Origin of the sequence: Priestia sp. J2 (assembly GCF_020790095.1) — a bacterium.
GTDB lineage: Bacteria > Bacillota > Bacilli > Bacillales > Bacillaceae_H > Priestia > Priestia zanthoxyli.
The window spans coordinates 305,172-362,842 of the sequence record NZ_CP086208.1 but is presented as its reverse complement, the minus strand read 5'-3'; the positions used below and the strand labels follow the sequence as shown (position 1 = coordinate 362,842).

55 protein-coding genes and 2 riboswitches (2 of these 57 cut by a window edge) are annotated in these 57,671 nt (G+C 38.4%); of the genes, 16 read left to right on the top strand and 39 right to left on the bottom strand.

Going from position 1 to position 57,671, the window contains the following annotated elements; all coding sequences use genetic code 11:
- On the top strand, positions 1-331 hold the 3' portion of the coding sequence (locus tag LJY09_RS01920) for an MFS transporter (RefSeq protein ID WP_098999466.1). The gene continues 854 nt to the left of window position 1, outside the view; only the last 331 of its 1,185 coding nucleotides appear in the window; its start codon lies beyond the left edge, outside the window; its stop codon occupies positions 329-331.
- 14 nt (positions 332-345) lie between these two features.
- On the opposite strand, the gene LJY09_RS01915 is transcribed toward LJY09_RS01920, so the two are convergent.
- Positions 346-1,272: a cation diffusion facilitator family transporter gene (locus LJY09_RS01915; RefSeq protein ID WP_098999465.1), complete on the bottom strand. Its 927-nt coding sequence runs from the start codon at positions 1,270-1,272 to the stop codon at positions 346-348.
- A gap of 15 nt (positions 1,273-1,287) precedes the next feature.
- A complete protein-coding gene (locus tag LJY09_RS01910; RefSeq protein WP_098999464.1) occupies positions 1,288-1,605 on the bottom strand; it encodes an ArsR/SmtB family transcription factor in 318 nt (105 codons plus the stop codon).
- A gap of 208 nt (positions 1,606-1,813) precedes the next feature.
- Between LJY09_RS01910 and LJY09_RS01905 the strand changes: the two genes are divergently transcribed.
- Positions 1,814-1,963 carry a BH0509 family protein gene (locus LJY09_RS01905; RefSeq protein ID WP_013055132.1) on the top strand — a complete coding sequence of 50 codons (150 nt, stop codon included), beginning with the start codon at positions 1,814-1,816 and terminating at the stop codon, positions 1,961-1,963.
- 225 nt (positions 1,964-2,188) lie between these two features.
- Entirely contained in the window at positions 2,189-4,108 is a 1,920-nt protein-coding gene (locus LJY09_RS01900) for a heavy metal translocating P-type ATPase (RefSeq protein ID WP_028412454.1), read from the top strand.
- Positions 4,109-4,337: 229 nt separating this feature from the next.
- On the opposite strand, the gene LJY09_RS01895 is transcribed toward LJY09_RS01900, so the two are convergent.
- Genes LJY09_RS01895 through LJY09_RS01885 form a run of 3 tightly spaced genes read right to left on the bottom strand, consistent with a single transcriptional unit; the run spans position 4,338 to position 6,043 of the window.
- The gene (locus LJY09_RS01895) at positions 4,338-5,177 is read right to left on the bottom strand and encodes a YihY/virulence factor BrkB family protein (protein ID WP_034267022.1); all 840 of its coding nucleotides are present in this window, start codon (positions 5,175-5,177) and stop codon (positions 4,338-4,340) included.
- Between the two features lie 14 nt (positions 5,178-5,191).
- A complete protein-coding gene (locus tag LJY09_RS01890) occupies positions 5,192-5,530 on the bottom strand; it encodes a hypothetical protein (RefSeq protein WP_047751736.1) in 339 nt (112 codons plus the stop codon).
- A 39-nt stretch (positions 5,531-5,569) separates the two neighbouring features.
- Entirely contained in the window at positions 5,570-6,043 is a 474-nt protein-coding gene (locus LJY09_RS01885; protein WP_154974104.1) for a low molecular weight protein-tyrosine-phosphatase, read from the bottom strand.
- Positions 6,044-6,219: 176 nt separating this feature from the next.
- On the opposite strand from LJY09_RS01885, the gene LJY09_RS01880 reads away from it, so the two are divergent.
- Positions 6,220-6,447, top strand: coding sequence for a DUF1128 domain-containing protein (locus tag LJY09_RS01880; protein WP_013055127.1), 228 nt, complete (start codon positions 6,220-6,222; stop codon positions 6,445-6,447).
- Between the two features lie 182 nt (positions 6,448-6,629).
- Positions 6,630-6,731: riboswitch (purine riboswitch) on the top strand.
- Between the two features lie 83 nt (positions 6,732-6,814).
- Positions 6,815-8,551, top strand: coding sequence for an adenine deaminase (gene ade, locus LJY09_RS01875; RefSeq protein ID WP_028412457.1), 1,737 nt, complete (start codon positions 6,815-6,817; stop codon positions 8,549-8,551).
- A 238-nt stretch (positions 8,552-8,789) separates the two neighbouring features.
- Here ade and LJY09_RS01870 read toward each other — a convergent pair whose 3' ends face one another.
- The 4 genes from LJY09_RS01870 to hmpA form a co-directional block, all read right to left on the bottom strand.
- On the bottom strand, positions 8,790-9,536 hold the full coding sequence (locus tag LJY09_RS01870; RefSeq protein WP_028412458.1) for a CAP domain-containing protein: 747 nt from the start codon (positions 9,534-9,536) through the stop codon (positions 8,790-8,792).
- A gap of 358 nt (positions 9,537-9,894) precedes the next feature.
- Positions 9,895-10,407 carry a type 1 glutamine amidotransferase domain-containing protein gene (locus LJY09_RS01865; RefSeq protein WP_013081517.1) on the bottom strand — a complete coding sequence of 171 codons (513 nt, stop codon included), beginning with the start codon at positions 10,405-10,407 and terminating at the stop codon, positions 9,895-9,897.
- A 143-nt stretch (positions 10,408-10,550) separates the two neighbouring features.
- Positions 10,551-11,840, bottom strand: coding sequence for a lysine N(6)-hydroxylase/L-ornithine N(5)-oxygenase family protein (locus LJY09_RS01860; RefSeq protein ID WP_028412459.1), 1,290 nt, complete (start codon positions 11,838-11,840; stop codon positions 10,551-10,553).
- A gap of 71 nt (positions 11,841-11,911) precedes the next feature.
- Positions 11,912-13,093 (bottom strand): NO-inducible flavohemoprotein, encoded by a 1,182-nt coding sequence (gene hmpA, locus LJY09_RS01855; protein ID WP_155010632.1) that lies wholly within the window; start codon positions 13,091-13,093, stop codon positions 11,912-11,914.
- A 216-nt stretch (positions 13,094-13,309) separates the two neighbouring features.
- On the opposite strand from hmpA, the gene LJY09_RS01850 reads away from it, so the two are divergent.
- Together LJY09_RS01850 and LJY09_RS01845 are read left to right on the top strand one after the other, a co-directional pair.
- Positions 13,310-13,759 carry an Rrf2 family transcriptional regulator gene (locus LJY09_RS01850; RefSeq protein ID WP_028410145.1) on the top strand — a complete coding sequence of 150 codons (450 nt, stop codon included), beginning with the start codon at positions 13,310-13,312 and terminating at the stop codon, positions 13,757-13,759.
- A 172-nt stretch (positions 13,760-13,931) separates the two neighbouring features.
- Positions 13,932-14,063, top strand: a complete 132-nt coding sequence (locus LJY09_RS01845; RefSeq protein WP_016762840.1) for a YflJ family protein — start codon at positions 13,932-13,934, stop codon at positions 14,061-14,063.
- Positions 14,064-14,111: 48 nt separating this feature from the next.
- Here the strand turns inward: LJY09_RS01845 and LJY09_RS01840 are convergent, their stop codons facing one another.
- Together LJY09_RS01840 and LJY09_RS01835 are read right to left on the bottom strand one after the other, a co-directional pair.
- Positions 14,112-15,197, bottom strand: a complete 1,086-nt coding sequence (locus tag LJY09_RS01840; protein WP_098999462.1) for a nitric oxide synthase oxygenase — start codon at positions 15,195-15,197, stop codon at positions 14,112-14,114.
- A gap of 99 nt (positions 15,198-15,296) precedes the next feature.
- Complete coding sequence (locus tag LJY09_RS01835; RefSeq protein ID WP_228307471.1) at positions 15,297-16,229, bottom strand: D-2-hydroxyacid dehydrogenase; 933 nt, start codon at positions 16,227-16,229, stop codon at positions 15,297-15,299.
- Positions 16,230-16,490: 261 nt separating this feature from the next.
- Between LJY09_RS01835 and LJY09_RS01830 the strand changes: the two genes are divergently transcribed.
- The gene (locus tag LJY09_RS01830; protein ID WP_028412463.1) at positions 16,491-18,047 is read left to right on the top strand and encodes an ABC-F family ATP-binding cassette domain-containing protein; all 1,557 of its coding nucleotides are present in this window, start codon (positions 16,491-16,493) and stop codon (positions 18,045-18,047) included.
- A 195-nt stretch (positions 18,048-18,242) separates the two neighbouring features.
- Here LJY09_RS01830 and LJY09_RS01825 read toward each other — a convergent pair whose 3' ends face one another.
- Together LJY09_RS01825 and LJY09_RS01820 are read right to left on the bottom strand one after the other, a co-directional pair.
- A complete protein-coding gene (locus tag LJY09_RS01825; protein ID WP_155010629.1) occupies positions 18,243-19,139 on the bottom strand; it encodes an amidase in 897 nt (298 codons plus the stop codon).
- Between the two features lie 160 nt (positions 19,140-19,299).
- Positions 19,300-20,637 carry an ATP-binding protein gene (locus LJY09_RS01820; protein WP_155010628.1) on the bottom strand — a complete coding sequence of 446 codons (1,338 nt, stop codon included), beginning with the start codon at positions 20,635-20,637 and terminating at the stop codon, positions 19,300-19,302.
- Positions 20,638-20,984: 347 nt separating this feature from the next.
- On the opposite strand from LJY09_RS01820, the gene msrA reads away from it, so the two are divergent.
- Entirely contained in the window at positions 20,985-21,500 is a 516-nt protein-coding gene (msrA, locus tag LJY09_RS01815) for a peptide-methionine (S)-S-oxide reductase MsrA (protein WP_028412466.1), read from the top strand.
- Between the two features lie 48 nt (positions 21,501-21,548).
- On the opposite strand, the gene LJY09_RS01810 is transcribed toward msrA, so the two are convergent.
- Both LJY09_RS01810 and LJY09_RS01805 read right to left on the bottom strand, forming a co-directional pair.
- A complete protein-coding gene (locus tag LJY09_RS01810; protein WP_155010627.1) occupies positions 21,549-23,186 on the bottom strand; it encodes a family 14 glycosylhydrolase in 1,638 nt (545 codons plus the stop codon).
- 104 nt (positions 23,187-23,290) lie between these two features.
- Positions 23,291-24,445: an endonuclease gene (locus LJY09_RS01805; RefSeq protein WP_028412468.1), complete on the bottom strand. Its 1,155-nt coding sequence runs from the start codon at positions 24,443-24,445 to the stop codon at positions 23,291-23,293.
- Between the two features lie 287 nt (positions 24,446-24,732).
- On the opposite strand from LJY09_RS01805, the gene LJY09_RS01800 reads away from it, so the two are divergent.
- On the top strand, positions 24,733-25,209 hold the full coding sequence (locus LJY09_RS01800) for a hypothetical protein (protein ID WP_028412469.1): 477 nt from the start codon (positions 24,733-24,735) through the stop codon (positions 25,207-25,209).
- A gap of 50 nt (positions 25,210-25,259) precedes the next feature.
- Here LJY09_RS01800 and essA read toward each other — a convergent pair whose 3' ends face one another.
- The 16 genes from essA to corA all read right to left on the bottom strand — a co-directional run bounded on the left by essA (position 25,260) and on the right by corA (position 45,376).
- Entirely contained in the window at positions 25,260-25,757 is a 498-nt protein-coding gene (gene essA / locus LJY09_RS01795; protein WP_028412470.1) for a type VII secretion protein EssA, read from the bottom strand.
- The gene (gene esaA / locus LJY09_RS01790; protein WP_228307470.1) at positions 25,735-28,917 is read right to left on the bottom strand and encodes a type VII secretion protein EsaA; all 3,183 of its coding nucleotides are present in this window, start codon (positions 28,915-28,917) and stop codon (positions 25,735-25,737) included. Before esaA ends, essA begins: the two co-directional genes overlap by 23 nt.
- The gene (gene essC, locus LJY09_RS01785; RefSeq protein ID WP_099330590.1) at positions 28,914-33,392 is read right to left on the bottom strand and encodes a type VII secretion protein EssC; all 4,479 of its coding nucleotides are present in this window, start codon (positions 33,390-33,392) and stop codon (positions 28,914-28,916) included. The genes esaA and essC overlap by 4 nt, the downstream gene beginning before the upstream one ends.
- A 12-nt stretch (positions 33,393-33,404) precedes the next feature.
- A complete protein-coding gene (gene essB, locus LJY09_RS01780) occupies positions 33,405-34,709 on the bottom strand; it encodes a type VII secretion protein EssB (protein ID WP_028412472.1) in 1,305 nt (434 codons plus the stop codon).
- A 14-nt stretch (positions 34,710-34,723) separates the two neighbouring features.
- On the bottom strand, positions 34,724-34,963 hold the full coding sequence (locus LJY09_RS01775) for an ESX secretion system protein YukD (RefSeq protein ID WP_025752817.1): 240 nt from the start codon (positions 34,961-34,963) through the stop codon (positions 34,724-34,726).
- Between the two features lie 93 nt (positions 34,964-35,056).
- Complete coding sequence (locus LJY09_RS01770; RefSeq protein ID WP_028412473.1) at positions 35,057-35,350, bottom strand: WXG100 family type VII secretion target; 294 nt, start codon at positions 35,348-35,350, stop codon at positions 35,057-35,059.
- Positions 35,351-35,719: 369 nt separating this feature from the next.
- A complete protein-coding gene (locus tag LJY09_RS01765) occupies positions 35,720-36,112 on the bottom strand; it encodes an SseB family protein (RefSeq protein ID WP_028412474.1) in 393 nt (130 codons plus the stop codon).
- 61 nt (positions 36,113-36,173) lie between these two features.
- Entirely contained in the window at positions 36,174-36,773 is a 600-nt protein-coding gene (locus tag LJY09_RS01760; RefSeq protein ID WP_155010626.1) for a WXG100 family type VII secretion target, read from the bottom strand.
- Positions 36,774-36,882: 109 nt separating this feature from the next.
- A complete protein-coding gene (locus LJY09_RS01755; RefSeq protein WP_013055102.1) occupies positions 36,883-37,200 on the bottom strand; it encodes a hypothetical protein in 318 nt (105 codons plus the stop codon).
- Between the two features lie 252 nt (positions 37,201-37,452).
- The gene (locus LJY09_RS01750) at positions 37,453-38,658 is read right to left on the bottom strand and encodes a DEAD/DEAH box helicase (protein WP_028412476.1); all 1,206 of its coding nucleotides are present in this window, start codon (positions 38,656-38,658) and stop codon (positions 37,453-37,455) included.
- A 364-nt stretch (positions 38,659-39,022) separates the two neighbouring features.
- On the bottom strand, positions 39,023-40,117 hold the full coding sequence (locus tag LJY09_RS01745) for an ATP-binding protein (RefSeq protein WP_224980631.1): 1,095 nt from the start codon (positions 40,115-40,117) through the stop codon (positions 39,023-39,025).
- A 293-nt stretch (positions 40,118-40,410) separates the two neighbouring features.
- Positions 40,411-41,163, bottom strand: a complete 753-nt coding sequence (locus LJY09_RS01740) for an STAS domain-containing protein (RefSeq protein WP_028412478.1) — start codon at positions 41,161-41,163, stop codon at positions 40,411-40,413.
- Positions 41,150-41,809 (bottom strand): cobalamin B12-binding domain-containing protein, encoded by a 660-nt coding sequence (locus LJY09_RS01735; protein WP_028412479.1) that lies wholly within the window; start codon positions 41,807-41,809, stop codon positions 41,150-41,152. Before LJY09_RS01735 ends, LJY09_RS01740 begins: the two co-directional genes overlap by 14 nt.
- A gap of 142 nt (positions 41,810-41,951) precedes the next feature.
- Positions 41,952-42,677 carry a response regulator gene (locus LJY09_RS01730; RefSeq protein WP_028412480.1) on the bottom strand — a complete coding sequence of 242 codons (726 nt, stop codon included), beginning with the start codon at positions 42,675-42,677 and terminating at the stop codon, positions 41,952-41,954.
- The gene (gene dcuS / locus LJY09_RS01725) at positions 42,670-44,256 is read right to left on the bottom strand and encodes a DcuS/MalK family sensor histidine kinase (RefSeq protein ID WP_034327425.1); all 1,587 of its coding nucleotides are present in this window, start codon (positions 44,254-44,256) and stop codon (positions 42,670-42,672) included. The genes LJY09_RS01730 and dcuS overlap by 8 nt, the downstream gene beginning before the upstream one ends.
- Before the next feature lie 154 nt (positions 44,257-44,410).
- Positions 44,411-45,376 carry a magnesium/cobalt transporter CorA gene (gene corA / locus LJY09_RS01720; protein WP_028412482.1) on the bottom strand — a complete coding sequence of 322 codons (966 nt, stop codon included), beginning with the start codon at positions 45,374-45,376 and terminating at the stop codon, positions 44,411-44,413.
- Between the two features lie 151 nt (positions 45,377-45,527).
- Here corA and LJY09_RS01715 point away from each other — a divergent pair, with 151 nt between their 5' ends.
- Positions 45,528-45,983 carry a ferritin-like domain-containing protein gene (locus LJY09_RS01715; protein ID WP_028412483.1) on the top strand — a complete coding sequence of 152 codons (456 nt, stop codon included), beginning with the start codon at positions 45,528-45,530 and terminating at the stop codon, positions 45,981-45,983.
- A gap of 54 nt (positions 45,984-46,037) precedes the next feature.
- Here the strand turns inward: LJY09_RS01715 and LJY09_RS01710 are convergent, their stop codons facing one another.
- On the bottom strand, positions 46,038-47,204 hold the full coding sequence (locus LJY09_RS01710) for a M20 family metallopeptidase (RefSeq protein WP_155010624.1): 1,167 nt from the start codon (positions 47,202-47,204) through the stop codon (positions 46,038-46,040).
- A 143-nt stretch (positions 47,205-47,347) separates the two neighbouring features.
- On the opposite strand from LJY09_RS01710, the gene LJY09_RS01705 reads away from it, so the two are divergent.
- Entirely contained in the window at positions 47,348-48,403 is a 1,056-nt protein-coding gene (locus LJY09_RS01705; protein WP_028412485.1) for an aromatic acid exporter family protein, read from the top strand.
- Between the two features lie 32 nt (positions 48,404-48,435).
- Here LJY09_RS01705 and LJY09_RS01700 read toward each other — a convergent pair whose 3' ends face one another.
- Positions 48,436-49,890 carry an alanine/glycine:cation symporter family protein gene (locus LJY09_RS01700; protein WP_028412486.1) on the bottom strand — a complete coding sequence of 485 codons (1,455 nt, stop codon included), beginning with the start codon at positions 49,888-49,890 and terminating at the stop codon, positions 48,436-48,438.
- 255 nt (positions 49,891-50,145) lie between these two features.
- Here LJY09_RS01700 and LJY09_RS01695 point away from each other — a divergent pair, with 255 nt between their 5' ends.
- Entirely contained in the window at positions 50,146-50,898 is a 753-nt protein-coding gene (locus LJY09_RS01695) for a lipase family protein (RefSeq protein ID WP_034327418.1), read from the top strand.
- Positions 50,899-50,923: 25 nt separating this feature from the next.
- Here the strand turns inward: LJY09_RS01695 and LJY09_RS01690 are convergent, their stop codons facing one another.
- Positions 50,924-51,412, bottom strand: coding sequence for a DinB family protein (locus tag LJY09_RS01690; RefSeq protein ID WP_228307469.1), 489 nt, complete (start codon positions 51,410-51,412; stop codon positions 50,924-50,926).
- A 346-nt stretch (positions 51,413-51,758) separates the two neighbouring features.
- On the opposite strand from LJY09_RS01690, the gene LJY09_RS01685 reads away from it, so the two are divergent.
- Positions 51,759-51,914, top strand: coding sequence for a hypothetical protein (locus LJY09_RS01685; protein WP_014461889.1), 156 nt, complete (start codon positions 51,759-51,761; stop codon positions 51,912-51,914).
- A 132-nt stretch (positions 51,915-52,046) separates the two neighbouring features.
- On the opposite strand, the gene LJY09_RS01680 is transcribed toward LJY09_RS01685, so the two are convergent.
- Positions 52,047-52,571, bottom strand: a complete 525-nt coding sequence (locus tag LJY09_RS01680; protein WP_013055087.1) for a type 1 glutamine amidotransferase domain-containing protein — start codon at positions 52,569-52,571, stop codon at positions 52,047-52,049.
- Between the two features lie 302 nt (positions 52,572-52,873).
- On the opposite strand from LJY09_RS01680, the gene LJY09_RS01675 reads away from it, so the two are divergent.
- Positions 52,874-53,296, top strand: coding sequence for a DoxX family protein (locus LJY09_RS01675; protein WP_028412488.1), 423 nt, complete (start codon positions 52,874-52,876; stop codon positions 53,294-53,296).
- Between the two features lie 67 nt (positions 53,297-53,363).
- Here LJY09_RS01675 and LJY09_RS01670 read toward each other — a convergent pair whose 3' ends face one another.
- The 4 genes from LJY09_RS01670 to LJY09_RS01655 all read right to left on the bottom strand — a co-directional run bounded on the left by LJY09_RS01670 (position 53,364) and on the right by LJY09_RS01655 (position 57,142).
- On the bottom strand, positions 53,364-54,527 hold the full coding sequence (locus LJY09_RS01670) for a M20 family metallopeptidase (protein ID WP_034327426.1): 1,164 nt from the start codon (positions 54,525-54,527) through the stop codon (positions 53,364-53,366).
- A gap of 231 nt (positions 54,528-54,758) precedes the next feature.
- Complete coding sequence (locus LJY09_RS01665; protein WP_028412490.1) at positions 54,759-55,556, bottom strand: HoxN/HupN/NixA family nickel/cobalt transporter; 798 nt, start codon at positions 55,554-55,556, stop codon at positions 54,759-54,761.
- Positions 55,557-55,688: 132 nt separating this feature from the next.
- Positions 55,689-55,872: riboswitch (cobalamin riboswitch) on the bottom strand.
- Positions 55,873-55,977: 105 nt separating this feature from the next.
- Complete coding sequence (locus LJY09_RS01660; protein WP_028412491.1) at positions 55,978-56,397, bottom strand: organic hydroperoxide resistance protein; 420 nt, start codon at positions 56,395-56,397, stop codon at positions 55,978-55,980.
- A 151-nt stretch (positions 56,398-56,548) separates the two neighbouring features.
- On the bottom strand, positions 56,549-57,142 hold the full coding sequence (locus LJY09_RS01655) for an undecaprenyl-diphosphatase (protein ID WP_028412492.1): 594 nt from the start codon (positions 57,140-57,142) through the stop codon (positions 56,549-56,551).
- 190 nt (positions 57,143-57,332) lie between these two features.
- Between LJY09_RS01655 and LJY09_RS01650 the strand changes: the two genes are divergently transcribed.
- Positions 57,333-57,671, top strand: the beginning of a protein-coding gene (locus tag LJY09_RS01650) for a response regulator transcription factor (protein ID WP_154974135.1). 354 nt of this gene lie beyond the right edge of the window; 339 of the gene's 693 nt are visible here — the first part of the coding sequence; it begins with the start codon at positions 57,333-57,335; its stop codon lies off the right edge, out of view.

Genomic DNA, 57,671 nt, shown 5'->3' with positions numbered 1-57,671 from the left:
TACAGCAAGTCTCTTGGAAGACACCGCTATTCCATTAGTAGCGTGTTTATTTATAGCAGGCATGGTTGTAGGTTCTACGTTTAGTTTAGGAATCAGCTATATGACGGATTTGATTCCTACTCGTCTGCTTCCTACAGGTAATTTACTATGCGGCATTGCTTTTAGTATCGGAAGCCTTGCCGGTCCTTACATAGGCGGTACTTTTATTCAGTTCTTTCATCATGTCAGCTTTTTTAATATTATTAGCGGGATGCTTGGCTTTATTTTTATCCTTCTTTTTGTATTCGGACAAAAAATGCCTATGCAGCAAAAAACAAGCGAGAACTTATAAGTTCTCGCTTGTTTTTAAACTTTTAGCGTCCGGTGCTGAAGAGCTGATTTTTCAATTTGTATCGTCGTATGCTCAATACCACAGTGATCGTGTACTAAATCAATGGCTTTTTGCAAAATCTGCTGACAATCTTTTTCATCTTCTACGCGCATATGACAGCTCAATGAGTCCAGTCCTGAAGTAATCGTCCAGATGTGTAAATCATGCACATCTTTGACTCCTTCAATGTTTTCAAGAAGGTTTTTTATTTCACTGTGATCCACTCCTTCAGGAGAGCCTTCCATCAAAATATGAACGCTATGAGCAAGCACGCCCCAAGCGCTTTTTAAAATTAATACAGACACAACTACAGAAATAATCGGATCAGCAATATACCATCCAAACAGCATCATAAGAAGTCCCGCTACAATAGCTCCAATAGACCCTAAAGCATCTCCCAATACGTGTAAGTAAGCGCTGCGCAAATTTACATTTCCTTTTACATCGCCTTGTCTCATAAGTGACCATGCGCTGATTAAATTAGCGAGTAAACCAACAGCAGCAATCAGCATCATGCTGCCGCTTGCTACAGACTGCGGCTCCAGTACGCGCTGATAGGCTTCATAAATGATAAACCCTGCTATTACAAACAGTGCCACTCCGTTAAAAAGAGCCGCTAATATTTCAAAACGATAATAACCGTACGTTTTTTTAGCCGACGCATCTCGGTTAGCAAACCATATGGCTACGAGGCTAAGAGCAAGTGAGCTTGTATCAGACAGCATGTGTCCGCTATCGGATAATAGCGCTAAACTATTTGTAAAAAGCCCTCCAACAAACTCAAGAACCATAATACCCGCGGTGATAATTAGTGCAATTAACAGACCTTTTTTGTTGCCTTCACGCTGTGTATCAAAATGGTGATGATGACCATGATGATGGTGGTGATGATCATGACTCATGCAAAGCCCCTCCTTCTAATTGTTATGTGCGCATTCTACGTGCTGAATCACTTGATGCAATATTCCAACCACGTGTTCATCATCGTACGTATAGAAATACGTATTCCCTTCACGGCGATATTTTACTAAACGTAAATGACGCAAGTGAGTTAACTGATGTGAAATAGCTGATTGTGAAACACCAAGCACTTCAACCATATGACCGACTGAACACTCTTCTTGAAATAGCAAATAGAGAATCTTCATTCTCGTAGGATCTGAAATAGCTTTTAGTATTCTTGATGCTTCTTCTACTGTTTGAGGTGATAAAAACGAATGTTCATCTTTTTTCATAACATCTCTCCGTTCATTATATGCAAGTATATGAGCATATGTTCATATATAAATTATAAAATACCTTTTTCTCTATAGTCAATTATTTACGTCTTTCAAAATTTTTTTGCCTATTTTAAAAAAAAATCCACACAAAATACTTTTTCTGTTATATAATACAATTAAATATAATAAACTGTATTAAAACAGATGGAGAGGAGAATAATAAATGAGCAGACAAGAACGTAAAAACATGATTACATTTATTGAAACAATGAAGGGGATCGACCGTGAAACCTTAATGTACATGACGGATGCCGATATCGAGCACATTTACACTTCCGCTTATAAATATTATGAAGAGCATTTAGATATGTAGTACGTTTTTTACAGAATGCAGACGTCCAGCTGCATTCTGTTTTTATTTTTTAAGCATTAGTTGTTACCTCCTTGCTTGTTCCGTGCTATACTATACTAAATATCCCAATTCAAAAGATAATAAATGGAAAAAGTGTGCTGCTATCGCTGAGATGGCAGCTTTCGTGCTTTTTTAGGGGTAATGATTGTGATTATTTTTCTCAATTATCGTTCAAGGAGGATTTGTATGGAAAATGCGTTACCTAAAAAACAAGAACAAACGCCGCAAACATCTTCTGCTGTCAACGTATTAAAAACACATGGTGAACTCATTGCTGCACTGTTGAGCGGAGTGCTTATTTTAGCCGGCTGGCTGATTTCAAAACAGCAGGATACAGCTGTATCTATTACGCTCTTTGTATTAGCTTATGTGATAGGTGGATTTGCTAAAGCAAAAGAAGGCATTGAAGAAACGATTGAAAATAAAGAATTAAACGTCGAAATGCTAATGATTATTGCGGCCATTGGAGCGGCTGTAATTGGCTACTGGACAGAAGGTGCTATGCTTATTTTCATTTTTGCACTAAGCGGTGCATTAGAAACGTACACCATGAATAAAAGCAACCGAGAAATTAGCGCCTTAATGAATTTGCAGCCGCAAGAAGCAACGCGGCTGATTGGAGACCAAGAAGAAATTGTCTCCATTTCAGATTTACAAATCGGAGACTTGCTGTTAGTTAAGCCGGGTGAACGAGTGCCATCCGATGGTATTGTTGTCTCAGGTCAAACAACGATTGATCAGGCGGCTATTACGGGTGAATCTGTCCCTGTACTAAAACAGCTCGACGATGAAGTATTCGCGGGCACGGTGAATGTGAAAGGCGCCATTACCATTAAAATGACAAAGCCAAGTGCTGAGACGCTGTTTCAAAAGATCATTCAACTTGTTCAAACGGCTCAAAGTGAAAAGTCTCCTTCTCAATTGTTTATCGAACGATTTGAAGGCACATACGTAAAAATTGTTCTATCGGTTGTGGCAGTTATGCTGTTTCTCCCCCACTATGTGCTTGGATGGAGCTGGACCGAGACATTTTACCGAGCAATGATTCTCTTAGTTGTAGCGTCTCCTTGCGCCCTAGTTGCATCTATCACCCCTGCTTCGCTGTCTGCTATTTCAAACGGAGCAAAAAAAGGAATTTTGTTCAAAGGCGGCGTGCATTTGGAAAGGTTAAGCCATTTAAGCGCAATTGCTTTTGACAAAACAGGCACGTTAACAAAAGGAAAGCCAGAAGTGACAAATGTTATTGTACGTTCTGATATAAACGAACAGGAATTTCTTATTAAAATAGCATCCATTGAACGTCAGTCTAATCATCCGCTTGCTCAATCCATTGTTGACTTTGTGAAAAACAAGCAGGAATTGACGCTCGTTCAGCCAGATTCACTTGAAGACGTTCCCGGATACGGTGTGATTGGGTCTCTTCAAGAAGATACGTGGAAGATAGGAAAAGCAGATTTTGTAGGTAAAGAAGAAGCAGCTGAATTTGAAAATGGGATTTCATCTACGCTTGCCAGTGAAGGAAAAACGATTGTGTACGCAAAAGACCAGCATGGTATTGTGGGATTGCTTGCGCTAAAAGACGTTGTACGAACAGAAGCTGTAGAAGCTGTTAAATCTCTGAAAGAGCAGGGTATTCATACCGTCATGATTACAGGAGACAGCGAAAAAACAGCCGAGGCCATTTCAAAAGAATGTGCCGTCGATGAATACATTGCAGAATGTTTGCCTGAAGCGAAAGTAGATAAAATTAAAGCGTTAAAAGAAAAATTCCCTACCGTTTCAATGGTGGGAGATGGCATTAACGATGCACCTGCTCTCGCTACTGCTAACGTTGGAGTAGCCATGGGAGAAGGAACCGATGTGGCACTGGAAACGGCAGATATTGTTTTAATGAAAAATGATTTATCAAAAATTTCGGATGCAGTAGCTCTTTCCAGACGAATGAACTCAATTGTGAAGCAAAATGTTATTTTTTCTATTGCCGTCATCTTTTTATTAATTTGTTCGAATTTTTTCCAAGTGCTTGATATGCCATTTGGTGTTATTGGTCACGAAGGCAGCACCATTTTAGTTATCTTAAACGGCCTTCGCTTGCTAAAATCTTAACGAAAAAAAGCCTAACGTATTTGTTAGGCTTTTTATTATGGAAATCAATGCCTTAATGGTAACCGTTTTGTCCATTTTGGCTGTTGCTTGTTTTATGCTTTGGCTGGCTCTTTTTATTTTGTTTTGTATTGCTTCCATCTTTTTTTGTATGCTTTGTCATGATGTAAAACCTCCCTTTCACTTTGTTAGTATGCTCATATCTTGCGAATGATTTCATCCCAATTTGTGACTATGAAGATTTGACTCGGCGGTCGTAGAAAATAGCGTTAATTTCTCCTCCAATAACGATAATCATACCCGATAGGTACAGCCAAATAAGCAAGATAATAATTCCGCCCAAGCTTCCATATGTAGCCGTATAGTTATTGAAATGATTTACATAGTACGCAAATAGCATCGATACCACTGTCCATCCGACCGTAGCAAAAGCCGCTCCTTTTACAACATTTCGAATCAGCAGCTTTTTATTAGGAGCAAAGTAATACAACCCCGTAAAAACAGTAAACAAAATGAGACCGCTGATAATCCAGCGGGAAGCAGACCATAAAGCGAGAAAAGTTTCTGAAAATCCAAACGTAGACGATAAATAAAGACCAATCATATGACCAAAAACAGGAAGTAAAAGCGCTACAATAATAACAAATATCATCGCAAAAGTAAGGAGAACTGCCATGCCTCTCGCCACTAAAAACGGCCGATTTTCTTGTACGTGATACGCTCGGTTAAATGCCCTTACGATCGCATTAATTCCATTTGAAGCAGACCACATCGTGGCAATGATACCAAAGGACAATAGTTTTTCATTATGAGAACCAATGATATGAGAAACGTTGCTTTCAATCATGTGCAGCGTTTGCTGTGGCGCTACATTTTCGACCAAGTCAAGCAGATCTGTTGATTCCAATGGCAAAAATCCAATCAGCGTAATTAAGAAAATTAAAAAAGGAAATAGCGAGAGCAGCAAATAATAAGCCAATTCAGCTGATAAGCTGGGCAGCTCATCTCGATGAATGCGGCCCATGAGTTCTTTGCCAAACTTTACGATGTTATTTATGTATATTCCAGCCATATGTGCCTCCTTATTTATTTTTGTTCATCACCATACTTCTCTACAAATGCTTCTTTTGTATCGTTTACAATTTCCATCACCTGAGGGGTTGTTTCTTTTAACTTTTCTACTTTTCCCGCTACAAATGATACATCTTCAGAAACTTGCTCAATGGTCGTACGGATCGTTTCATATTTCTCTTTCACAGTATCCGTCACAAGTTCAGGATGCTGAATAAGAGTTTTTGTTTTGTCTTTCAGTTTTTTACTTCCTTGAATAACGGAACTTCTGGTTTCTTTATCAAATAAAGAAACAGCTCCTCCTATAATTGCTCCAATGACCATACCTTCTACTAGCTTATTTCGTTTACCCATTTGTCGTTTCTCCTCCGTTTTTTATTTTTTAAGTATCACTTATTCCGAGAAATGCTTCTCTATAATTTCGTCTAACAGAGCCTTGCATCCTTCTTGAACTAAGTCATATACTTCGTCAAAATTCCCCGTGAAATAAGGGTCAGGCACATCTTCAATATGTAAACCAGGCACAAAATCCAAAAGCCTTGCAATATAACCTGTTTTAGTATGTCCAGCCATCCTTCTCAGATTTCCTACATTTTCGACATCCATTCCAATAATATAATGGAATTTAGCTACATCCTCTTGAATCACTTGTCTTGCTGTTTGCCCTTTAAAATCAATGTTGTTTTTCGTTAAAATAGACTGCGTCCCTTCATGAGGAGGATTGCCTTTGTGCCAGCCTCCTGTGCCTGCAGAATCTACGTGAATTTGTCCTTCTAGCCCTTTTTTCTTCACCATATCTTTAAAAACCGCTTCTGCCATCGGTGAACGACAAATATTTCCCAAACAAACGAATAATACGTTAATCATAGTCTCGACTCCTTTCCCTTATTACAAACATTATATACAATCATTTTTAAACTAAAAAATAGTTTTCTTTTATTTATATCGTTTCCACTCTTCTGTGGATAAGAACCTGACATAAAAGTGTTCACACGATAAAAACATGTTACAATAAAAAAAACGCAACTGGAAGGATGAACAAAGTGGATTTATCAGTAAAATCTCCAGAGAATATTAAACATATGGTCGATAGCATTAGTGAAAAATTGCGCATGCTAAATATCGGAGCAATTAAAGCTGAAGCTTTTGACGAAGAAATGTATGAAGACTTAAAGTACTTATACGATATGGTAATGAGAAAAGATTCTTTTAGCCCAAGTGAAATGCAAGCGATCGCGGAAGAATTAGGTACACTGCGTAAACAAGCTTAATGACACCTCCGTCAATGACTAATAGCCATTGACGGTTTTTTCTACATTTTTTTCTATACATGAATGCTGCACCTTTTAGCGAGCAAATAAGAGTTAAATCGTTTACATACACATAGATGAAATATTCCCAAAAATCTTTCTTTTTTATTAGGAATTGACGTTTTTATTATTTGTCTATAGAATGTATCGAAATACCTAAAGCTCGTATAGTCTTGGAAATAGGGTCCAAGAGTTTCTACCGAACTACCGTAAATAGTTGGACTACGAGGGTTGAACATCATTCATACTACATGTTTATTCTTCTTTATGTTCTCCCTTACATAGTCCTTCATTGTTATTCAGTTATACAATGAGAGGAGTCACATTCATGTCAAATACAAAAACAACCTTAAAAAAACAGCTTGCTGTTGCCAATAAAAAAACACCTGCAGATCTTGTAGTGAAAAACGGGAAAATTATCGATGTCTTTACGCTTTCCATCATTGAAGCCGATATTGCGATTGCTGATGGAGTGATTGTTGGAATAGGTCAATACGACGGGAATAACGTCGTTGATGCAAAAGGAAAATACATTTCGCCTACGTTCATTGATGGACACGTTCACATTGAATCATCAATGGTTACACCTAAAGAGTTCTCAAAACTTCTTGTACCTAGAGGTGTTACAACTGTCGTAACGGATCCTCATGAAGTTGCGAATGTTTCAGGGAAATCTGGCATTGAGTTTATGCTTCAAAACTCGGATTCCATTCCTTTAGACGTATTTGTGAACTTACCTTCAAGCGTGCCAGCAACTCCTTTTGAAAGCTCTGGAGCCGTCTTAAAAGCAGCTGACTTAGCGCCATTTTTCTCTCACTCTCGCGTGCTTGGATTAGCAGAAGTGATGGATTTCCCTGCTGTTCGAGATGGAGATGACGATATGCTCGATAAATTACAAGCAGCTAACGATGCAAACGGCGTAATTGATGGGCACGGCTCAGGGCTAGATGCCACGGGCGTTAACATTTATCGTACCGCTAATATTTCAACAGATCATGAATGCGTAACAGCAGAAGAAGCAATTGAACGTATTCAGCGCGGGATGTATGTTCTAATCCGCCAAGGTTCTGTTGCTAAAGATTTGAAACAATTGTTACCTGCTGTAAATGAACGCAACGCGCGCAGATTTTTATTCTGTACCGATGACAAACATCTAGATGATTTATTAACGGAAGGCTCTATTGATTACAATGTTCGTTTTGCTATTGAACTCGGGCTGGATCCGTTAATTGCGATTCAAATGGCTTCATTAAATGCCGCTGAATGCTACGGGTTAAAAGATAGAGGGGCGGTTGCTCCTGGTTACAAAGCTGATTTTATTCTGTTGGACGACTTAACTGATATATCTGCAGCACATGTTTATCAAAACGGAGAGCTTATTGCTGAAAATGGAGAGATGCTGTCTGTGCAAGAAGAACAAATTGATCTTCCGACAGAACTAATGAATTCTGTTCATTTGAAAGAGTTTTCTATTAACAAACTTACGATACCACTTCAGCACAATCGGGCTAATATTATTGAAATTAATCCAAACAGCCTGCTTACAAATCATATTGTAGAAGAAGTTCAAGTAAAGCAAAACGAATTTCAGCCTTCTGTAGAAAACGATCAGCTGAAAATGGCTGTTGTTGAGCGCCATCATCTAACAGGAAATATTGGTCTTGGGATCGTAAAAGGATTTCAGTTAAAAGATGGAGCGATCGCTACTACGATTGCTCACGATTCACATAATATCGTAGCCGTAGGAACAAATGATGAGGATTTAGCAAAAGCAATTGCGGCAATTGAAGAAATCGGCGGAGGTATTGTTATTGTAAAAGATAATGAAGTGATTGGTTCCCTCCCTCTTTCCATCGGAGGGTTAATGTCACCTCACCCTTACAATGAAGTAAATAGCTTACTTAAGCAGCTTCACGGGGCTCTTCATGATCTCGATATCTCACAGAAATTCAATCCGTTGCTGACTTTATCTTTCTTGAGCTTACCTGTTATTCCATGTCTAAAATTAACCGACAAAGGATTATTTAACGTAAAAGAATTTAAGCATATCCCTGTTCAAGCATAAAATAAAAAGGACTCTTTCGAGTCCTTTTTATTTATACCCTTTAGAGGGGGTAGTTCGAGTTTTACGATTTTTATAATGACGATATCCTTCTTTTAACAGGATAGGAAAAACAGCGACTAGAATTTTTTTTACTATACGTCCCAATTTAAGGCACTCCTTTACGTGTTCTTACTTTACTATACCCAAATTGGACAGCTAAAAACGCAAAAAAGAGCAGGTATATCCTGCTCTTTTTGTATTACTTACCGATAAATTGTTGAGTCCAGTACGTAGTATCACCTTTTACGTATCCAACACCAATTTCAGTGAAATCAGGGTTTAGAATATTTTTGCGGTGACCGTCACTATTCATCCAAGCATTCATTACATCTTCAGGAGATTGCTGACCTTTTGCAATGTTTTCACCTGCAGTTGTATATTCAATGCCGAATTGTTTCATCATATCAAATGGTGAACCATATGTTGGTGAATTGTGGTCAAAGTACCCTTTGTCCATCATATCTTTTGATTTAGTGCGCGCAACGTCACTTAATTTTTTGTTAAGTGTTAAAGGCTTTAAACCTTGTTTTTGACGTTCTTGGTTTACTAAATCTACTACTTTTTGTTCAAATTGACTAGCATCTTTTGTTTGTTCTGCTTTATCAGTATTTTCTGATTGTTGAGCTTTTGTGTTTTGCTGTGTTTGCTCAGGAGCTTTTGCCTCTTCACTTTGCTCTGGTGCTTTTGCTTGTTCCTGTGGAGCTGCTTCAGCTTGATCTGGTGCTTGTGTTTCTTGCTGTGGAGCTGCTGCTTGAGCAGATTGTCCTTGAGCGTTAAATTTCTTTAATAGCTCGTCTACATTTATATTTTGTGCTGCTTGAGCATCTTTAATGGTAATTTGTTTTGGAGTGTTGCAATCAGGAGCTGCTGCATTTGCTTGTCCTGCTGTTAGTAATCCTAATGATACGGCACCTGCGACAGTGGCAATACGAAACCTTTTCTTCATGTTTGAAATCCTCCTATGTGATAATAAAGTTTTTTGTAAAACCGCAACGCATCTAAGCTTGTAGCAAGCCAACCTCGTGATGCATCCTCATTGTTGCACGAAAACTATGAAACTCGCAACGTCTTTTAAGCTACCAAAATTATACTCACACTTATGTAAAAAATATTTCGATTATATTACGCGACTTCCAGCTATTGATAGTAAAAGGTTTTCATATACTTTGAAAAACAGCTTCATCCAATGCGGTAATATAACTGTAAATTCCTCGTCAAAAACGTTACATACAAAAAAGGCGACAACAGAGTGGTAAACCACCCTGTTATCGCCTTTTACAGAAAGTTTTACTAATATTATTTACTTATTTTAAGACGTTTACTGATTCACGTACGAATGCTTCCATATCATCTGGTGTACGGCTTGTAACTAGTTGATTACCGCATACCACAACTTCTTTATCATGGAAGTTTGCGCCTGCATTTTTCAAATCAATAGCAATTGATTTGAAACCAGTTACGTCACGTCCTTTTAATGTTTCAGCATTGATTAGCAGCTGTGGCCCGTGACAAATAGCCATAACCGGTTTGCCTTCATCCATAAATGATTTTGTAAAAGCTACGACTTGATCGTCCGCACGCAAGATATCTGGTGAGAAGCCTCCGGGTAAAAACAATGCGTCAAAATCTTCTGGTTTTACATCGGCAATTGCTTTATCAATTGTTAATGTTGTTTCGCCTTGTTTACCTGTTACTTCGCCTGTTTTCACATCGATTTTTGTTAGCGTATGGCCTTCTTCTTCAAAGGCTTTGGCTGGATCTGTATATTCCACATCTTCAAATAAATCTGTTACTAATACTGCAATTTTCTTACTCATTCTAAGCAACTCCTTAATTGATTTGTGTACTAATGTTCTATAAATAAAATACCCGTACACTATTCTTTTAAACATGGTTTATGAGTAAAAAACTTTTCTACAATAATCTAAAAACACAGTGCAGGTTTTTATAAATCAGACATTCAAAACAAATTAAATGTCTGAAACGTCGTCTCTTCTGGAACTGGATACACATCTCTACCTGCAATTACGTTCAGAATACGCTGATTACGCTGAACGGATAAACCAAGATTTGTTGCGCCAGATCCGTGTGAATGTTCAATGTTAGTTAACGTAAAAAAGTGGTGGTTACGGGGTTGTTTAAAGACAAGCCTGTAATCTTTTGTGACGTTGAAACGCTTGTCATCTTCCCATTCGATATCATCTTTTATTCGTTCGATGAACGGCGAAATCTTTGGCTTATAGCCCGTGGATAATATCAAACGATCCGCTTCGTATTGAAAAGAGCGATCAGCCTTTAATTGTTTACACTCCAGCTCATATCCATTTGCTTTTTTATGAATGTCACTTACTTCAGTCGAAGCTTGAATCGTAACGGGTACTCTTCCTTTAAGTGAACGATGATAGAGTAAATCATAGATTTTCGTTAAGGTAGAAGATTCAATTCCGTGACGTAGGGGGTTTAAATCTTCTACCGTGCTTGTACGTTCCTCAAAAGCCAGCGAATGAAAGTAATCTACATAGTCTGGCGAAAATAACTCTTGAGCAAGCTTGGATTGATCAAGCTGAAAAAAATTAGAGGATCTTGTAAACCATGTAAGGTGGTAATGATGTTCAGTCTGTTCTTCTAGTAAATCCAGAAAAATCTCGGCAGCACTTTGCCCTGAACCAACGATCGTTACATGCTTTCCTTTTTGAATCTCTTCTTTTTTATGTAAATAGCCGCTGCTGTGTAAAATATGCTCATTTAGCTTTTCTTCAAAAGCCGGAGGCACAAGTGGAATGCTTCCTGTTCCCATTACAACGTGTTTAGCATTTACCGTTTGAATTCCCTCAGGTGTTTCTACCTTTACTTCATAATACTCTTCTTCATTTTTTGGTATCACGTCCACAACTTTTGAAGAAAAGTGGCAGGAAGATAGCTGCTCCGCTACCCATTTTGCGTACTCGTTGTATTCTTGACGCGGAATGTCAAAACGATTAAAGAAAAAGAACGGATACAAGCGCTTTTGCTTGTGAATATAATTTAGAAAAGAATAGGGGCTTGTTGGATCTGCAAATGTAACTAAGTCTGCTAGAAACGGAATCTGCAAGTCCGTACCGTCAATTAACATGCCCGGATGCCATTCAAATTTCTCTTCTTTATCAAAGAAGACTGCATCAATTTCATCAAGAGGCTCAGCAAGGGCCGCTAAGCCTAAATTAAAAGGGCCTATTCCTATTCCCACCATGTCATACTGCTTATTTGTCATCTTTAAACTCCCTTTCATAAAAAAGCTAACAGTATTGTCTACTGTTAGCTTTTTACCCTTTTTCCATACATTTATGCGGAAGGAGTCATACTCATTTTCGGGCCAAACGATTCATACATGATATTTTCTTGGGAAATGCCCATTTCATCTAGGCCTTCTAACACCATTTGTGTAAATGAAGAAGATCCACAAACATAATAATATGCATGTTTATCGCCGGCATATTTAGCTAGCTCTTTTTTAGTTAAGCGACCATACGTTATGTTTTCATCATGCTGATCTGTTTGCGCTTGACTATAGAAAACGTGCTGTTCAAACGTATATGTCTCTGACAACGATTGAAGCTCTCGTTTCATTGCATGAAACTGCTCATTTTTAGCACTGTGAATAAATGTTACTTCTTGATTGTTTTCCAATGCTTGATGAAGCATTGACATCATTGGAGTAATTCCTACACCTCCGCTGATAAATACTGATTTATTATTTTCTTTTAAGACAAAATCTCCTGCTGGAACGCTGACTTCAAGCAAGTCTCCTTCTTTCAATTGATCATGTAAATACGTTGACACGACCCCGTCTTCCATTTGTTTTTCTTTTTTCACCGTAATTTTATAGTATGGTTGGTTTGGATAGCCAGATAAGCTGTACTGGCGAATGGATAAATATTCTTGACCAAGAATTCGTACACTCACGTACTGACCTGGCAGAAAAGCAGGCAGTGCTTTTTGATCAGGTGATACTAAATAAAACGAGTACACGCCTTCTGCTTCTTTTACTTTTTTATGAACCATTAGTTTTTTATAATCTTTCCATCCTTTTTCTTCAGCTTCTTTATATAACTCTTGCTCCACACTTATGAATACGTCTGCAATGGCACCGTAAGCTTCTTTCCAAGCTTCCATAATCTCATCGGTCGCAGCTTCTTTTAAAACATCTTTAATTGCCTTTAATAAGAACTCGCCGACAATTGGATAGTGCTCTGCTTTCACGCCGATACTGCGATGTTTATGGGCGATTTGCTTCACAACTGGAAGCAGCGTTTCAAGCCGATCGATGTACTGCGCAGCGGCATAAACTGTATTAGCTAACGCCATTTGCTGACGTCCTGTTTTTTGATTTGTTTGGTTGAATACATTTTTTAAAGAAGGATACTGTTCAAAAAGCATTTCATAAAAACGAGTTGTGATTGCTTGACCATGCTTTTCTAAAACAGGAACTGTACTTTTTACAATAGAAATAGTTGTTTGTTTCATAACTTTCGCCTCCGAAAGATTCATTTTTAAAAGATATATTTTTAATACATCTTTATAATACTCATATCCTACTTAAAAAGATATATTTTATATACACATTTAAAGAAATGTTCACAAATTCACCCTGTCAAAAATGTGAGCATTCTTTCTGTATTTCTTAGATATAGACATGCTATTATAGATATATCAGCTGCTGATAAGAGAAGAGGTAAAAAGATGAGGCTCACACAATATACAGATTACTCACTGCGAGTTTTATTATATTTAGGCGTTCGCGATAATAATAAACTAAGCAATATAAAAGAAATTGCTGAAGCGTATAATATTTCAAAAAACCATCTTATGAAAATCATTCACGAACTTGGAAAACTTGGCTTAATTGAAACGATCCGAGGACGAAACGGCGGTATTCGTTTAGCTCAGCTTCCAAAAGACATTAATATTGGCAAAGTGGTACGTCAAACTGAAGAAGATTTTCATATTGTTGAATGTTTTGACCGTGAAGGAAACTTCTGCATTATTAGCCCCGTCTGCAAGTTAAAAAGTGTTTTGCATGAAGCCATGCAAGCCTTCATTAAAGTGTTAGATCAGTATACATTAGAAGATCTAATCCAAAATAAAGACGAATTAAACCTCCTCCTCCTATCTCAAAAAAACGAGGAATGAACAAACTAAAATTCACCTGAAATCATTCTCGTTTTTTTGACCTTTTTCCCTTTCATCATAAAATAAAAGATGTTACAATGAGGCACGTATTGGAAAGACAAGATGTCTCCATTCGAGCAGACAATGAACCTCATTCTGTTCATCCTAAAAAATGACGAAAGGGTGTTTGAGTATGCACGTAGGAAGCAAAGGTTGGTATGTTGAGGAACTTAAAAAACGAGGAGTTCGCAACCATGAAGGCCGCAAAGTGGAAAAGTACAAAACATATGTACTTGCTAACTTGCTTGATAAACACAAAAATTAATTAACGTGTAATAAGAGAGTACAAATTTGTACTCTCTTTTTTGTTCATTTAATAAGCAGCGTCTTGATAAAAATAATTTGGTGATAATACTTTATTTTTATAAGGCTTATGAAAAATATGTGTGGTAGCTGGTGAAACCGGTGGGATTAACCATGTCCAGTTCCCAGTCACTTCCCGGCCATTTTTTTGTTCTCTTTCTTCAAACAAGTGAAATTGCTGAGCAGCCGTGTGATGGTCTACAATGCTAACGCCTTCTCGTTTAAAAGAAGAAAGCACTGCAACGTTTAATTCCACAAGAGCTTTGTCCTTCCAAAGCGTAGCATTATAATTCATGTTCAATCCCATTATAGAAGCTACTTTTGGAAGTTGATTATAGCGATGCGTGTCCGCTAAATTTCGGGCACCAATTTCAGTCCCCATGTACCATCCATTAAACGGTGCTGCGACGTACTCAATCCCTCCAATTTCTAGCTTCATATCTGAAATCATTGGGACAGCGTACCATTTTAACTGTAAGTCTTCAAATTCAGGAAGTTCTGGATGCGTAATAGCTACTTCCTTCACTAAATGTTTTGGAATCTCAAAATATCGAGGCGACTCTTCATTCACTTGCAGGACAAGAGGAAGAACATCAAAGTGAGTTCTCTCACCTTCCCATCCTAATTTTTGACAAACTTCCGTGAACGCAACAGAATCAGGGTCTCCTATCATACCATATTCCGTCTCATACCCAGCATAGCGGATTAGCTGATGATTCCATATCCTAACCGGTTCTTTTGCCTTCATTTTTGGTTTAAACACCGTAATAGTAGGACGGATTTTCCCGTCATTTGTTGCATATTCAATATGATGAAAAAGGGCGTCTCTTACCTCTTCAACTGTGATCGCCTCTCGCTTATCAAATACATTAAGCGATTGCCAAAATAGTCGTCCGATACATTTATTGCTGTTTCTCCAAGCCATACGAGCTCCGTGCTCTAGCTCTTCAAATGTATGATCATAATGTCCGAGTGACATAATTTGCTGATGAATTTCTTTTAACCGCTTATTTTTATCCGCTTCGCTTTTTTCAAGTTCAGCGTAACACGTCTCTATAAATACACGTGCTTGTTCAAATAATTCTTCTTGCTTCAACGTTTGTTCCCCCCTAGAAGAACAGATTTCATTCTTTTCGTTCAAGAAAAGCAAGTTTCAGTATACCATTCTCATAGCGGAAACGCGCATCATAATGCTTTAATAGCCTCTTTCAATATTAACCAAGTTAGAAGTCAATTCGCCCTGCTCAACTTTTTGCAGCGTTTCAACAAAGCATTCGACGGCTTCTTCAGGCGTAGTCACCGCTGAAATATGAGGTGTTATGATGATATGTGAATGATTCCACCAAAAGGATTCTTTCGTTAACGGCTCCTGTTCAAACACGTCTATGTATGCTTTTCGAATATGTTTTTGCTCAATAGCCTCTACTAACGCATTTTCATCTACAGTTGCTCCTCGTCCAACGTTTATAAAGTATGCATTTTCAACTAAATTCATCCATTTTTGATCAAAGTAGCTTTTTGTTTCACTCGTTAATGGCATGGCGCTAATAATCCAATCCGCTTCTTTTAACAATTCTTTTTCTTTTGAAATGGAGAAGACTTGATCAAATGAGGGCTTTTCATTTCCATTTTTAGATACGCCTATCACTCGTACACCAAAAGATTTTAAAACAGCGGCAAGACGTCCGCCGATTTCACCTGTTCCATAAATTATGACCGTTTGAGTAGAAAGCTGCTGAGGCTCTATCACTTTCCACTGCTTTTGTTTTTGCTGATGCTGAAACTGTGCGTGGTGCTGAAGTTCAGCTAGCATATAGCTAAGACAATATTCACTGATTCGCTGACCGAATGAACAAACCGTACGTGTTAACATCACGCTCTTTTTCCAATTCCCACTTTCTAAGAACCGATCGACTCCTGCGCCGAGAGAATGAATCCATTTAAAGCTATGATCTTCAAAGCAATTCGTTGGACCGAAGGATAAAAGCGCATCAGCCCAGTTTAAATCTTCCATTGTAACGTCTTGCTCTTCCATAAACCGAAACGTCTGTGTGAGCTTCTTTTGATTGATTATCTCCTGCAGCTCTTTATGCATTCTTCCTGCCACTAGTATCGTATGAATCTTCATTTCTTTTCCCCCTGGCTTTTTGTTCTTCTATATACTCTATTTGAATGATCCGATATGACCGGCCCTTCGTCATGAAGGATTTTCTATATTGATATATATAGTATGAATGAAGTGAAAGGAAGACGCGAGTGAATTTTATATGACTTTCCAGGCTGGAAAACTCATATGGATTTATGTATATAAGTTCGCTATAATCGTTATGAATCAATTTGTTTATAACGAAACGTACGATAGATATTTTAAAAGAAAAGGTGTGTCAGCATGAGTGTATTAAACGTAAAAAATCTAAGCCACGGTTTTGGTGACCGTGCGATTTTTAACGATGTATCATTTCGATTGTTAAAAGGTGAACACGTCGGCTTAATTGGAGCAAACGGCGAAGGTAAATCAACATTTATGAACATCATTACAGGCAAACTAGAACCGGATGCGGGAAAAGTAGAATGGTCTAAAAAAGTGCGCGTCGGCTATTTAGATCAGCACACAGCATTAGAGCGCGGTCTTTCTATTCGTGATGTACTAAAAAGTGCTTTTCAATACCTATTTGATTTAGAAGCTCAAATGAATGGACTCTATGAGAAAATGGCCGATGTATCACCAGAAGAACTTGAAAAACTTTTAGAAGAAGTCGGTACACTTCAAGACCTCTTAACAAACAATGACTTTTACGTTATCGATGCAAAAGTCGAAGAAATTGCACGCGGATTAGGATTAGAAGATATCGGCTTAGATCGTGACGTACAGGATTTAAGTGGCGGACAGCGTACAAAAGTATTGCTAGCCAAACTGCTGCTTGAAAAACCAGAAATTCTTTTACTTGATGAGCCTACAAACTACTTGGATGAACAGCATATCGAGTGGCTACGACGCTACTTGCAAGAATATGAAAATGCCTTTATTTTAATTTCTCACGATCTTCCATTTTTAAATAGCGTGATCAATTTAATTTATCATATGGAAAACCAAGAGTTAAATCGCTATGTAGGAGACTACGACGATTTTATGAAAGTATATGAGATGAAAAAACAGCAGCTTGAAGCAGCTTATAAAAAACAACAGCAAGAAATGGCAGATTTAAAAGATTTCGTAGCGAGAAACAAAGCCCGCGTGTCGACACGAAATATGGCCATGTCCCGTCAAAAAAAGCTGGATAAAATGGAAGTAATTGAACTAGCTCAAGAGCGTCCAAAACCAGAGTTTAACTTTAAGAGTGCTCGTACTTCAAGCAAATTAATTTTTGAAACATCTGATTTAGTCATTGGATACGAAGAGCCGCTTTCTAAGCCACTGAATCTAAAAATGGAGCGAGGTCAAAAGATTGCCCTTGTAGGAGCAAATGGAATCGGGAAAACAACTCTTTTAAAAAGTATTCTAGGAGAAATCAAACCGATTTCAGGCTCTGTAGAAAAAGGCGATTACCAGCATATTGGCTATTTCGAACAAGAAGTTAAATCAGCTAACTACAATACGTGTATTGAAGAAGCATGGAACGAGTTTCCTCACTTTACCCAATATGAAATTCGTGCAGCGTTAGCTAAATGCGGCTTAACAACCAAACATATTGAAAGTAAAGTAGAAGTTCTAAGCGGTGGAGAAAAAGCAAAAGTCCGTCTATGTAAGCTGATTAACAATGAAACCAACATTCTTGTACTGGATGAGCCTACAAACCACTTGGATGTAGATGCGAAAGATGAATTAAAACGAGCTTTAAAAGAATACAAAGGAAGTATCTTAATTATTTGTCACGAACCTGAATTTTATCAAGATGTAGTCACAGACGTGTGGAACTGCGAATCTTGGACGACTAAATTATTTTAAAAAAACGGGTTAAAAGAGGCATATCTTTTAGAAAAAGTGGGAATGATAAGATTAAGTTCCCCCCCCTTTGTGTGAGTAGCCATTTTTTAAATGGTTACTTTTTTTATGTATAGTCCTTTAATAAAATGGCTATATTGTATCTATACTCCCTAAACCCAAAAAGACCGCTGCAGTGATGCAGCGGTCTTTTCGTTGTCATGGTTTCATCTGTAGCCAGCTATCAAAATGATGAACAGCTATACTGCTTGGAGGGTTTTTAGCTTGACACTTCGTAAGCAACATACCCAGCTCTTGCATCATCTTTTCTTCTCCTTTAGCAGAAAAAGAAATGTATTCCCCTTCATCTGAGGCCATCGTTTCTACCCCTATTTCAATCGGAGTAGATAGTACACGTCCCCACCTGCGTTCATTTTGCGTTATGTCAGCAATACCGTCTTCTTTATCTGCATGGTTTCGGTACGACATAATTGTGACTTCATCAGCGTACTGAATAATCCAATGCCCCAGCGAACCGGAACCGTTGCTATTTTTGAATGGAACTTCGTCAAACCAAAACGGTATATCTACAGCAAGCGGCAAGTGTAACTCATGAGACTGTACAGCGGCTTGAGAAATAACATATTGATACTGCAGAATACTTTTCGCTCGATTATTTTTCCAGCTTTTATACAAATACGGCTCTATATCTAAATGAACCCCTGAAAATTGCTGTTGTTCTTCCGCTTCTGCTTGGTAAGCTGTTATCCAATTAAAAAATGCGTCTTGCTCTTCTATACCAGAAGGCCCTATCCAAGAAGGAGCGCCGTCAAGTGCGTAGACATCTATACCCTGGACTTGCGCTTGTTGGATAAAATGCCTATATACAGAAGGTGAAAGATGAGCATCAATTTGTAAATAAACCTTTGTCACCTTTTTTTCTTGAAGTTTTTCACGGATAGCTTCTTGGTTCAACATCCATTTCTTTGTATCCCACACCCACGTCGACAGCGGTATATTCATCTCTGCATTCACCTTTGATCCACATCCTATTCCTTTCCCCATATTAAACAGCCATACAACCACCAGAAAAATAAGAACGCACTTGCTTTTCACACTCTATTTCCTCCTTTATACGAGCCAGAACTCATATAAAGAGAGTCTGGCAGCTTGGCAACTTTATGGTGAATTTCTCCCTTAGATCTGTAGCTTTCAGCAAACTCTCCCTTATCAATTTTTTCAGCCTAATCTTTATTTGTTCTAGCGGTTGCTTGATTTACTTCCCTGTATCTTTCTTATGGAATAAATATGCCTGCTTTGGATGGTTTGGCTGATTTGGATATTTCAACTGTAATTGTCCTTTTCGTAATAGCTTTGTTAAATAATTATTACGTACTCCATCCGGCGTTCTTTCTAGTAAATAAGCAAACTCTTTAAGCATGAGCGGTTTTTCTTTGCATAATTCAAGAATAATATGCTCCATCTGATTAGGCGAAAGCCGTTTTTTTTCACGAGCCAGCGCTGCAATATCCCATAGCTTCGTATCAATATCCTCACCATTCACTGAATTAGAAGAACCATCTTCCGATTCTTTATTATAGGAGTTTTGATAACTATTATAGGAGTAATCACCTTTATTATATGAGTTAAGTTCACTACTGTAGTAGTTTTCTTCTTTATTATAGGAGTTATTGTCGTTATTACATGAGTTTAACTCCTCTAATAAACCTTTATTATAAGAGTCTTTATTTTTATTATAGGAGTTACTTTCGACATTGTTTTCAGGTATGTTTTGATATTTTTCGACACTTTTAAAATTATTTCCCAAATCAGTTACAGACGTATGATAAGTGTCTTTTTCAGAAGAACTAATCTGTCTTTCTTGAGTGGACAGAGATAACGTGACTACCGTACGATGCATAGAAACATCTTGATCAACAGAAGGCTTTTTATAATGATGCAAGCTCCAGTTTTGCTTCACTTTTTTCAAGCCAGAGCCCGAACGTTCACATAGCCCTAGTAAACTGAATAGCTTAACGATATTCGGGTTTCGAAGCTGACTAACGGTTTTACTAAAAACTGAATCTGTAGGTACTAACAAAAGACCTGGATTAGAAAAAACGTAATGAGAAGGTTGCTTTTCTAAAATAACGCCGCCCTCGCCATTATAATCTGCATGAATAAGCATGTTGATTAAAACTTCTGTTAAAGAGGAAGCGATTGACGACTGGGGTTCGCTATTGCGAACAATTTCATGAATATGGAAATAAAAATCAAAAATATTTCCTGACCACGTCCCGTCTTGAGAGGTAAAACGCTCTGTCCATTCTTCATTCCCTTTACTTTCCCGGTATTCTAAAAAGTATTGTGGTAAAACTTCTGTGATAATCCGTTCTTCACTGAATAAAAGCAGGCCTGCGAGCGTAACTCCTTCTTTATGGGTATCTCTTACCTTTCCCCATGCTCCTACTTTGTATAAAAACTCTTTTGTTTCAAGCGCATTCCAAGGATGAGCTGGTTTTACTTCAGCAAATCGATCCCGGTAGCTTTTGATCGTATCAAAATTTAATTCATTTAATCCATAGTGCTCTAGGATGAGATTATCTTGTAACATATTCAACTCTCCTATTATCTTTGTATATTTATTTAACAGCGCGAATATGCTGCTTCTTACCTCTTGTTACTAACGTACTAACTTTATTTATCTAGATGCCGCATAGATCCTGCTTCTGCCGCCTAATCTCTTCTACATCGATATATACACCTCATCTATTCTATCATTTTTTCTTTCTTCTCTCCTGCATTTTTCAATCTTCAACATAGCCGAGTCTATTGTGTAAAAGCTGTGGATATTTATCTTTATCCACAGCTTTTACACAACCTACAAACCCTTTTCTAGCTGTTTCAATATAAATTTGTTATAATACCCTTCATAACAACGGATTAAGTGAGGGATTACGTATGGAAAAAGCTACATTTGCAGGTGGATGTTTCTGGTGTATGGTTACACCATTTGAAGAGCTAGAAGGTATTCACGGCATTGTATCAGGATATATGGGGGGAACTGTGGATAACCCTACCTATGAGCAAGTAAAATCTGGCACAAGCGGTTATTACGAAGTGGTTCAAATCACATTTGACCCTGAAGTGTTTCCGTATAAACGTTTGTTAGATCTTTATTGGCCGCAAATTGATCCAACAGATGATGGAGGTCAATTCCAAGATCGCGGCTCGCAGTATCGAACAGCAATTTTTTACCATAACGATAGCCAAAAGCAGGAAGCTGAAGAGACAAAGCTAGAGGTCGCAAAAAGCGGACGTTTTAAAAAACCAATCGTGACAAGCATCCTTCCTGCCTCTGCGTTTTATGAAGCGGAAGAGTATCACCAAGATTTCCACAAGAAAAATCCAAAGCATTATAAAGAAGACCGCGCTAAGTCTGGTCGAGATGAGTTTATTCAAGCGAACTGGAAATAATTCTTATGTTCGAAACAAAGCCGCATAGCGTTTGCTATGCGGCTTTGTTTACCAATTATCTGTATAAGTTGCTGTTGTTGACGGCACGCTCCAATATTGCTGCGAAGGCTGCCATGCTTTTAACGAGCCATCAGCTCTCTTCACAATTGCTTTAAATTGAACATTTTGACTCGCAGGAAAATAGACGGTGCCTCTCCAATCGGCTGTAGATGAATTATATGTTAATTTAATTGGATAAAGGGACGTATCCCACTGACCTAGCTCAGCTCTGTCTCCAACAATATAAACCGTTTCTCCTACCGCAGTTGGCGCATTTTTTACTACAACCGTTTGCGCAACTGGTGTAACGGCCAGCGTATTTTTAAATTGCCCCATCAGCGTATCATTGTTAATGACATCGTAGAAACGAAGCAAAGTAAATCCTGCAAAATTATAGTTAAAGGCCATTTCAGCTGCTTTTTTATATTGATCTTCACTGCCTATAGTTAGAGCATTTTCCCCGTTTAAAACAATTCCTTTTGCATTCGCAATACCTGCTACTTGGCGTACAAGCGTCTTTGGCATAGAATATTCGGGATAACTTCCGCTGTCCGTCATTTCTAAGCACGTAAACGTTATATCTAATTTAGCTGTTTTAAAAGCGTCTAAAAGCGCATTGTAATCATTATATCCAGCAGGTTTTTCTGCAGCATGAGGAATCGTCGGATTATTATACTGCCAATGAATTCCCGCCACTTTTGCACCGATTGGTACGTTAAAGGTGGCATCAAAAGCCTGATGAGCTAACTGTCCAATACGTTTTGTGTGATCTTCCAAAGCTCCTTGATACCATGCTAAGAAATCTTTTCCATAAGCTGTTGAATAACCATCTTTTAAGAACTGATAGCCATCTGATGGCGGTAAAATTTGCGATGCAGAGGCTAAATTGGTTCCCCATGCCTGATTGACGCCGGCGAGTGAACCGTATTTAGTCAAAGCATATGATTGAAACTTGCTTTTGGCGAAGTTCGTATACACTTGAAATTTTCCTCTAGACGGATAGCCGGTTCCGTCTGCTGCTGTATAGGACGGATAACGAATTTCACCTGCAGGGCCTCCGGATAAATAGATTTTAGCAATCACGTCTTTATAAGGTGCTAACGCTTGCGCAAATGCCGTATAGAGCTCTCCGTATTGCTTAGAAATAACGTCAGTTGCAAGCGGGCTTAGCGTTTCTTTATTTGTCGTACCTGTTTCCGATTTAAAGTAAAGGCTGTCATCACTTTTTAAGTTCCATACCCAAGACGGAAGCGGAACGTTACAATCATCTCCAACATTACCGCCGCACTGATGAGTAGAAATAATAGGAACGATCTTTATACCTGCATTACGAGCAGCTTGAGCAAAGCGCTGAGCATAGGAAAAATCAAACTGCTGATCGCCGTTCTTCTCCATATCTCCCCACCAGAAGTCTACTGTCACCGCATAAAATCCATTTTGTTTCGCTTTGCGTAAATCGTTCTCAAACGCTTCCCATGTTGTATAGTCTGTTACCTTTTTTAAAGGCGCCATTAAGTAGGTTTTGTAACCAGGATTCATTGATTTTCCATCTACGGAAGCCGCTCCATTAAGTGGATCCAAAATGAAAGCGTTAACAAAAATGAGTACCAAAATAAAAGCCAATCCTTTTTTACATAGCTGTTTCATAGCTTCCCTCCATTTTTTCAAAATCACCTATAGGTATTCGGCGGATTTTAGTTTTTTCCTTTTTCTTTTATAAAAAAAGACGCCCCGCCAGGACGCCTCCTACATTAGTTCCAAATCTCATTCACCCATTCAGGATGGTCAATAAACGGATTGCGGTTATGCTGATAGTCTGAATAAATAATATCATTTCTGCGTCGTTCTCGATCATCTACTGGATCTTCGGCGTTCCATTGAAGAAGCACAGATAATTTCCCATGATAAGGAGCAGTGCCATTATTCACTGTGTTATTAAGTTCTAAGTCAGGCTCATCACTTACATCGCCTTCATAGCGTACGGCCATATAAAACAACATACGAGCCACATCACCTTTTACTTCATCTCGAGGTTCCCATGAATCACTGTCAAAATAATTTCCGAGTGCCTCGCTATGTTCCGTCCCTCCGTTATCAAAATCTAAGTTTCCTCTCGTACCATTTACAGACACATCGGTTGGACGTAAATGATGAAGATCTGTTCCAGGACCCATAGCTGTTCCAAAATCCCCGTGAGACTTTGCCCAGACGTGCTCACGATTCCAATCGTCCACTCCGCCTCCATTTGTACTCTTAGCCTGTGAACGCCCCGTGTAGAGCAAAATAACGTTATTTGCGTTAGCTGGATCTTCATCCGTTTTCTTTAAAGCTTCCCATACGGCTGAATAAGACAGTTCTGTGTGATGATCAATAATGTTATGAAGCTCTGTCTTTAAGGTATTTCCTGTTTTTCCAGCTGTGGTACGATAATAGTCTTCTACTGGAACGGTTGGCTCTGTGGGATCTGGCGTCGGATCAGTTCCTCCTGTTTCTGTACTAATAGAAGTAACTGATTTTATTCCTGGGTGTGAAAAATAAGGAGTGAGTGTGCCCGTAACAGTAAGACTTTTCCCTTTTAACTCCGAGCGACTTTGAAGTCCAAATGTACTTCGCAAATTTGAAGGAATTTGAACGTACACCATCTTGTCTGTATTGGTTTCATTTGCACTGTCAGCAAGAGCAAGTGCATAATCGTTTGGGTAATTGCTCGTAATAACTGTAGATGTGCCTGTAGGTTGACCTACTACATATCCTTTAACAGCTTGTACACTGTTGTTTTGATTTTCAAGAGCTTGTGACACAGATAAAGATGCGGCTGCTTGACTAACAGGAGTTAAGCTCACTGCAAGAGCAAAAACAAGCAGGGACATTACCCATGTTTTTTTACACAGAGCATGTAATCTCACTTTTTTATTCCTCCTTATGATAGGTTTAAAAACTCGTTTCCTTCCACCTCTTTATATTATTTTTTCACTGTGAATTCCCTGCCTGTTTTTTGTTAAGTTTTATAGTGAAAAAGATGTGTTCTTCTTTACAGTGGCGGCTGCTTTATGCGAAGGGTTATATTTTTAAAAGTCCACACTGGAAAAAGCATTATGTGTCTTTCTTTATATATGGTATAATCAACCGAATCGTAAAAGAGCTTATACCATTTCAGAAAATGAAATGATTTAAATAGAAATGAGGATTGTCTATGCTTAGTTTTGACGAAAAATTAGCTATTATTTCATCGTTTCCAGAGCTGCATCGAAAAGATGTATCTTTAGGACGCGTGAATTTTCATTATGAAGAAAGCGTGTACGATAAAACGGTTGTTGTGCATCATCTGCATCCTAACGGAAATGGATTTGTATATGCAGGTTTTTTAAAAGGATATGAAACAAATGACAAAGGTCTTGTGAATATCCGTGATTACACTGAAGAAGATCTTCGATCAATTATTGAAGCTTCTATTGAATCTTTGTCTACCCTTCCTGATACAGCTAGAGAAGAAGCTATTGTAGGGAATGGAAATGAACAGCGCTGGAACGGCCCAGACAATGCAACGCTTTTACTTGTTCATGAAGATGACCTGTGGAATATTTATTCTGGCTTGAATTTAGAGGCAGCATTTTTATCTTACGAAGAAGCAGAAGATTATTTGTTTGAAGAAGGCTTCCGCCGCCTGTAAATTTACGTCTATACGCAAAAACCTCGCTGTTGATTAACAGCGAGGTTTTTTCATTTTTTCACAGAAGGCTGAGGGCTAATGCGCGGTATTAAAACCACAAATAATACAACAACCCCCACACCAATCAATAATAAATAAAACCATTGTAGATCTGATGACTTTTCAGAAGCCGTTTGTTCTGTCCGATCTTTCTTGTAGGAAGTGTTTTTAGAAGAAAACAAGTTATATTCTTTTGCTTTCGCAGAAATCGTATTATCTTCAGCTGATGCGTTCGCAAAAAGACTTTCTTTTAAACTCTCTTTCTCTGCATCTTCCTCTTTTTCAAATGTAAGATCCTTTATTTCCTCCGGAATATTTCCTACTTCTTTTTTATTTTCTAGCAAGGATTCGGGGTCTAAGTTAATGGGATCATCTTTATATACATTTGGTTTAATCTCTTCAACGTTTCCATCATCAGCTTCAGCCGCTGCTGCTATAGGGAAACAAAGAAGTGAAAAAATAAGAACAACACTTCCAATCTTCTTACTAAGCACTATAGGTTTCATCATTTTCAACCTCTTTAGTCGTCTTTAAAGCACGAATAATAGATGGCAGAACACTTAAAACAGCAGTCATTCCCAGTAATACAATAAGCGCCTGTCCAAACAGAGACTGCGTATCATATTGAATGGACATGTACACTTTAGATACTGGATCTTCGTAATTAAAGTTTGGCATAGATAAGTTAAGAAGCGGGGTAATATAAAATAAAATCAACCCTACTGTCGTCACCCATCCAGCGAAGCTTCCTAATAAGAAAGCAATACGTACAAGTGTAGATGAAGCAAGCAATAAGACGATCGTAAAGATTGACCATTCCATTGCCCGGTCTCCCGATAACGAATAAATATTAAGGCTAAAGATACTTACCATTAACCCTACAATCAAATTCAATAATCCAAAGAGCGTACCTTTTACAAGCATCGGTGCATGTCGGTAGTATTGACTGAAATAGCCAATTAGTAGGCTGCTGATTAAGATAATAACCAAAATGACAACCGGTGGAACCTCTTTTACTTTTTCAGCCGGCACTTCACCGCTTACTTGAAGAGGATTTGCTAAATAATGATAAACGTAATCATTATTCTGTCCATCTACTAATGTATTATTTAACAAGCGGTATACCTGGCCTCGCACCAACTTCGTTGAATCCACGTTTTGGGCCCACTTGCTGTTAAGCGTGTCAGCCTTATCCTGAACTTCATTTACACGCTTCTGCAATTCATCTGTGTACGTGACAACATTAGCTTGTCTTTCACCTAAAGATGAAATGAGTTCGTTCATTCCCTTCAACTCTTGACCCATGCTTTGCTGCAGCGTCATTAAGCCTGTTACGTCCGGAGCTTCTTTCTTTTCTAATGCTTGATCTTCACCTGCGCTAGATTGAAGCTCTTGATTCATTGCATTTGCTTTTTCTTGAATAGCTGATAGCTCTTCCATAATCGATGCTTGTTCAGCATCAACTGTTTGTCCATATTGATCAGCAAAATCTTGCACTGAACTTTGGAACTGTGCTAACTCTTCTTTTGTTAGAGACAGGTTTTGTTGAATTTGCTTACGCGCGTCTTGAGAAGAAACGGTTCCAGCTAACGCCTGCTGCAAACTTCCTTTAATAGAGTCATTGTTAAGGACGCTGTTCTGTATGTCTGTATTTCCGACTTGAGCTAAAGTCAAATCATACTGCGATAAATCACCGTAGTACTTTAACAGATCTTCGGCACTGCTGCTTTTAATCTTACCTGAGAATGTATTGCTCAGCTTTTCTTTTCGAGAAGCTGAAAGGTTTGGAGAAGATAAGATTTTATCTTCTTTGTTTTTAATCATCGTAATGAGACCATCAACATCCGCACTGCCTTTAGAAGGTTTTTTGCCGTCTTCTTTCAACTTTTCATTCTCTTTTTTTAATCGTTCATTTTCTTCTTGAAGCTTAGCAATTTGACTGCTGGACGACTTGGTTGCTTCTTCTAAGTCTTTCTCTGCTTTGTTTTTCTGTGCTGTCAAAGACTCGACGTCTGCTTCCAAACTGGCAATTTTCTGCTTCAGCGCATCCGTATTTTCTCCTGAAGTTTCAGGCTGAACGGTTACATTTTGCAGCTCATCTTTGACCGCCTGTACCTGTGTTTTCAGATTAGCCACTTTTTCAAGCGCACTTTTCACAGCATTGGATGTGCCTGATGTATCAGGTGTATCCGGTGTTTCAGGCGTTCCAGGCGTTTCCGTGTCCTCAGGTGTCTCAGGTGCTTCAGGCGCTTCGGGTGTTTCACTCGTCATGCCTTGAAGCTGCTTTTCTAAATCATCAAGCCCTTTTGATATATCATCAAGCTTTGCTGTTTGCTGAGATAAATCCACTTGAATTGGTTCTGACGTTCCTTCGCCTTGACCGGAATCTGGCTGAGTTCCATCATCTTCTCCAGGATCCGTCGGCGTCTCTCCACCTTGATTAGGATCTGGCTTAGTTCCGTCACCTTCTCCAGGGTCCGTTGGCGTCTCTCCGTCTTGATTAGGATCTGGCTGAGTTCCATCACTTTCCCCTGGATCCGTTGAGCCTCCACCACTATCATTTGATGAAGCTGTCTCTAGCTGCGCACGAAGCGGCTTTAGCTTACTTTCAATTTGATTTAAGGTTGTTTGCTCAGACTGCTGTTTGTATGAACTGATGATTTGGCCGTTCAAATCTTGCAGAGCTTTTTCTTGTTCACTGACGTTATCTGCTTGTTGATCTCCAAGTTCTCCAACGGCTTTTTGATTTTCATCCAGCTGCTGTTGAATGGAAGATAAGCCACTAAACACTTGATTGGCCTGCTCATTAAAATTTTGCTTAGAGCTTGGCTGATTAGATTCAAGGGAAGACAACCCTTGTTGAATCGCAGCGACACTTTGAGCCTGCGTTTTTTCAAGCATTTGTTTCTGTGTTTCTTGATATGTTTGATATTGATTTACATATTCAATGAAGCTGTTTAAATTCTTTTCAACCTGTTCTACGTCGCCTTGTCTGTCGCTAGAACCTTTTTCTGCTTTATTTACATTATCTTGGATTTGCTGAAGAATTTTCTTTTGATCATTTAATTCACCTGCTAAATCTTTTGAATTCGGTTTATAAAAAGCGACCATTGTTTTTTGAAAGGCGATTTCTTTATTTAGAATTTTATCGAACTGTTCGCGTACCTTATCCACTTCCTGTGATACATAACTCCAGTACAAAGAGGACATTTCATTATTAACCTTTGTAGTAGCATCTTCTAATTCCCCTACTACTTTTTCCTTATTAACTGCGTTAAGCTGACTTTGAACTTTGTATTCCAAAGTAGCTTTTTCTGGTTTTTTTTCCTGATACGATAAAATATTTTGTGAGAAAGTCGAGGGAATATAAATAACCGCATCATATTTCCCATTCTGTAAACCGCTTGTAGCTGCGCTTCGTCCAAGCACGGTCCATTGATAATCTGACCCCTCCTGTAAAAGAGGAGTCACTTTTTCTCCAAATTCTATCGCTTTTTCACTATTTTCTTTTACTCCATTATCTTCGTTAACAACCGCAATCGTTCTTGTTGAGTTTTCTGTGACTTGTAGCGGGTTGTCTCCAATATACTGGAAAAAGAAAGAAGGAAGAGCCAAAATTAAAACAACAGCTAATATGACTTTAAGTGTATACTTACGCTGTTCGGTCATGTTAAGATCTTCCTTTCACTTACACATAGCGGGATTTGAATTCTTGTTTCTTTTCCACTTTTAATATAATAACCGAAGCCAGGGTTAACGTCGGCTTCTTTTCGGTCATAAGGAAGTGTAAATAAGCTTTGCTCTGTTTTCTTCATCAACAACACAGCTTGGCCAATTTGCTTCACTTCTGTTGTTAACGCGTCAAATCCTTTTGAAAACTCATTGTTGTTCCCTGCAACAATCAAGTTAAAGCCCAGGTGGCTATAATTTTTCATCAATTTTGTAATACGATCCTGCAAGACACTGTCTAAGTTTTGCTGGAATCGTACAAATCCGTCTACCACAAGCATGATCGGGGCAAATGAAAGGCCGTGTACGGTTCCTTCCTGCACTGCTTCCAAATACTTATTTTCACGTCGCTGCAATCGTTCTTCGGTTAGGTCAAGCCAGTCGACGATCTGTTCTTTTGTTTCCATGTAAACAACTTGCTCTTCAGCTGCATAGCTTGATAAACCACGGTCAACCGAATCAAATAGTCCGATTTGCTTCACGCCTTGTTCAAGCGCTGTTTGCAGTATGACTTTCACTACATTTGTCTTTCCTTTTTGCGTCTGCCCCATGACGATACAATGCTTATTTTTCGTAAAGTTCATATGCACCGGTCGAACAAACTCTTCATCTAACCCAAGAGGAATAACTCCTTTTTCGCGAATAACTCTTCTGTCCGTCATAAATTCGGCAAGTACAAGTTTCGATGACAGCATTGGCACCGGCTCCGGAAGAATAGCATCAGCATATTGTTTCTTTAATCGTTGAATGTGCAGCTTAACTGCATCAAAAATTTCAAAATCATCTTTTCCTTCCGCAGGTAAAAACAGCTGTGCAAAATAAGGTTGATCCGTTTTGATAATAGCCCGACCTGGAATAGACTCCAGCGCATACGGCGTACGTCCTAAAATAGAATACGCTTCTGAATGATCCATTAAGTAATGAACCACCTTCGTTTTCAAGTTATTCATAAGTGACTGACGAATAGAATTCACGCGCGTCGCGGTAAAGATCATATAAATTCCTAAAGACTGGCCGTCACGCACAAGCTGTGTGAACTGCATTTCTAGATCTTGCATTTCTTCTTTAACAAGATCAAAATTATCAATCGTGATAAAAATTAGAGGAAGCTCTTCTGAACTTAGAGCATTATACATTTTGATATTGCTAACTTCCTGCTGTTGAAATAACTGCTTTCGCCTTGCGATTTCTTGTTTGATAATCGTCATGAATTTTTCAATTTTACGCATTTGATCCATTAAGAAATAATCCGCCGTATGAGGCAGCTGACGAAGCGGCAGCAGCGTACCGTTCCCAAAGTCAAAAATGTAATAATGAAGCTGCTCTGGGCTCTGTCTTTCAGCTAGACTAAGAAGCAACATCATGACTGTAAACGATTTACCGTATCCTGACGAACCAAATATACCAATGTTTCCATCGTCCATCAGCTGATAGTTATATACCGTTTGACTTTGCTTTTCAGGTTCATCAATTAAGCCAATTGGGAATACGCCGTCTCGCTTCTCTTTGTACTCACTGCGAAGCAATCTCTCTTTAAGAGGCGGCAGCCATGGACTATTTAATTTTTTGATACCTAATTCCTGCTGCGTTTGTTCGATTTTTTGCACCACAACATCAATTTCTGCTTCCGCTTGTTTGGATGACGTCTGCTGAGTAGATACATCAGATAAAGGAATCAACCCGAGATCTGTGATAATGGCTACTTCATCTTCAGCCCCATACGTATCTTCCATGTACGGCGCGCCGCTCCAAGCTGACTGAAACAGTTCATACACTTCATTATTTCCAACCTGCAGATAGCCTCGACCCGTCACCGTAATAGAAGCAGCGTCTGCATTTTTTAAGATTTCTTTACTATCAGCGGCATCTTGGACTTTTAACGCTACTTTAAAGCGCGCATTACTCCAAATTTGATCGTCAATAACACCGCCTGGCTTTTGTGTTGCTAAAATTAAATGAACGCCTAGACTACGTCCAATTCGCGCCGCGCTGACTAATTCGCGAATGAACTCTGGTTCTTCACTTTTTAACTCAGCAAATTCATCCGAGATTAAGAATAAGTGAGGCAGAGGTTCTTCTGCCATACCTTGCTTATATAAATCTGTATAATCATTAATATGATTGACTTCATATCTATCAAACAAGCGTTGGCGTCGCTTTAATTCACTTTTAATAGAAGCTAAGGCTCTTGTACTAAAATTCTTACTTCCTTCAATATTTGTAATGGTTCCAAGCAGGTGAGGCATGTTTTTAAACGGCTGAGCCATTCCTCCGCCCTTATAGTCAATCAATAAAAATGCGACTTCATGGGGGTGGAAATTCACCGCTAGAGAAAGAATGTACGTTTGTAAAAATTCACTTTTCCCTGACCCCGTCGTACCTGCAAGTAATCCATGAGGGCCGTGAGCTTTTTCGTGAAGATTTAGTTCAACAATATCTTCTTTTCCTTTTAAACCAATTGGAACCGCTAGCGACTTAGCTGATTCATTGGTGTGCCACCTTTGCACGATATCCAGCTCACCAATTTCTCTTGCTTTAAATAATTCTAAGAATGAAACGCTATTTGGAATTGAGTTGGTCATGCCAACTTGGTGATCCAATGTCCGCAGCATCCTTGCAAATCTTTCATTATAATCAAGCGTGTGTTTATCAAGCTGAAATGGAATATTCACAGCTTTTTGCTTTTGAATTAATATATCCCCCTCGGATTCGTTAATATAACGAACGAGTGTGTGAACATGCTCCGTTAAGCTTTCTTTCGTCTCTGCCGCAAATATCGTAGAGAACCCAAGATGAGGGTGATACCCTTCTAAATACTCTAAGATAACGTGATCTGCAATTAGCTGCTGATTCGTAATAATAAAAACAAAGTGAGGCAAAAAAACCCCTTCTCCTTTTGCTTCATCTAAGTCGCGTTCTCTCAGCATTTCGTAAATAGAAGATAAAAGCTGATCTCTCGTTTGTTCATTATAAATGAAGCCTTTCGCAAAAGAATGAGGCAGCTGAAAATGAGGGAGCCATTTCATCCATTCCCACTCTTTATATTCTTCTTCATCAAAAATGAATACGAATCTCACATCATGATAACTGTGGGAGAATGCCAGCTGTCCTACAAGCTGATGCAGTTCATTCTTCACCGTCTTCATCTTTCCTACCAGACCGATAGAGCCTAAACCTAAGTGAGCGGTAACAGGCGCATTTTTGACTTCTCGATAGACTTTTTCCATGTGCTGAGACTGCTCAAGCAAATCATCAATTTCTCGATTAGCCATATCTCCGCTATTTAAAGAAATTTGGTAGCTTCCAGGAACTGTTCCTTTTCCAAGACGCACCTGTAAGAAATCACTGCTTTCCACAGTTCGTTCCCAAATTCGATCGGAAATCTGTTCTGTTAAATATTTCATTCGTTCAAACGTTGGAAAATGATAAGATAATACGTCTCGTTGAACTGATGCTAGTTCTTGTAATTCCTCGCGCTTGTTCTCTAAGTACTTTGTATAAATTCGACGACGACGCTCTTGGCGCTTCTTGCGCTGTTTTTTATCTTTGAAATATTGAACGGTAGATACAATCAGCGTGGTCGTAAACATCATGACAGATATAATAATAAAAATTCCCCTGGGCTGAATAATCGATACCGTACCCATGACTAAAAGCATGACTAATGGGGGTAAAATGGTAAGCCATAAGCTTCGGTTATTTTCATCATTGTCTTGAGACGGAAAGGACAAGCTCACCTTATCATTAGGCAAATCATATATCATGCGCGGTGTCCGTCTATAAACCGGGTACTTCTTTTTCATTTCAGAAATAGGTTGCGCCGTAGCCGGAAGCTTAGATGCATAATCATAGTAGCTTTGAATCTTCAGCAAATCTTTTTCGATCAATTGAATCGTCATAGAAGACCATAAAATAAGATCTCCGGGCTGAAGGTTCCTATTCTCTTCTATTCGGTGTCCATTAAGATAAAACCGTTCTTGGTTATAAAAGACCTTCCACTTCCCGTTTATCTTTGATAAGTAAAATCCTTCTTTTGGCTCTACTACATACTTTTCTTTCTGCTGATACACATCAGCTGCTTCATCACTTGTGGAAAACGAGACTTCTGATTCGTAATCAATATAATAGACAGCTTCTTTAACAGCCGTCTCTGTAAGGGCAAAGGTTAAAGCCTGTCCTTGTTCTCGCCATACAAACGACTCAGAAACAGATAGCTCTGCTATCCTTTCTTCTCCGTAGGAAATCAAGAGCCGGCCGTTCTTTTCAGATGACAGCGTCATTTGACCTTTCTCAAACGGATAGGAAAAAGTAAACGTTTGATGCTGAGTGTTTCCAACCGTTGCTTGGCGAAAGGTTTTAAAATCTATAGGCAGCTGCTGATACGTTTGCCCACTAACTATCCAAAGCATATTCATACAACTACCTCCCTACTTCGATTGATCTTCCTGCTGTTTTTTCTGCTCTTCTTGTTTCTTTTTCTCGGCTTCTGCAGCTTTCTGTTCTTCTTCCTGCTGCTTGGCCGCCTGTGCTTCCTCAGCCTGTTTCTCTTCTTGCTGCTTGGCTGCTTCCGCTTCTTGCTGATCATTTTCTTTCTTGAATTCTTCCAGTTCATTCGCTACTTTATCAAGCTCTTCTTGCTTTTTATCAGCCGCTAAATCGTTGTCTGTCTTTAGCTGACCTTCGTATTTCATTAATGCATAGATAATTAACGAACGTTCTTCTAACAACCTGCTCACTTCTAAAGCTTTTTTGTTGTCTCCTCGGCCAATGTAAAACCAATAGGCAAAGTACTGAGGATCTGACTGAAGCGTAATAGTCTTTAAAGCATTTGCCTTTTGCTCCTCTCCCAACTTTTCATTAACAAGATAGGAGGTTGCTATTTCGTATTGCACAATTTTAGGCATACTTTCAATATCGTAATCTTCAAGTGTGTCGACTACTTTGCTGTAGTTTTTTTCAAGAAAGTATTCGTTGCTTTCTACAAATGCTTCTTGTTTCGGCTGAGCAAAAAAATAAGAATAAAAAGTATAAATAAGAGCTGGAATTAATAAGACAAGTATACCGACAGATGAAAACTTAAAAATGGTCCAGCGTTTTTGAGGAAGTTGAACAAGTGTCTTTTGATGTTTTTCAATTTGGGTTAGCTTATGCTGAACAAATTGACTCAACTCTTCCTCATTGCTGATATGCATTATTTTTTTAGCGTCTTCTTTTAATTGCAAGGTCTCGTATAACTTAAAATACTGTTCAAATGTATGCGATGAGTCAACAGCCGCCGCTATCGTAGCCTTTAACTCCTGAAAGCTTTGTTCCTCGTTAGGTTCATAAGGAGGTAAACTTTCTTTCACTCCATAATGTAAAAAAGCAGGACTTAAACTTTTATCAAAAATGATATTTTCTGGACAAATCAACAAATGCAGCCTTGAAAAAGAATGCTGCTTTATCTTTTTGATAAGCTGATCTGCAAACAGCCACTTTTGCTGTTCTTCTTTTCCCTTTAATGCTGTAAAAGGTTGAAATTCAGAGGTAGGCTTAATTGTTATTTTAAGTTCATCATCGCTCATCATGATTTCTTTTTGAAAAGCCGTGTTTACATCCTTTAACATTTCAATTTCAACAGAACGATCAAGTCGAATTTTTTCTTTTTGAAAAACAAATGTATATTCATTATTATGACGTGTCATTACAGCTTCGAGCTGCTCTTCTAAGTAAGTCGGTTTCTTCTCTGACATTCTAATAGACTCCTTTAGAGAATTTCGATACAATCACCTGTGGTAATTCCGCAGTTAATCATCGTCTCATTTCCCGAGAAAATAAGATTTTTATTTGAAACACGTATCCACGCACCGTCCTTTGGTGATTGAGTAATCTTTTTAGCTTGCCAAACGATCTCGACTACTTTTTTGATTGAATGATAGTTTGATAGTCGCAAATCGAACCGATCACCTGTATAGTGCTTTAAGTCTACTGTTACTTCTATATACATAGGGTTTCATCACCTCAAAACATAGAAAAAGCGCCTTCATCTTTTGAGAATGGGGCGCTCCTTTTATTACTTCACTTAGATTATTAGATGAAGTTAACCGCGGATTTGGCTAGCGATTTGGTTATCTGTATCTTCAAGAACATTTGCAGAGTCGTCTAATTGCTTAGCAATTTTTGTAAGTAGGTTAGACATTTCAACGAAAGAAGGTTTTAATTCTTCGTATTGAGCAGCAAACGCTTCGCTTGAAGCACCTTCCCACATATCTTGAAGTTGATTTTTCATTGTATCAAGACGGCTTACTAGTTCTTGAACTTGACCGCTTTCGTTAGTATAGCGACCTGACATGTCGCGAAGCTCTGCTGGTGTTACGCGAATAATTCCTGACATACATATCTCTCCTTCGGTTTATATATTTACTATTATTGTAAGAAACTCTAGTGATAAGGTCAAAGGTTACTTGCAAAAGCCTCCAAAAATGAGAATATGTATCTACAAGTACCCCTAAAAAATGCAAATAAAACCTAAAAAACCAAGATTTTGTTCTCATTTAAACCTTTTCCATCTAATCTATAGGTACCTATTTAAAGGAAAATAAAAACTATAAGACTATTAAATTACATTTCTATTTATTATCTATAGAACTATTTACTAGTAATAAAAAAGCAGCAGCCTGTTTAAGGCCCTGCCTATATATATCCTATTTATTTAAGATTCAGACATGCTTGAAAAAAGGACATGTGCTTGTTATCGCCTTGGCTACTGCTTAAAATAATTTTTATCTTCTTTTAACATTCTTATTTCTTCCGGGATGAATAATTTTGAGAGAGGCGTGTCAGGATTAAGTAATATGGCTATTTCTTCATTTAATACAGGCAGCATATCCTTAAATGATACACATACGGTCTTTTCATCTTTTAGCATCTGTTCAATCGGATATTTTGACGAAAAAACAGGTAAATATCGATACGCTGCACTTTTCATCGTCTGAACGTAGTGCTCTGCAATTAATATATCTGATGCTACATGTTCTGAGCTAACAACTAGCCATAAATTGCTATTCATTAAAGTTTTATAAAATTGAGCAATTTTTTTATTATCTTTCATTGCTTCAATTAACGATTTTTCTAATAAATTAAATGTATACTTCATTGCTGAGACAACCCTGTAAGGAACTGTACCATTTCACTTCCAGCGCCATCATATACTTCATTCATTCTCTCTTCACTTCCTCTGTGCTGTCACTAAACATAATGTTTGAAGGATTCATCTCCTGACTTAAAATGCCCAATCCCATTTGAATAACCCCATAAGTGAAAAATTCCGTTCGACTGCATGTAGAACCATTCACTACTTTTTCTTCCCAAGACATAGAAAGCGAATTCCACATAACATTAAGAGTACCTAGAGGTTTTTCAATCGTTCTATGCATATTGTCATACGTGTTCCATTCTTTTAAGTTCTTTATGTCATTCCACGTATCTTGCGAATGGGCGCTCCCATCGCTCCATACGCTCGACCAAAACTCCGTCCAGCCTGAAGAGCCTTCTAGCTCTCCATCTGCTTTTCTCATTTGCTCCGCAGTGTCTTTTACTAATAAATGTGCATTTTCCGTTAGCGAATCAAGTTTGCGAATCATATGCTGTAACTCTTCCTGCAAGTCCAGCACTTTATCAATATCTGCAACAGACAAGAAATGTAGATTTGTAGCTTCCCAGCTTAGTTTTTGAAGTGCATCAGTCGTCTGTGAATGAGACTGTTGAATTCGCTCTGCAAATGTCTGCAGCACCTCTGGATTTACTTTTATCTCCATGTATGTCCGTCCCCCTATCTCTTGTAAGCCTTCAGTCATCATCCAAACCTTTTTTAAGCCTATACGGAAAGACTCACTTTCTAAAAGAGTGAGTCGATAATGTTATTTATTACGCCGATGCTAGCTCTCTTAATCGTGAAATTTCTAAGCGTAAAGTTTGAAACAATTCATCCCTTACGTCGTACAGATGAAAAGTGGATTGCGTAATATCATTATAAATATCCTCATATGAGCTCTTAGAACGCCCTGACCAATCTGACGCATATTGTTGGTGCGAATTTTGAAACAGATAGATACCTTCTTCAAGAAATTCCATGATACGTTGAACTTCATGTAAATATGATTCTAATTGATCTGCATCTCGACTATATTCTTTGCTTTTTCTTCTTCGCTCTATGTCGTCAAAGAGATCATCAATTGCATCCATAAAATGTCCCCACGTCCTTCTTCCTCTTTTATTAGAAGTCTCTTAAAGTAATGTTAAAATAAGGTTACAAAAAACAAAATCCATCATTCAAACTATTTTCATACCTAGGAAAAAATATCTACATTTCTCTTTTTTTACTTATTTATACAGGGGAAATAGAGAAAATAAACAACGCCAGGCTGCTGTAATAAAGCAGTAGACGTTGCTTTTTAGGTTGTGACACTGCTGTTATAAAAAGGAAGAATACCTAGTTTACATCCGACCTTTTTGTTTCTTTTTCTTGTTAAATGGCTTTTTTGAAGGTTTTTTAGCTGTACGGGACTGCTCTTTTGTACCTTCATCGACGATTTCGCCCATATAAAGCTCTTTTTTCGCTAATGAAAGTTGAAGTTCACGTGCGATTTGTTTTAAATTTCGCTCTTCTCGTTCAGTGACAAGAGAAATGACTGTACCTTCTGCTCCCGATCTGCCTGTTCTACCTGAGCGATGTACGTATTGATCTGCATCTTGAGGAACATCGATATGAATTACATGCGTCAATCCCTTAATGTCTAATCCTCTAGCTGCGACATCCGTTGCTAATAAGACAGGGAAATCTCCTTTTCGAAAACCTTTAATCGTCGTAGCACGATCTTCTTTTTTCGTTTCACTGTGTAAAGAGCCTGCTTCTACACGCTTAAATGTTAATTTTTCTTCAAACTCGATCAGAGTATCAATCCCTTTAAAAAAGGCTAAAGCTTTCATTTGTTCTTGACGAACTAGTTTTCTAAGCACGTCCACTTTATCTCTAGCTTCACTTTTGATGTATACATGCTCTACCTTCGAAGCTGGGAGTTCATCTCTTCCTACCTCTATTTCAAGAGGCTGGTTCATCATGTCTTTCGCTAGCGATTTGGTACGTTCTGATACAGTAGCTGAGAAGACTAGGATTTGACGATCACTTAACGCCATTTTTACAATCTGTTGAACCGTTTGAACATGCTCAGGTACAAACAATTGATCCGCTTCATCAATCACAATTGTTTTGACTTCGTGCATTTTTAATTTCTTCATTTTAATTAATTCGTTCAAACGTCCTGGGGTACCAACAATGATATTAGGGCGCTTTTTGAGTTTTTCTAATTGCCGTTTCATATTTGCTCCGCCAATAAACGCAGCGCTTGAAATACCGCTTCCCTGCGACCAAGTTTGAATTTCACCATGAATTTGCATAACTAATTCATGGGAAGATGCTAAAATAACCGCTTGAACATGAGATGGTCCCGGCTGAATGCGATGTAAGACAGGCAACAAATATGCCAGTGTCTTTCCTGTTCCCGTTGGGGATTCTCCTATTACATCTTTATTAGCTAAAATCTCTGAAATAGCTTTCGTTTGAATGGCAGTAGGCTCATTGAACCCTGCTTTTTTCCACGCCTCTTGTAAAAAAGGCTGTAAAGTCTCTATAAACTGACTCATATCTATCTCCTTTTCCATGCTTTTCTCGATATTATAAACGATTTTTTTATTTCAATTAAACGAATGTATCAGTGGCCATGTGCGTTAATACTGACCTTAATTTCTATTTATAAATAAACCTTCCTTATCCCAAAGGACCCTGTCAATCCGTCAGTAGAAAAGTCGATTGTTGCCTTAACTTTTCTACATCGATATACATAGCTTCAACTATGATACACTATTGCTTCTATAGAAAACAATATGATCCTCTTTATTATGGACGAAAACTTGTATAAGAAGGAGGTTTTATGTCCTATATGGATCCGGACGCAAAGGGCTCAGCTGCTTACTTCCTCTTTTTCAAGAAAACAACCGCCTCTCTGAACTACGAAAGGCGGCTGTTTCGTTCTGTAATTGGCATATCAATAGTAACCGTTGTCCCTTTTCCTTTACCGCTTTTAAAATGCATGGTACCTTGATGACGCTCCATGATTTTGTAACACACGGCCAGCCCTAAGCCCGTTCCAGCTTCTTTTGTAGAATAAAACGGCGTCCCTACTTGTTCAATCCTCTCTTGACTCATTCCGATTCCATTGTCTTCGAAGTGAATCAATGCTCGTGTATCTTTTTCTTCAACTGTTATTGTAATATGGCCTTTCTCAATAATAGCTTCTACACCGTTTTTGATCACATTGATGAACACTTGTTTCAACTGATTTGCATCAGCCGAAACATAAATAGGCCTTTTTGCTGTTTCTTTCAATAAAATAGAAACATTATTTAAATTGGCCTGCGCTTCCATTAGCGTAATAACTTGTTTTAAAATCTCGCATAAATTGGTCTTTTCAAAAGATACATGCTGCTTTTTTCCAAGAATGAGCATTTCACTGGAGATTAAGTTGATGCGGTCGATTTCAGACATCATGATATCTAAATATGTGTCATTTGTTTCCTTAGAGGCTTGCATAACCTGTACAAAACCTTTTAAAGAAGTAAGGGGGTTTCTAATTTCATGTGCTACGGCACCTGCCATTTGTCCAATAACCGACATTTTTTCCGAGGTTATCATAAGCTCTTCATCTTGGCGGTATGTAGTAATATCGCGTGCAATCATAAATACACCTACTACCTGCTTATGAACAATAATGGGAAGCAAAGAACACCTAAGCAACCGTCTTTCTCGCTTTCTATTGATCACATTCATTTCGAACTTAGCACCTTTTCCATTCAGCACTTCTTTAAAATACTCTTTACACATATCAAACTCTTCAGCTGCGATAAGAGCTGAAGGTTTCATCTTTTGCAGTTCTTCACTGGAGTATCCAACGATTGCTTCACCTTCCGGGTTAGCAAGAAGTACTTCACCCGTTTTACTTATTTCAAAAACACCATCAGGGTTATGTTTGAACAAAGATTGATAGTGCTGATTGCTCGTTTGAAGTTCGTGTTCTTTCACTACGAGCTCTTGCTGGGACTCCACTAGTTTATAAGCTCTCCTATATACCAACCCATACAAAATAATACCCGTAGCTAAAATAAAAAACCAACCTTTGTATTGTTGAAAAAAAATATATACTTCAAAACGACCTTGCGCTAATGTTCTAGATATATTATCAGATATCAAGATCCATACAGCGCCAATAATGATATATATAATTGAAATTCTTAAAGCTACTTTACGCGCGTGTTTCACCAAATTTTAATCACCTGTTTATCCGTATTGATCCCCTGTCTTATTGCCTTTATATGAAGTGTTCACTTTTTGTAGCCATTTCATGCCGTTGTAAAAAATTGATGAATGGCCTGACCTAGGTTACTAATAGATTTTACATTTGCTTGAAAATGATACTGGTGAAGCCATTGACTGTGATCGGGTGTCACACCTGTTAAATAAATCTGTACGCCCATTAGCTGAAATTCCCATATTAAATGTTCTAGGGCTGCAACACCTCGTTCATCAATTTGACCGATTCCATTAAAATCAATGATAACTCGATCAACCGTTTCCTCATCTATTTGTCTGAGCAGCCGATGTTCATTTTTCATGATGACTTCCTCAAATAAATCGCCAAACAGAGGTATAAGCACCATGTTGTTCGATAAATGAATAAACGGTCCCGACAGCTCTATAACTCGGTTCATGGCCTTTTCTAATCGTTCTTTTTGCAGCAGCAGTTCTAAGTCTGTTTCAGATAAACGCGCTGTATGCTGTTCGATTTTTTCTGAGAGAATTCTAATTTGAGAATCTTCCTCTACACATATTACATGCGCCTTATCTTGCTCCCATTTGCAATTCACGGTATAAAGAGACATCTTAGATTTACGCGAATGCATGACTAATTCTGTTTTTATTTTTTCCTTCTTTCCTAATCGTTTTCTAGCTTTGTTCTGACTATCTTCATCAACAATTTCTAAAAAATGTTGAACCTCTCCGAATAAAGCGGCTGCTTCATCAGATTGCGCTAGAATATTCATTTCCTCATCCATAATAAAAGCAGGAAGCGGAGCATATTTAATAGTCGACAACCTTAATCCCCCTAATTGATTGATAATGAAAAAGCTCTTTCAACTCCTCTAGCTGTGCAATAAATCGAACTTGATTTGTTTGAACAAGAGGAAACTTATAGTTTGAAACTACTCGGCCTCCAACTAAAATAAGCGGCTGATGTTTTGTCTTTTTTAATCCTTCTATATATTCGTTTGCTTTTTCTATATGATGAGTTAAACTGAACGAGATTCCTACTAAATCAGGTTTCCATTGTTCAACAGCGTGCGTTGCATGTAAAAGCGGAGAATCTGCTCCTAAAAGTTTCGTCTGCCATCCGTGCTCTTCAAAGAGAATGGAAATCATTTTTAAACCTAAAAAATGCTGTTCATTTTCTATACACAAAAACAGACCTTTTTTTTCACTTTTAATAACTTCTTGTCTTATACACAATTGATAGCGTGACAAAACATAGTCACAGGTAGTAGTAGCTAAATGTTCATCAGCCACTGAAATTTCATCTTCTTCCCACATCATACCGATTTGAGCCATTGACACTGAAATGAATTGCTGAAAAATATAAAATGTGTCGAAACCCTGCTGTCTTTTTTTCCACACAATATTCCAAGCTTCATCTTGATTCCCTGATAACAGTAATTCAGTCAAGCGTTCTATGCTTTCAATCAAGAAACCACCTCTTTTTCAGTCAAACGACTTGTTTTTTTTCCTTTGTTATTATCAACCATACCACTTAACTCACCGGCACTCTACAGTAAAATATTCTCACACCGACAAAATAACACCGGACGTCTCTGACAGGTAAATCTTTTTATTTTTCAAAGTCAACGAGGTAGTGATGCAGCAAGTGACGGTTTTGTTCATTGTATAAGTACGCATACACAGGACGTCCTATTGTGCCGTAAGTCATTCTTTCTCCAAGAAGACCTATATCTGTTAGAAATTTTAAATATTTTCGAATAGACACTCTTGAAATTCCCGTTTTTTCAGCCACATCATCGGTCGAAAAAGGGTGATCTTTAAGATGCACAATGGCTTCTACGATGACTTCTAATGTTCCTGTCGTTAGACCCTTAGGCAACGGCTCTACCGGAGCTTCTTTTATTTTTTTATTAGACAGCAGCCCGTCTAATTCCTGTTGATTAAGCTGAGGTTGCTGTTTTAACGTACGAAATGTTTGTTTATAAGCCGAAAGTGCTTGATAAAAGCGTTCAAATGTAAAAGGCTTAATCAAATAATCAATCGCTCCATAGCGTAAAGCTTGCTGAATCGTTTGGGCATCCGAAGCAGCGGTGATAAAAATGACGTCTATTTCCTCTTGCTTTGTTCGAATCTCTTGTAAAACTCTCAAACCATTTTGCCCAGGCATAAAGATATCAAGCAGTACTAAATCAACTTGATATTCATTTACCTTCACTAAGGCTTCATGACCCGAATGAGCAACAGCGACCACTGTAAACCCCTCTATCTCTTCAATGTACTTTTGATTAAACTGAGCAACCATTGGGTCATCTTCAACAATTAATACTTTAATCAACTTGATCTCTCCTTGTTTCGTACGGAATATCAATATAGAATGTGGTGCCGCTATTTATAAATGAGTCAATAACGATTTGGCCACCTAGTTCATCAATCGTTTGCTTCACTAAATGCAGCCCAAACCCTCTGCTCGTTCCTTTTGTAGAAAAGCCTTTCTTGAAAATCTGATTCATTGTATCGGAAGGAATGCCGCAGCCTGTATCCGTAACTTGAATCGTAAGCTTATTGTTTTTATACACAAGCATAATGGACACTTTTTTAGAGGCTTGATGACAAACTGAATCAATTGCATTATCAATTAAATTTCCAATAATGGTAATGAGATGATGAGTAACGTGTGGATCTGAAGGTTCTGGAATAACTTCATCAGCGGAAAACGTCAGTTCTACGCTTTCCTCTCTAGCATAACTCATTTTGCCCATGAGAAACCCTGCCAACGCATGATCTTTAATAGATTTAGTCACTGAACTAGATTCATCGACACGATGATTAACAAGCTGATGAATATACGTTTTTAGCTCATCATAATAATTCATCTGCACCATTCCTAAAATCACATGAAGTTTATTCATAAATTCATGCGATTGTGCTCGAAGCGCTTCCACATACATTTTAACACCTGTTAGCTGTTCTGCTAAGATATTAACTTCTGTTTTATCCCGAAACGTAGAAAGTGCTCCTACAATCTCTTCGTTTACCACTAGCGGAACCCTATTAACTACAATGGCTACTCCATTTATGACTTGCTCTTCATCATAATGAGATTCCCCCGTAGACAAAACGTCGTCCAATCTGGAGGTGGGCATATATTCTCGAATAGACAAACCGATTGGCTCTGGTGCTAACCCTGCTTTAACAAATAAGCGGCGTGCAGAACGATTAGCAAGTGTAATATTACCTTCTTTATCAACAGCTATCACTCCTTCACGAACCGACTGCAGCATGGTGCTTCTCTCTTCTAGAATTTTAGCAATTTCAGAAGGTTCCAAGCCAAATAAAATTTTCTTTATGTAATTCGCTAATAAAATAGCACCAAGAACGCCTACAAGTAAGCCAATTAATGAACCTAAAACAATTCGACGATGCCCATCTCTAATCGCTTCATTTACATTATTCAAAGAAATCCCCACAGCCACTGCGCCAATTTGTTGATTTTTTTCATTATAAATAGGTGCAAAAGCGCGCAGAGATTTATCAAGCGTTCCTTTTGATACAGATACATAAGATTTCCCGTGCAATGATTTTTGCTCATCGCCTCCGGCAAACCTCTTTCCTATCTTTTTAGGATCTGGGTGAGATTGGCGGATTCCATTCATATCTATAACAACGATAAACAAGACGCTTGATTTTTTACGAATTCGTTCAGTAAATTCCTGAATTGACTGAGGTGTTTTTGTCTCTAGTCCTTTTTTCACGTTCGTTGATTCTGAAATAATTGTAGCAATAGTCCGAGCTTTTTCAGCCTGTTGATCTCGGATGTTTTTTCCAATTGAACTGCTAACTAATAAATCCGTTAACAATAGCGATAGAATTACCACCATGCATACAAGCAGCACCGTGATGCTTCGCAGCCCCATTCTTCCGTGTTTCACATTCTTCCCTCGCTTCCCTGCTTTCCTTGTTTATAGCACAAGAAAAAGATCTTATCTAGAGGCAGATAAGATCTTCGCTTATTTAATTTCATTTTTACTGAGTTGATGAACATTTATACAGGAAGGTTAACAATCTACTTTATAGTTTAGGTCCTTTTCGATATTTGAACCATCCCATTTTATAAAAGGCAAAGACCATTACGCCTACAAGCCCAATCATAATGCCCAGTACAATAAAATAATTATATTTTCCCGTCAGTTCCGGCATATATGAAAAGTTCATGCCATAGAGGCCAGCAATAAACGTCAACGGTAAGAAAATAGCTGACATCAGCGTTAGCGTAAACATGATTGAATTCATACGATCCGAGTTGATGGACATAAAGCTTTCTCGAATATCATTTGACAAATCCCTGCTTGCTTGCATAATTTCAATCATATTTAATAGGTGGTCATAAATATCATTAAAATAGCGAACCTGCTCTTTTGCTTTTAACGCATTGGTTGACATAATACGATACATTAAATCTCTCATGGGGTTTAAAATCCGGCGCATTCGTGACAAATCACTTCGGATGTCATAAAGCTGCCTCATTAGTTCATCCATAGGTTCGTCTTTTGCATTGTCTTCAATGTCGTCTATGTGATCTTCAAATTTATAAAGCACAGGGAAGTATTCATCAACGGTATGATCTAAGAGTTCATACATGATATCCCATGTTCCATCTTCGGTAGCCTCAGGGTCTTTTTTGATAAGCTCCCACACTCTAGCCACGCTCGTTAGCTTGTCCAAGTGGTAAGTGACTAAAAAGTTATCCCCCACAAATGCAGATACTTCTAAGTGCTCAAGCTCTTCTTTATGAAGTGCATAATACACTAAAAAATAATGCTCATCATACAACTCAAATTTAGCCCGCTGACCTTGATTCAAACAGTCCTCAACTGCTAAAGGATGAAAATTAAATTGTTCAAGCTGCTTTTTTTCTTCCTCGGTGGGATTGTAAAAATCAACCCAATACCATTGAAAGTCATGGCTTGAACGAATCTCATTCATTTCTATCTCTTTAATAGCTCCTTCTTTGGTTTTAGCTACAATTTTAATCATAAGATAACCTCTGTCTTTTTTGATACTATTCTCTGCACATACCCTTTTTACCATTTTGTTAAACTTTTTTCTTTTAATGTACGCCTTTTCTTGTCTATACATACGATGATGGTGACGACAAGAGAACAAAACGGTGAGGAGGTATATCCATATGTATGAATTTTACTCCCGGCATGAAGAATATTGGGAAGATGATACAAGACTAGACGAACAGCTTTTAAGAGATATAAACAAAGCTGTAAACGATGAGTTTTCCGCTATTCACTACTATACACGCCTAGCAGAGCTGGCTCCTAATGATCAGTTTCAACAAGCTATATTAGGTATTCGGCAGGATGAAATTAAACACTTTGACTGGTTTTCTAAAGCCTATTATGATTTATCAGGCAGCTACCCACAGATTTCATTAAACATAAAACTGCCAAATACTTTTCAAGAAGGGGTCTCTGAATCCATTAAAGATGAAGTAGAAACCGTTCCATTTTATCAATCAATCGCTAGAAGAATCACAAATGCTCGAATTCAAAGCCGCATTGTTCGAGCTGCGAGCGATGAACAGCGCCACGGTCAAATTTTTCGAACCATTCAGTCCCACTTCTCATACTAAATAATACGCTTGCCACTGCAAGCGTATTATTTAGTATGGTTTTATTATTATCTCTTACTTTGTAGCATTAAATTCTTCTTTAATTTTTTGGAGCAGCGTTTGATTGGTTAATACGTCATACCCTGTTAATGCCATTGTTTTTGCACCAAGTATCATTGCTTCTCTTCCTTGCTCACTTAAAGCTGCTTCTCTAAATTCGTGCGTATGACAAACAAAATAATCATCACAAATTTGAATATACGGATGAATAGCCGGAACAACCTGACTCACATTCCCCATATCTAAAGATCCATGATCGCCTTGGTCTTCCGTAATGCTTTGCTCGCTCACACCTAATGAGATGAGATTATTTGTATAGACGTCGGATAATGTTTGATTCGTTTGCATATCATCATAAGAAAACTCATAGTTTGAGATTTTTAATTTTGTTCCTGTCGCTAAAGCAGCACCATGTGCACATGCCTTCACCTTATCTGTTACTTCATCTACATATGCACGAGTTGAAGCGCGAACATAAAATTGTGCTACTGCATAATTCGGTACAACGTTGGCCGCCTTGCCACCCTCTGTAATCACTCCATGAATACGTACATCCGGCTTCACATGCTGGCGAAGCGCATTAATGCTATTGAACGTTTGTAATACACCGTCTAGTGCATTGATTCCTTCATGAGGGGCAGCGGCTGCATGTGCAGATTTTCCGAAGAACTCAAACTGAATCGCATCCATCGCAAGAGAACGCCCGCTTTTTTGATGACAGTAATAAGGGTGCACCATCATAGCTACGTCTAAATGATTAAAAATACCTTGTTCAGCCATCGTTACTTTGCCGCCTCGTGTTTCCTCTGCAGGCGTTCCGTATACGTATATTTTACCGCCCGTTTTTGCGACTGCTTTACTCAGACCAATACCAGCGGCAATTGACATGGTTCCAATTAAGTTATGTCCGCATGCGTGTCCGAGATCCGGCAAAGCATCGTACTCTGCCATAAACCCAATCGATGGACCTGGCTTTTGACTGTCATAAACAGCGGTAAAAGCCGTTGGCAAGTCACATGTACCAATTTCAACTGTGAACCCTTGTTCTTTTAAAACATCTGTTAATGCTTTGCAAGCCTTAAATTCTTCATGGCCAAGCTCAGGATTTTGTCCAATATATTTGCTTACATCATAAAATGTATCCTGTAATTTATTAATTGTTTCATTTATTAATTGTTTCATTAGTTGTACTCCTCTTTTAAATATTTAAACAAATTATAGTATATTTATTCGTTTTTTGAAAGCTAGTTTTTAAGACGTGTTTTCCTATCACCTTAATATGCCTTATAATTAAACTACTAACTGTTTTAAAGAAGGTATGCATAATGATTAACGTAAAAAAATTTAATTTTTTAGGCGGTCGTATTATTAAAACAGGCATTGCCGTTTTTTTGACTGCACTCATTTGTCAGTCCGTTGGCTGGCCGTATATGCTCGCTGTTATTACAGCCATTGTTACGATTGAACCAACCGCTGCGGATTCTATCAAAAAAGCGTTCATTCGCTTTCCTGCTTCAGCAATTGGAGCTGCTTTTGCCATGATTTACACATTTCTTTTAGGCGTAACGCCGCTTACCTATATGCTTGTTGCTGTTTCTACTATTATATCCTGTTATAAATTGCGTTTACATGCCGGAACACTCGTTGCAACGCTAACAGGAGTGGCTATGCTGACGATTGTGCACGACCATTATTTCATATCATTTTTAATTCGCCTAGCGACCACTAGTATTGGGCTGCTTACTTCTTCACTTGTAAATATCATTGTTCTTCCTCCTAATTATACACCGATTATTACGAGGAAAATTCAAAATCTCTCAAAACAAATGAGTAGCGTCTTACAGCAAAGAGGAAGCGAACTTTCTCAAGTACACGCTTGTCATAAACAAACAAAGCTTCAATTTCAGCAGCTTTCTGCTGAAATTGAAAAAATTGAGACGCTTTGTGAGTATCAGCGAAAAGAATGGAAATTTCATCATTTCACTCGTACAGCTATGAGAAAATTCCACTATGAATATAAGAAACTTTCTCTTATGAGGCAGCTTGTCTACCATATTGGTAATTTAATTTATTTGCCCGCTCATCAGCTGCAAAGTGCAAAACATCAAGTGATTTGGGACACTTTCACTTCCTTTCATAAAGTCTTACAAAATGAACAATATAAAAGCTCTTTGCAGCATCAAACGCTTGTTTTGACTTTAAAACAAAGGTTTTGGGCACATAAGCAGGAAGAAAACAGAGTGGATCAGCCTTTTTCAACAGAAACAACCATGCTGTACGAACTTCTTGCGATTCATCACCTGCTTGAAGAACTACACCGTATTCATCGTTTGAAGGAACGCTATAACTTAAACAATTCGCCTGTCTCACTTTCTTCATAAAAAAATCCTCACAAATGTGAGGATTTTCTTGTTTACGAAACTTGTGACTCATCTTTCTTATATTCTTTCTCCCAGTAGTCCGCATTTTTAATTCCTAGCTTAACAGGATCAAATACGGGGTCTACCCCTTGTTTTTTCTGAGCTTCATAGTCTTTTAATGCAACTAACGCAGGCTTAGCTAAAATTAAGATAGCAATTAAATTTAGCCATACCATAATACCAAGTCCTGCATCACCTAACGCCCAAGCTAATGAGGCTTGTTTCACTGACCCGTAGAACGTAGCTCCCAGCAGGACAAGTTTTAATGCAAACATAGCCCACTTCCCGTTCTTTCCGCGAGTTAGATAAGCAATATTTGTTTCAGCAATGTAATAATAAGCCATGATCGTTGTAAACGCGAAAAAGAATAGGGCAACTGCCACGAAGCCAGCTCCAAACCCCGGCAACACTGTTTCAATAGCAGCTTGTGTAAATCCAGGTCCTGCTTCTACACCCGGTAAATTTGAAATAATAAATGAACCTCCCGGTCCTTCCGTGTTGTACATGCCTGTGAATAAAATCATAAACGCTGTTGCTGAACAAACGAACAGTGTATCAATATAAACCGAAAAAGCTTGTACAAGACCTTGTTTCGCCGGGTGTGAAACTTCTGCTGCAGCTGCTGCGTGCGGCCCCGTTCCTTGTCCTGCTTCGTTTGAATAAATGCCGCGCTTCACTCCCCAAGAAACAGCTAAACCAACGATTCCTCCAAAAGCAGAATCTAATGCAAAAGCACTTTTAAAAATAAGAGCGATAACTCCCGGCAACTCCGAAATGTTCATGGCAATAATAATAAGAGCTAAAATAATATACCCAAGTGCCATAAAAGGTACAACGAATTGGGCTACCCCTGCAATACGCTTAACGCCTCCAAAAATAATAAAAGCAAGAATAATAACTAATCCTACTGCTGTAACCGTTGGACTAACACCAAATGCATTGTCGATGCCAAGCGCGATGGAATTGGACTGAACGCCCGGCATTAAGATACTCATCGCAACAAGGGCTGCAATGGCAAATAAAATGCCATACCATTTCATACCTGTTCCTTTTTCAATGTAGTACGCTGGACCACCTCGATATTGGCCATCTTGCTTAACTTTATAAATTTGAGCCAGTGTTGATTCGATGAATGCACTAGAAGCACCAATAAAAGCAACTGCCCACATCCAAAATACAGCCCCTGGACCTCCAAAAGCGATAGCTGTCGCAACTCCAGCAATATTTCCTGTTCCAACTCGTCCCGACAGCGCTAAAGACAGTGCTTGGAAGGAAGAAACTCCTGCTTCTGAGCTTTTACCCTGAAACATCAGCATAACCATGTCTTTTAAGTGTCGTACCTGTAAAAACCTTGTTAAAATCGAGAAAAACAGGCCAATCGCAAGACACCCATAAATAACAGGCGTGCTCCATAGCACATTATTCAAACTCGTTACAAATTGCTCCAAACGATAACCCCCTTATTTTTTGATTCAGACTATTTTAAATTATAAGTTAAATTATAAATTTTAACAATAAAACTCTAAATTAAAACTTTTTTTTAGTTAAAATACACAAAAAAAGTTATAAACCCCTCAAAAACATCCAATAAGAAATCGTTTACACTCCATAATTATTGCTCTCAAAAAAGAGATATCTGCACCTTTCTTCTCAAGAACACATAGGCTATAGGAGTTATTTTCTATTAGAAGGTGTGAAAAACAATGATGAGAATCGAGCCTTTATTTTATCGTTCTTTAGCTCTAGACCTTCTTTATGCGTGCGTCTTAGCTTATAAGCAATACGCACAGGGAGGCACATTTGATGTACCTGAAGGCTACCGGCTTATTAAATCGTTTAAAGCTTCTGCCGTAGGGGTGCAAGAATGGTTTGGTTTTATTTTAGAATCTGATGACTCTATCGTAATTGCCTTTCGAGGAACTCAATCTGAGGCAGATTGGATTGCTGATGCTCGCATTAGGCAGCGCCCCTATCCATACAATCAACGAGCCGGGCTCGTTCATGAAGGTTTTTTAGCCGTTTACGAATCATGCCGTGATGAAATTTTTGAAACATATAAATCGCTTCCCACCAAGCCCATTTATATAACGGGGCATAGCCTAGGTGGCGCACTCGCTGCTCTTCATGCCTTAGATGTCGCCACAAACGCATCTTTTCCGGAAATTACAATGTACAACTACGGAGCTCCTCGAGTAGGGGATCCTCAATTCGTTCAAACATACACAAATCTTGTTTCAAATAGCCGCTGTTTTGTTAACACGACGGATACGGTTCCTAAAATCCCTCCGAAGCGACTCTATTCCCCTTCCACCAAGCAAACAATTTATTACGATCAAGACCCTCTGCAACTCTCATTTACCATCCAAACAGGCTCTACCGTAGGGAACCATAATCCCCAAACATACAGTGTTGGGATATGGATGATGTCGGATTACCCTATTTTGGTCCAAAAATAAAAAAACAGGCGGAATGCCTGTTTTTTTATGCGCCAATTGCTGTTTTGATTTCTTCTATTTGTTCTTGGTGACGCTTTTCATGATAGCCAATAAAATCAATCCATTGCTTTAAATCCATTAACCCAAACACAGGATGTGGAAACGATTTTTGCTTTAGGTTTTCTTCACTGGCTGTTTCTTCTAACTCTACTAAAGCCGCTCTTGATTCCGCCAGCTTACTCTTCATTTCTTCTAATGTCTGATTTTCATTAGAAGGCGTAACTTGAGCCGGTGCATCTACTTTTCGAGAACGGTCTACCGCTAAATGAAACGGCTTATCTTCGGTTGGCTGATTTACACCGTTTTCTAACTGATCCTTTACACGTGAAACAATCATGCGCTCCATCAAATATAAATGTTCTAATACTTGCATAACGCTCCATGTATTAGATGCTGGCTGCTGATTTAATTGTTCATATGTTAATGATTCTACACTGTTCAATACATCATTTCGAAACTGTTCATTTTTGTTCATTGTTCATCCTCCTCTAGGATTCCTCTAGCTTATCGTATCAAAAAACTCTTCTATATAAAAAGGATATCCCTTTACTTAACCATGTTTTAGCTGCAATTGTTTCACGTGAAAAAAATATTTTTTCTATTTGACATAGATCAACTGAAGTGTTATATTTAGATTTCTGGCTTTTCTTTAAGAGCTGGACATAGTGAAAGTAACTTGAAAGGATGTATCGTACAATGCAAGGTAAAAATACTGGCATTCGACACATGTCTTTGAACAAAACTTATTCACACTGGATCGGCTTCGGAGCCGTAAGGATGCAAGAGAGGTAGGGCTTGCGTCGTTTAGGTTAATCGATCATGTGGAAAAACAAACCGCGGCAATGGATGAAATCCATGCAAGCACAATCAATGCTAATTGTGCCCTAACAACAACGAAACATACAAAAACCGTAATCATGGATTTTATAAAGAAAGTAATCATTTTGTTTTTACACTTGCAAAAAGCAAGTTACTGATAAGAAACACGAACAAAAGCGAGCAGATGCATCTGCTCGCTTTTTTAATGATGATTTTTTATTTACTTTATCATTTCTTTTTTTAGGGAATCTTATAAAAAAGCCAAAACCAATATGGTTTCGGCTTTTTTCTTATTGCTCTGCTAGTACATCAGCAAATGCTTTTGCATAAGGAGGAAGGTCTGGCGGACGGCGGCTTGAAATGATGTGGCCGTCGATTACGACTGCTTCATCATGCCAAATAGCTCCCGCATTTTCCATATCATCTTTGATTCCTGGCGTACTTGTTACGTTTCGGCCATCTAAGATTTTTGCAGAGATTAATACCCATCCTGCATGGCAGATTTGGCCGATTGGCTTTTGCTGTTCATCCATATGACGAACCATTTCAATTACTTCAGGGTAGCGGCGCAGTTTATCCGGCGCCCAGCCTCCAGGTACTAAAATAGCGTCATATTCAGCTGGATCAACATCTTTAAATGCATAGTCCGATACGGCTGGAACACCGTATTTCCCCATGTACGTTTCGTTTGCTTTTTCTCCAACTAAATGTACTTCTGCTCCTTCTTCGCGAAGACGCATCACTGGATACCATAGTTCTAGATCTTCAAAGTCTGCACTAACAAGCGCAATAACTCTTTTATTTTCTAAGCGCATCGTAACACCTCCGCCATCAGTATAGCATGTTGGAGAATAAGATTGAAAATAAGGAACTAAATTGTACATAATTAAAGGATTTTTCAAGTGCCCTTCAGAAATTTTTTGTATGCCAAATGATCTAATTTTATATTTTTACTTGACTGGGAACAAACATCACACTACAATGTGTAGTGTGATGTTCATAATGTTGTAAAATTATCCAAATAAGAAAGACTTTATTTAATTGCTACATTTCTTTTTACGGGCTTTTACACTACATAATGTAGTGTTTTTCAAATACACTTAAAGGAGGAAGTAAAGTGAATAAAAACGTCGAAATTGGATCGCTTATTATTCGTTTAGTATTAGGTTTTACATTTTTAGTACACGGCTTTCAAAAATGGCAAGGGGGAATTGAAAATACAGTAGGCTTCTTCGATAGCTTAGGAATCCCTGGTTTCATGGCATATATTGTGGCAACAATTGAACTTGTAGGTGGGGTTCTGATTATTCTTGGTCTAGCAACAAGAGTCGTAGCTGCTTTATTTGTGGCAGTTATGCTTGGCGCTATTTTTACAGCCAAGCTTAAAAGCGGATTCGTTGGCGGGTTTGAGTTTGATATTGCCTTAATTGCCATGTCTGCTCACTTATTTGTTGCAGGAAGCCAGTTCCTTGCTCTTGATAAAGTGGTATTTAAAAAGAAAGAAACTGCTTTTTCTCTTCAAGAAGAAAGCAGTAAATAAAAAAGAAAGCTTATACTCTCCCAATATAAGCTTTCAGGTTAGTCCCGCCGTTTGAGGCGGGCTTTTTTTATATTTGAAGCAGCAAATTCGCAAATAAAGAAGAACGCTCGGACAACGTATCAATTTGAATATGTTCATATTCTGCATGTATTCCTTTTCCGCATGCTCCTAATCCATCCAACGTGGGAATGCCAATAGCCGCTGTAAAATTGCCATCACTTCCGCCTCCAACAGCTGCTTCTTCTAATTTCATACCCAGTTTGGCCGCAATTGACTGAGCGCATTCAAATAACTCTTCCGTTTGTTTAGACTTAACCATTGGAGGACGATTCATGCCTCCTGTTACTTCAATCTTAATCCCTTTTAAAATGGGCGTTAAATTCAAAATAATATCCGTCATACGTTTTGCTTCTTCTTCTGTAGAAACACGTAAATCCACGTGCGCTTCTGCATATTCCGGCACTACATTTGTACCGCTGCCTCCGGTAAATGTCCCAACGTTCACCGTTGTACCTTTTTCATAATCGGTTAAGCTCTGCAGAAAAATCACTTGGCGCGCTAGCTCTTCAATAGCATTGATTCCTTCTTTGTGGTGATTACCAGCGTGGGCTGCTCGTCCCCACACCTTTACGGTGAAAATCCCCGCTCCTTTGCGCGACGTTTTTAACGCACCTGAACCCGCCACCGCAGGTTCTGCTACTAGCACTGCTTCACTTCTTTGTGCTTCTTCTTCTATATATTTTTTAGAGGAAATTGATCCAATCTCTTCATCTGAATTGCAAAAAAACACAATTTTTTTATCCAGCGATAAGCCAAGCTCTTGAATCGCTTTAATCGCCCATATAGATTGTATAATGCCGCCTTTCATATCTAAAATTCCCGGACCATAAAGCTTGTTTCCTTCTGTTCTTAGACTCAGCCTTCCCTTTTCCCATACCGTGTCAAAGTGACCGATAATTAAAAGCTGCTTCTCTCCTTCTCCAATCGTAAATTTCAAGTGGTTTCCTACTTCTTTTTCTTCTATGATTTCATACCCTACGCCTAAACGCTTCTGAAACAGCTGCGTTAAATACATTCCACACTGATCCACTAACTCTTTACTGTAGGACGGTGATTCTTTTTTCACAAATCCAACTAAATCTTCGAGCATCTCTTGTTCATGTTCTTTTAAATAACTAAATACGCTTTGTTCTACCATTACCTGACTCAAATCAATTCCTCCTCCAAACAACCCCTGCTGCTTGTGCATTCATTGCTTTTATTTATCGTACGTATGAGTATGTTCTACGTTTCACATAACGACCTTAAATTATCCTTAATTATAATGGTTTTCAGACAATTTTCCATCCTTAAAATACAGATAATACTTTAACTTATTCATAACCGACCGAAAATAGCCATAAACTTCAACAAATTTATACAAAAAAGCTTCAATCTTCAACAGATTAAAGCTTTCATTTTATTAATTGACATTTATTTTGATATTTTTCCCTTTTGACTTCACACTTACAAATACAAACATAGACACTAAAAAAATAAACAAAATAACGCCAACCATTTCAAAGTTTACTTCGGCCCATGGATTAAAGAAAGTGAATGCTAAGTAGAAGGACACCCCATATGCGAGGATAACAATAACCCAGCCCATCAAGCGGGAAGCAGATTGCCCAAACTTACTCGATTCATTCACCATTTTATGTACAATCAGTGAATCGATTGTATCTGTCAGCATCATACCAAACATAAATACTAGTCCTAATAAAAGCGGCGTATATTTGCCTGCGTTCCCTACAGCTAGAGACCACACGGCCGTTTGACTGACCGTTTCAGCTGCTAGGGCAAACAGCGCTCCTACAAGAATAATTAAAAAAGGATTCGTTGTTCCTTTTGCGATTTTCGGAATAAACTTCCCTTTTAACCCGCTCACCTGAAACTCTTCTTCTTTGTTTTTAGTTCGAAGCAAATGATATGTGTTTAATGTCCCAATCAGAAAGAGAGAGATGATAGATACCCAAGATGCAAAATGATCGAAATATGCTGGAAACGTAAAATTCTTCATCACTACGCCCAGCACCCCGGCCGTGACGGCCACCATTCCTCCATGACCGAGTGAAAACAGCGTTCCGACCCACGGGGCAAAACGGCTGCCCATTCGCCAATTATATCGGGTCTGGCCATCAATAAAAGCTAAGTGATCTGCATCTAATCCGTGCCTGATTCCTAATAAAAAGACAAGTAAAAAAACTGATAAACCTTCCATTTCCTACACTCCTTTTTTTAAAATAAAACGTAAAAAAGCCTCAATTCTATAGAAATTGAGGATGTGTCGGCATATGAAAATAAACAGTAATTGCTCACTGCGTACCTTGATACACCGCCTCTTTCCTAGAAGAGTCAAGTGTACAGAATAGGTAGGTCTCCTGGCTTGAGATCATCATTTTCTACCGCCTTCCCCGTTTTGAGTGACGATAAGATAGAAAACTCCCTGCTTACAGTGGCTGGACCGCTCGAGATTTGCACTCGATTCCCTGTTACCTCTTACGCTATGTAAGAGCACCTAAACTGTGCGAATGATTCATTTTCTTCCTCATTATACTAGTACTCCTTACAAATGAATAGAGAAAATTCAAATAAAAAAGCCCTGCTAAGCTTTACATGCTTAACAGGGCTTTTTAAAGCAATTAAACTACTTCTACCGTTACGTCTACGTTGCCGCTGATTGCTTTTGAATACGGGCAGTATGAGTGGGCTAGGTCTACATATTTTTTAGCTGTTTCTAAATCTAAGCCTTCGATATGAGCTTCAAGCGCTACAGCAATTTTTACTCCTTGATCAGCTTTATCTGGAAGCAGCTGAACCGTAGCTTTTACTTCACTGCTTTTAATTTCTACGTTATGTTTTTTCAACATAAATTCTAACGCACTGTTGAAACAAGCACTGTATCCAGCTGCAAATAGCTGCTCTGGGTTTGTTGCTGTTGTTGCTTCTCCACCAAGCGCTGGAGGTGTTGCAACGTCTAAATTAAAGATATTATCTAAAGAATGAACTTCTCCTGTTCTTCCACCTGTGTTAACGACTGTCGTTTCATATAAAGCTTTCATGTATAAATCTCTCCTCTTTTTTAGTAATTTTATTAAAATTTTTTATTTATCGTTTCTGCAATTTAATTGTACACAATTTAATTTTAAAAAACAAGTGTTAAATACATTAAAAATTTCCCAATAAAAAAAGCCGCGTATATGCGACTTTTTCTTAATAATATTGAGACTGTTCGTCATAAGCTGATTTTCGAAAAATAGACAAGTTGGTAATAGCCCTCATCAGTTTCGTATTAAAAATAACATAATGAATAAACAGCGCCAGCACGCAGCCTAGAATAGCTCCTGTTAACACATCGAATGGATAGTGAACGCCAACCCATACGCGTGAAAATGCAATGAGTGCACCCATGACAACCCACATGCGCCCTGAACGTTTGAAATGCAGCCAGATGGTAAAAGTGATAACTAATGCAGATGTAGCATGATCGCTTGGAAATGAAGAATTCGCGGCGTGATCAATAAGCTGATTCACGTGGTGAGAGATAAACGGACGATCTCGATAAGCAAATAAACTAATCACTTTATTGATAATGACTCCTGTGGCACAAGCACATAAAGCTTGAAATGCTACAACACGGCTGCCGTTTTTATTAATAAGTAAAAACAAGCCGAGTAAAACAATAAGTACATACTGGGCATAATCTGCAAAGAATACCATTAGCGAATCTACAAACTTCACATGCGAGGCATACTGATTCACCGCATGGAAAATGGTATAGTCTACTGAATTAATAGCTGATAACATAATCGAAATCCTTTCTTATTTTTAAATGTCATTAGCTATCTTATCAGTTTCTTGGGAAAATGAACATTATTTCTCGGGCTATTATTGATATATTTAGTAAATAACCATTGATTTCCTTATCATTTATACACCCCGAATCTCTCCATGCTATAATGTACGCAACTATACATAGACACAAGGGGGAATTTTTTTGAGTAAAGGCAGAATTTTAATTGTAGAAGATGAACGCAAAATTGCTCGTTTGATTCAGCTCGAGCTTGAACACGAAGGGTACGAAACGGGCATGGCTTATACAGGGACAGAAGGATTGGCAGAGTTTCAAGCACATGATTGGGATTTGCTGCTTTTAGATGTGATGCTTCCTGAATTGAGCGGACTCGAAGTACTGCGTCGCATTCGAGCAAACGATGATCAGACGCCCGTTATCTTATTAACCGCTCGAGACGCCCTTCCTGATAAGGTAAGCGGACTAGATTTAGGAGCGAACGATTACATTACAAAGCCCTTTCAAATTGAGGAGCTTTTTGCA

Coding starts and splice junctions, on each gene's coding strand:
- LJY09_RS01715 (WP_028412483.1), top strand. CDS start 45,528: ATGTATGAATTTTACTCCCGGCATGAAGAATATTGGGAAGATGATACA.
- LJY09_RS01870 (WP_028412458.1), bottom strand. CDS start 9,536: ATGAAGAAAAGGTTTCGTATTGCCACTGTCGCAGGTGCCGTATCATTA.
- LJY09_RS01905 (WP_013055132.1), top strand. CDS start 1,814: ATGAGCAGACAAGAACGTAAAAACATGATTACATTTATTGAAACAATG.
- LJY09_RS01695 (WP_034327418.1), top strand. CDS start 50,146: ATGATGAGAATCGAGCCTTTATTTTATCGTTCTTTAGCTCTAGACCTT.
- LJY09_RS01665 (WP_028412490.1), bottom strand. CDS start 55,556: ATGGAAGGTTTATCAGTTTTTTTACTTGTCTTTTTATTAGGAATCAGG.
- LJY09_RS01800 (WP_028412469.1), top strand. CDS start 24,733: ATGCTTAGTTTTGACGAAAAATTAGCTATTATTTCATCGTTTCCAGAG.
- LJY09_RS01910 (WP_098999464.1), bottom strand. CDS start 1,605: ATGAAAAAAGATGAACATTCGTTTTTATCACCTCAAACAGTAGAAGAA.
- LJY09_RS01755 (WP_013055102.1), bottom strand. CDS start 37,200: ATGGATGCAATTGATGATCTCTTTGACGACATAGAGCGAAGAAGAAAA.
- LJY09_RS01810 (WP_155010627.1), bottom strand. CDS start 23,186: ATGAAACAGCTATGTAAAAAAGGATTGGCTTTTATTTTGGTACTCATT.
- LJY09_RS01890 (WP_047751736.1), bottom strand. CDS start 5,530: ATGGGTAAACGAAATAAGCTAGTAGAAGGTATGGTCATTGGAGCAATT.
- corA (WP_028412482.1), bottom strand. CDS start 45,376: ATGATTAAAATTGTAGCTAAAACCAAAGAAGGAGCTATTAAAGAGATA.
- LJY09_RS01865 (WP_013081517.1), bottom strand. CDS start 10,407: ATGAGTAAGAAAATTGCAGTATTAGTAACAGATTTATTTGAAGATGTG.
- LJY09_RS01775 (WP_025752817.1), bottom strand. CDS start 34,963: ATGTATATAGAAGTAACAGTAGACTTAAAGCACTATACAGGTGATCGG.
- LJY09_RS01895 (WP_034267022.1), bottom strand. CDS start 5,177: ATGGCTGGAATATACATAAATAACATCGTAAAGTTTGGCAAAGAACTC.
- msrA (WP_028412466.1), top strand. CDS start 20,985: ATGGAAAAAGCTACATTTGCAGGTGGATGTTTCTGGTGTATGGTTACA.
- LJY09_RS01915 (WP_098999465.1), bottom strand. CDS start 1,272: ATGAGTCATGATCATCACCACCATCATCATGGTCATCATCACCATTTT.
- LJY09_RS01830 (WP_028412463.1), top strand. CDS start 16,491: ATGAGTGTATTAAACGTAAAAAATCTAAGCCACGGTTTTGGTGACCGT.
- LJY09_RS01660 (WP_028412491.1), bottom strand. CDS start 56,397: ATGAAAGCTTTATATGAAACGACAGTCGTTAACACAGGTGGAAGAACA.
- LJY09_RS01750 (WP_028412476.1), bottom strand. CDS start 38,658: ATGAGTCAGTTTATAGAGACTTTACAGCCTTTTTTACAAGAGGCGTGG.
- LJY09_RS01885 (WP_154974104.1), bottom strand. CDS start 6,043: ATGATTAACGTATTATTCGTTTGTTTGGGAAATATTTGTCGTTCACCG.
- LJY09_RS01835 (WP_228307471.1), bottom strand. CDS start 16,229: ATGAAGATTCATACGATACTAGTGGCAGGAAGAATGCATAAAGAGCTG.
- LJY09_RS01655 (WP_028412492.1), bottom strand. CDS start 57,142: ATGTTATCAGCTATTAATTCAGTAGACTATACCATTTTCCATGCGGTG.
- hmpA (WP_155010632.1), bottom strand. CDS start 13,093: ATGAAACAAACAACTATTTCTATTGTAAAAAGTACAGTTCCTGTTTTA.
- LJY09_RS01690 (WP_228307469.1), bottom strand. CDS start 51,412: ATGAACAAAAATGAACAGTTTCGAAATGATGTATTGAACAGTGTAGAA.
- LJY09_RS01860 (WP_028412459.1), bottom strand. CDS start 11,840: ATGACAAATAAGCAGTATGACATGGTGGGAATAGGAATAGGCCCTTTT.
- LJY09_RS01760 (WP_155010626.1), bottom strand. CDS start 36,773: ATGGAGATAAAAGTAAATCCAGAGGTGCTGCAGACATTTGCAGAGCGA.
- LJY09_RS01820 (WP_155010628.1), bottom strand. CDS start 20,637: ATGTTACAAGATAATCTCATCCTAGAGCACTATGGATTAAATGAATTA.
- essA (WP_028412470.1), bottom strand. CDS start 25,757: ATGATGAAACCTATAGTGCTTAGTAAGAAGATTGGAAGTGTTGTTCTT.
- LJY09_RS01900 (WP_028412454.1), top strand. CDS start 2,189: ATGGAAAATGCGTTACCTAAAAAACAAGAACAAACGCCGCAAACATCT.
- LJY09_RS01765 (WP_028412474.1), bottom strand. CDS start 36,112: ATGAAGTATACATTTAATTTATTAGAAAAATCGTTAATTGAAGCAATG.
- LJY09_RS01770 (WP_028412473.1), bottom strand. CDS start 35,350: ATGTCAGGAATTATTCGCGTAACACCAGCAGAGCTTCGCGACATGTCA.
- LJY09_RS01705 (WP_028412485.1), top strand. CDS start 47,348: ATGATTAACGTAAAAAAATTTAATTTTTTAGGCGGTCGTATTATTAAA.
- ade (WP_028412457.1), top strand. CDS start 6,815: ATGTCAAATACAAAAACAACCTTAAAAAAACAGCTTGCTGTTGCCAAT.
- essB (WP_028412472.1), bottom strand. CDS start 34,709: ATGTCAGAGAAGAAACCGACTTACTTAGAAGAGCAGCTCGAAGCTGTA.
- LJY09_RS01845 (WP_016762840.1), top strand. CDS start 13,932: ATGCACGTAGGAAGCAAAGGTTGGTATGTTGAGGAACTTAAAAAACGA.
- LJY09_RS01850 (WP_028410145.1), top strand. CDS start 13,310: ATGAGGCTCACACAATATACAGATTACTCACTGCGAGTTTTATTATAT.
- esaA (WP_228307470.1), bottom strand. CDS start 28,917: ATGACCGAACAGCGTAAGTATACACTTAAAGTCATATTAGCTGTTGTT.
- dcuS (WP_034327425.1), bottom strand. CDS start 44,256: ATGGGGCTGCGAAGCATCACGGTGCTGCTTGTATGCATGGTGGTAATT.
- LJY09_RS01710 (WP_155010624.1), bottom strand. CDS start 47,204: ATGAAACAATTAATAAATGAAACAATTAATAAATTACAGGATACATTT.
- LJY09_RS01680 (WP_013055087.1), bottom strand. CDS start 52,571: ATGCGCTTAGAAAATAAAAGAGTTATTGCGCTTGTTAGTGCAGACTTT.
- essC (WP_099330590.1), bottom strand. CDS start 33,392: ATGAATATGCTTTGGATAGTTAGTGGGCAAACGTATCAGCAGCTGCCT.